Here is a 54,896-nt window from a genome sequence, read left to right on the forward strand (position 1 = left end):
CGCGGAGCCGTTGCCGGAGGTGAGGCCGGACCAGCAGTACGCCTCGGCGACGGGCTCGTCCCGGTAGCGCTCGGGGTGCTTCTCGCCGTGGGCGTCCTCGGTGCGCCGGTAGACGGCCGCGGTCTCGTCCCCGGTGACCCGGACGGTACGGGGGTCGCCCAGCATCTCCTGCGGGGTGGCGCCGCCGACCCCGTGGACGAGCAGTTCCAGTGCGGTCCCGGTGTGCCGCGGGGACGGGGAGGCGGGCGGGGACGCGGGCGGGGGCGGGGCGGCAGGAGCCAAGGGGGAACTCTCTCTCGGGCGCGCCGGCCTCGCGGCCGACGGAGATGTGCTCAGGAGCGGATGGTGCGGGGCCGGGACGTCGTGGGCTCCGGGCGTGGTGACCCGCCGGTCGTGGAGTCCAAGGATTCCGGGCGCGGGGCGGGCGCGTGAAGCGGTCTCACGGAATCTCCCCAGGTGATACGCCGGACATGCCTGCGTGGCAGGATGAGCGTGTCGCGCAGACCGCTGCGGACCGTACGGCAGAGGGAAGGACCGGGCCCGGCGTTGAGCGAGAATCAGAACCTGCTCGCGGAGCAGCGACGCGCGCTGATCCTCGACGAGGTGCGCAGGCGTGGTGGGGTCCGGGTCAACGAGCTGACCCGGAAGCTGAACGTCTCCGACATGACGATCCGCCGGGACCTGGACGCGCTGGACCGGCAGGGCGTGATCGAGAAGGTCCACGGCGGCGCGGTCCCGGTCGTCGAGGCGAGTACGCACGAGCCCGGGTTCGAGGCGAAGTCGGCGCTGGAGCTGAGCGCCAAGGAGGACATCGCGCGGGCGGCGGCGGCGTTGGCGGTGCCCGGCAGCGCGATCGCGCTCTCGGGCGGGACGACGACCTTCGCGCTGGCCCGGCATCTGCTGGACGTGCCGGATCTGACGGTGGTGACCAACTCGGTGCGGGTGGCCGACGTGTTCCATGACGCGCAGCGTCCGGCCGGGGGGCGCGGCGCCCGGCCCGGGGCGGCGACGGTGGTGCTGACGGGCGGGGTGCGCACGCCCTCGGACTCGTTGGTCGGGCCGGTCGCGGACCGGGCCGTCGACTCGCTCCACTTCGATGTGCTGTTCCTCGGTGTGCACGGGATCTCGGCCGAGGCCGGGCTCTCGACGCCCAACCTCGCGGAGGCGGAGACCAACCGCCGTTTCGTCCGGGCCGCGCGCCGGATCGTGGTGGTGGCCGACCACACCAAGTGGGGCACGGTGGGCCTGAGTTCCTTCGCCGCGCTGGAGGAGGTCGACACGTTCGTCACGGACGCCGGACTGGCTCCGCGGACGCGCGCGGAGATCGAGGAGCATCTGCCGGGTCTGCTGGTGGCGGGCGACGTTCCCACCGGATCCGCCGACGCTCCGCCCGCCACCGAGGGCTGAGGCGGGGCGCCCCGGGCCGCGTTCGCCCCGGGCGCGGGCCGGCCGGGGAGGCCATAGGATCGTGGGGTGGCCGTCTTCCGGATCGAGCGCTTCTCCCCTCTCCCCGCAGCCGAGGCCTGGCGTCGGGTGACCGACTGGGAACGGCACGGCGCGCAGGTGCCGTTGACGGTGATCTCGGTGCCGACCGGCCTTCCCTCGCGGCTCGGGACGGTCTTCGTGGCGCGTACGGGTCTGGGCCCGCTGGCGTTCGACGATCCGATGGAAGTGGTGCGGTGGACGCCGCCCGCCGGGGGCCGGGCCGGGGTCTGCCGGTTGGAGAAGCGGGGGTCCGTGGTGCTGGGCCGGGCGTCGATCGACGTGCTTCCCACGGGTTCCGGTTCCCATGTGGTCTGGGTCGAGGAACTGCGGGTGCGGCTGGTGCCCCGGTGGGGTGATCCGCTGCTCGCCTCCGCCGGGCGGCGGATGTTCGGCGGGGTCCTGGACGCCCTGCTCGCCTCCCCCGGCGACCGGTAGGACCGCCGGGCCGTCGCCACGCGCCTCACTCCTTCCGGCCTGCCTCCCCGGGAGGATCGTGAACGACCGGGTGGCCGATTCGGTGCGGGTGATGTGACCGTCACACGATTGACTCGTTTGTCGGTAGGACAGCCCCGTCACGGCCCCGGAAGGCACCCATCTCATGCCGATCCTCCCACCGCAGCAGCGGACCGACCCACACCCCGACCGCACGGGAGTGCGGCAGGCCGAGGCCGCCCTCGTGGAGCACTATCCCCGCCTGGTGCGGCTCGCCTACGTCGTCCTGCCGCCGTCGCTCGGGCGGCACCGCCGGGTCCTGGCCGCGCACGCCGTCGTCCAGCGGGCCCTGCCCGCCGCCGGGAGCCGCGTGCGCGTCCCCCGCGTTCCGGCCCAGTCCCGCCGGTCGGGCGCTCCGCAGGGCGCCGAGCCCGCGCCGGAGGGCGCCGGAGCGGAGCAGGGCCCCTCGGGCGCCGCGTACGGGTGGATGCGGCTGCGGGTGCTGCGAGCGGCGCTGGCCCACGAGCGGCGGCCCCGCTGGTGGCCCGGGCGGCTCCCGGCTCCGGCCGCGCTGCGTCCCGCCGTGCCGGTGGTGTGGGGGCTGCGGCTGTTCCCCCGGGCGGGCGGCGTCGACGAACTGGCCCTGGACCGGGCCCTGTCCACGGTGGACGGAGCGGTCCGGGCGGCGTTCGCCCTGCAGTTGCTGGAGGGCCTCGACGCGTCCGGGGCCAGGGAGCTGCTGGCCGGTGCGGCGGTGGCGGATCCGGGGGACGCGGTGCGCCGGGCGGCCCGGCTGGGCAGGCCGGACCGGGCCGGGGCGCGGGCGATGCTCTGGTCCGGCGAGTTCGACCCGTGCACCGTCCAGACCCGCCCGAGCGACCTGCTGCGGCGCAGGCACCGGGTGCGGGCGGTGGCGGCGGCCGCGGCGCTGTGCGTCGTGGCGGGAGGCCTGGCGTTCGCCGTCGACGCGGGGACGCGGCCCGCGGACGACGGCCGGGGCCCGGCCGGGGTGGCGGCCCCGGCACTCGATCCGGCGCGGCTGCTGCGGACGTCGCCGGACCGGTGGGCGGACACCTCACGCGTCGACTTCACCGCCTGGCCGGCCAGGGGCGGGCGGACGGACGACAACGCACTGCTGGGCCGGGCGCTGCGGGCCTGGGCCGAGCCGCCGGAGTCGGTCCGGGTCTCCACCACGCCGGGCACGGCCGCGGTGCCGCCCGCCGAGCCGCCCCAGCTGCTGTTCGCCGACGAGGTGGACGGGGCGGCCGTGGTGCTGTTCCACGACCACGCCGACCGGGTGGTGCGCTACGCGGAGCCGCTGTCCGGGTCCGGCGGGGCGGCGCTCGACTTCGCCCGCACCGATGACGCGGACGTGACGACGGGTGCGGCGGTCGTCGTCAGTCGTACGGCCGACGCGGCGCGGTTCCTGCTCGCCCCCTGGATCGCGGAGTCCACCACCCGGGACCTGCTCGCTCCCGATACGCCCGGGCGGCCGTTGGAGGTGGACCCGGACGGCGTCACCGCCGCAGTGCCCCGGCCCGGCGCGGGCGGCGCGTGCGACGCCTGGCCGGTGATCCAGCTGCGCTCCTCCGAACGGATCGTGGAGAAGCACGCGTTCCTGCTGACGGACCTGGGCGAGCCGGCCCCCACGCATCTCACGTACATGCCGAAGCCCGGCCGGGGGACGCCGGCCCGTCAGCCGCGCGAGGCGACGGGGCCCGACGCGCTGCTCGCCTGGGCGCGCACGGCGTGCTCGCTGCGGGCCCTGGCCGGCTCCGGCGTCCGGTCGGTCAACAACTGGGCCTTCGCCGAGCAGAAGCTCCCCGAGGGCGGCGCGTCGGCCGACTGGGTGTGCACCCGGGCCGACACCTGGCGGGGGCCCGGCCGGGTCCTGGTGCAGTTCCTCGCGCCCGCCGCCTCTCCCGCGGCCCCGGCCGCGGTGGTCGCCGACCGTGAGGACACGGCCCTGTGCAGCAAGTTCGGGCAGCACGTCCTGGCCGCCACCCACTGGAGGGCCGGCTCCGGCCGCTGGTACGTGCTGGGTGCGGGCAGCCGGGCGGTGACAGGCATCCGGGCGACCGGGGCGGTCAGGGGCGCGGCGGGCGGGCCGACGCTCGCGGTGCGGGCGCCCCGTGACGCCGACGTGGAGCTGACGGGGTCGCTGAGCGAGGGCGGGACGCTCACGGCGGTGCACTGAGCCGACGCCTGCACCGCGGCCGTCACCGTACCGAGGGCGTCGACGCGGCCGTACGGACTCCTCGACCGGTCGAGGAAGCCGTCCGGTGCCACACTGGGGCAGGTGACGGATCTTGAGCACGGCCCCGGCGACAGCACAGGACACCCCGACGACTCCGCTCCGCTCTGCCTGGTGACCGGCGCCACCGGCTACATCGGCGGCCGGCTGGTACCCGCACTGCTCGACGCCGGGTACCGGGTGCGGGCGCTGGCCAGAACGCCGCGGAAACTGCGCGACTACCCGTGGGCCGACCGGGTCGAGGTGGTGCGCGGCGACGTCACCGACGCCGACTCCCTGGCGGCGGCGATGCGGGGCGTCCACGTGGCGTACTACCTGGTGCACGCGCTCGGCACCGGTTCGGACTTCGAGCGGACCGACCGCGAGGCGGCCCGGACCTTCGGAGAGCGGGCGCGGGCGGCGAACGTGCGCCGGATCGTGTACCTGGGCGGGCTGACTCCGGCGGGGGTTCCGGAGAAGGAGCTGTCGCCGCACCTGCGTTCGCGGGCCGAGGTGGGCCACCTCCTGCTGGCCTCCGAGGTGCCGACGGCGGTACTGCGCGCGGCGATCGTCATCGGTTCCGGATCCGCCTCGTTCGAGATGCTGCGGTATCTCACGGAGCGGCTGCCGCTGATGGTCACCCCGAGCTGGGTGCGGACCCGGATCCAGCCGGTGGCCGTCCGGGACGTGATCCGCTATCTGGTGGGCTGCGCGGAGCTGCCGGCCGGGGTGAACCGGTCCTTCGACATCGGAGGCCCCGACGTCATGACGTACCGGGACATGATGCAGCGCTACGCGGCGGTGGCGGGGCTGCGGCCGCGCGTGATCCTGCCGGTGCCGGTGCTGACCCCGACGCTCTCCAGCCGCTGGGTCGGTCTGGTGACCCCGGTGCCCAGCTCCATCGCCCGGCCGCTCACGGAGTCACTGCGCCACGAGGTGGTGTGCCGGGAGCACGACATCAAGGAGTACGTCCCCGATCCGCCGGACGGGACCATCGGCTTCGACCGGGCGCTGCGGCTGGCGCTGAAGCGGATCCAGGAGGCGCGGGTCGACACCCGCTGGTCCAACGCCTCGGTACCCGGAGCGCCGAGCGACCCGCTGCCCACCGACCCGGACTGGGCGGGCGGCAGCCTCTACCGCGACGAGCGGGAGATGGCCGTTCCGGTCGGGCCGGAGGCGCTGTGGCGGGTGATCGAGGGCATCGGCGGGGAGAACGGCTGGTACTCCTTCCCGCTGGCCTGGGCGGTACGCGGCTGGCTCGACCGGCTCGTCGGCGGGGTGGGGCTGCGGCGCGGCCGACGGGACGCCCAGCACCTGCGGGTGGGCGACTCGCTCGACTTCTGGCGGGTGGAGGAGATCGTACCGGGCCAACTGCTGCGGCTGCGGGCCGAGATGCGGGTCCCCGGCCTGGCCTGGCTGGAGCTGTCGGTGCGGAGCGACGAGCGGGGCCGGACGGTGTACGGGCAGCGCGCCCTGTTCCATCCGCGCGGGCTGTTCGGCCACGCCTACTGGTGGAGCGTGTGGCCCTTCCACTCGGTGGTGTTCGGCGGGATGGCGCGCAACATCTCCGAGGCGGCGGCGGCCGAGGAGAAACGGCGTGCGTCGATGGCCGACAGTGGTACAGACAACTGACGGTCCGAGCACTATCGTGTGCCCGGCTCCACACACCGCAGACCGCCGGGAGGTGCACGCGATGGCACGCCTACTCCGTACCGTGGGACGGGAGTTCGTCGATTCCGCGCCGATTCGTCTGGTGTTCGCCGCCGAGGTGTCCGCTCCGCCGGACGTGGTGTACCGCGCACTCGCCGACGACGTGCCGTCCTGGCCGTCGTGGTTCACCGCCGTCACCCAGGCCACGCCCACCGAGGACGGCGCGGGCCGCGAGGTGCGGCTGCGGGGCGGGGTCAGGTTCCGCGAGACGATCGTGGCCGCCGAACCGGACACGTGCTACGCCTACCGGGCCGACGAGTCCAACGCACCGGGTCTCCGGGCCCTGCTGGAGGAGTGGCGGCTCGCTCCGGAGGGGTCCGGTACCCGGGTGCAGTGGACCTTCGCCGCCGACGGGACGGGGCTGTTCCGCCTGGTGCTGAGCCTCGCGCGGGCCGGGGTGGGCCGGTCCTTCCGGGACGCCGTGCGCCGCCTGGACGCCCGGCTGGCGGCGACGACGCCCTGAGGCGGGCGGCCACCGGGCCTCAGCAGGGCCAGGTGCCGGTGGCGAGGAAGTCGTCGATGGCGGCGGTGTACGGGGCGATGTCCAGGCCCTGTTCCTCCAGCCACGAGTCGGAGTAGTACTTGTCCAGGTAGCGGTCGCCGGGGTCGCACAGCAGCGTGACGACGCTCCCCCGCTCGCCCCGCTCCACCATCTCGGCGATCAGTTTGAACGCGCTCCACAGTCCGGTGCCCGTGGATCCACCCGCCTTGCGGCCGATGGCGCGCTCCAGGGCGCGGACGGCGGCGACGCTGGCGGCGTCGGGCACCTTCATCATGCGGTCGATGGCGCCGGGCACGAAGCTGGGCTCCATGCGCGGGCGGCCGATGCCCTCGATGCGCGAGCCGCGGTCGCTGGTGGCGAGCGGGTCGTGGTGGGTCCAGCCGTCGAAGAAACAGGAGTTCTCCGGGTCGGGGACACAGACACGGGTGTCGTGCTGGAGGTAGTGGACGTAGCGGGCGATGGTCGCCGAGGTGCCGCCGGTCCCGGCGGTGGCGACGATCCAGGCGGGCTCCGGATAGCGCTCCAGCCGAAGCTGCTGGTAGATCGACTCCGCGATGTTGTTGTTGCCGCGCCAGTCGGTGGCGCGCTCCGCGTAGGTGAATTGGTCCATGTAGTGCCCGCCGGTCTCGGTGGCGAGCGCGGCGGACTGTTCGTACATGGTGCGCGAGTCGTCCACGAAGTGGCACCGCCCGCCGTGGAATTCGATGAGCCGGGTCTTCTCCGGGCTGGTGGTGCGCGGCATCACGGCGATGAACGGCACGCCGATCAGTTTGGCGAAGTACGCCTCCGACACGGCGGTCGAGCCGCTGGAGGCCTCGATGACCGGCCGGTCGGGCCGAATCCATCCGTTGCAGAGCCCGTACAGGAACAGCGAGCGGGCGAGACGGTGCTTGAGGCTGCCGGTGGGGTGCGTCGACTCGTCCTTGAGGTAGAGGTCGATGCCCCATGTCTCGGGCAGCGGGAAGCGCAGCAGGTGGGTGTCGGCGGAACGGTTCGCGTCGGCCTGGACCTTGCGGACGGCCTCCTTCAGCCAGGCCCGGTACTCCGGGTCGCTGCGGTCGACGTCCACCGTCGCCCTGGCCCCGTGCCCGGCTGCGTGCTCACTGGTGTCCATGGGCCTGCTCCTGTTGGTCGTCGATCCGATGCTCGCGCCTCCACGATATGCACCCCACCTGCGCAAACGGTCACTTTGATGGCCCATAGCGCTGCCTTTGACCACGGCCCGCGGGGGCGGCGCCGGCGAGCGGTGCGGGCCGGGGACCGTCCTGCTCGGGGGCCCTCTGGCGGTCCGGCCCGCGCCCGGGCACACTGCACATCAGGAAGAGGTGCCGAAGGGGGGCGAATCCGCCATGGCGGACGTCGAGTTCAGTGCGTCGGGGGTCAGGATCGAGCGGTTCACCAGGTCGCTGACCAGGGCTGGTCAGGTGGTGGTCAAGGACGGGCGGCTGTCGCTGCTCACGAGCAACGGGCGGGAGATCGACAGCGCTCCCGTGGGCACGGTCAGCGCCCGCAAGTGGTGGTTCATCGCGGCCGATTCCGTCATCGCCCGGGTGAACGGGGTGCGCTACCGGTTGACGATGGGGCAGCGCAGCCGCAGACGTGACGGGGCGGCTCCGCTGCGGCGCTTCCTGGAGGCTCTGCGCCACGCGCGCGGACGCCGGGACTGACCGGGCCGGCGGGGCCCGGCGGACCGGTTCGCGGACCGCGGGGTTCCGCCGCGAGTTGCGGAGCCGTATCCCCTGGGCCACGCTGGTCCCATGTCACTGAAGGTGCACCCGCGGTGACAGAGCGATCCGCTCCGCGGAGCGGATCGTGCGACACGAGCAGACACGACAAGAGCAGAGCGGATTCGGCAGTCAGTCGTCCGCCGGCTCCGTTCGTTTCTCTTCTCTTCTTCCGGACCTATTTCGGGGAGTCGCAGCCGTGATCAGCGAGCCAAGCAGGCACTGCACGGTGGAGCTCCAGGCCCTGCCGTCGCGGATCGGTCAGGTCCGCAGAATCATTTCGGCGCAACTGCGCTACTGGCATCTCGATCCTCTGATCGACCAGGCGGCCCTGGGCGTCACCGAGCTTCTCACCAATGTTCACCGGCACGCACAGCCGGACAAGTCATGCACCGTCGACATCGAGCTGCTGCTCGACCGTCTCACGGTCTCCGTCCACGACCACGACCCGCGCCTGCCCACGGTGAACGAGGCGGACTCGTTCGCCACCTCGGGGCGGGGGCTGGCCCTGATCGCCGCCGTCAGCGAGAGCTGGGGCGTGCGGCCGATCGGCTCGGCCGGCAAGGCCGTCTGGTTCACCCTGCCCGCGGCCACCGGCGCCTCGACCCTGCCACCGCTCGCGGTCTACGGGTCGATGACCGACGGGCCGTTCGGGGCCGTGACCATCACCCCCGACGACATCGTGGCCGTGCCCGCCCGGTCGGCCGTGGTCGGCTGAGACGGAACGGACGGGCCCGGGGTCGGCGGTGTGCGGCGGACCGGCTTCGCGCCGCCCGCCGCACACCGTTGGGGACCGGGTGGTCAGGGCGCGTCGCCCCGTTCCGCGTGCTGGACGAGCAGTTCGGCCGGATCGCGGGCGGCGGCAAGACATGACCACCGGGCGGCCGTGCGCGTACTCCGAAGAGAGCAGCCGGAGCGTTCCGGTCGCTTTCGAGCCTGCCGGAGGCGGCCACGCACCGGCGTAGCCCCTCCCCTTCTGTACCTACTGGTATGTACACTCCCGTCATGAGCACCCCGGACCGGCTGATCGAGGCCACGCAGGAGCTCCTGTGGGAGCGCGGCTATGTGGGCACCAGCCCCAAGGCCATTCAGCGGCTGGCCGGCGCCGGCCAGGGCAGCATGTACCACCACTTCAGCGGGAAGTCCGAGCTGGCGCTCGCCGCCGTCACCCGCACCGCCGAGGAGATGCGCCGGACCGCCGGGCTGTCGCTGGACGGCCCCGGGAGCGCGTACGAGCGGATCGCGGCGTATCTGCTGCGCGAGCGCGACGTGCTGCGCGGCTGCCCGGTGGGGCGGCTGACGATGGACCCGGAGGTCGTCGCCGACGAGGCGCTGCGCGCACCGGTGGACGCCACGCTCGCATGGCTGCGCGGCCGGATCGCGGCGATCGTCCAGGAGGGGGTGGACGGGGGCGAGTTCGTCCCCGGGACCGATCCGGCGCCGGTCGCGGCGGCCGTCGTCGCCACGGTGCAGGGCGGCTATGTGCTGGCCCGCGCCTCGGGTTCGTCCGCCGCGTTCGACCGTGCGGTGGAAGGCCTGCTCTCGCTGCTCGCCGCCCGTACCCGACAGATCTGAGGAGTTCCGCGTGCAGGCCATGAGTTACGAGATCACGCTCCCGTCCGACTACGACATGGGTATCGTCCGCGCCCGGGTCGCGGCCAAGGGCCATCTCCTCGACGACTTCCCCGGGCTCGGCCTCAAGGCCTATCTGATCCGGGAGCGCGGCGCGGGGTCGCCGGTGAACCAGTACGCGCCGTTCTACCTGTGGAACGCCCCGGAGGGGATGAACGCCTTTCTGTGGGGTCCCGGATTCCAGGGTCTGGTCGACGACTTCGGACGCCCCGAGGTCCAGCACTGGGCGGGCCTGGCCTACGAGGAGGGGCCCTCCGCCGGGGCGCTCCCCCGCGCGGCCGTCCGGCTGCGGCAGTCGGTGCCCGCCCGGATGCGGCCCGCCGACGCCGTCGGGGCGGCGCTGGAGGAGACCCGCCGCACCGCCGCTCTGCCCGGGGTGGTCGCGACCGCGCTGGCGGTGGATCCGTGCCGCTGGGAACTGGTGCACTTCACCCTGTGGGAGCGGCCGGAGCCCGGGGCACCGGGCGAGCTCTACGAGGTGCTGCACGTGTCGTCGCCGGAGGCCGACCGGCTGCGGCGGGGACCCCAGTGGTGAACGGCGCGTAGGCGGCCCGCCCGGAGGAGTGCGGGCCGCACGCCCGGGCGGGGCGTCAGGCCAGTGCCCCGAGCGGGTCGTCGAGGACCGGCTGCCAGGCCAGTTCGGCGGCGCCCACCAGGCTGTTGTGGGCCAGGGTGCAGGGGAGGATGGGCACGCTGCCGCTGCGCCCCCACAGGCTCCGGTCGGCGACGACGGCGCGCAGGCGCTCCGGGTCCGCCTCCAGCAGGTCGCGGTGGAGGCCGCCGAGGATGATCCGGTCCGGGTTGAGGATGTTGACCAGCCCGGCGAGCCCCAGGCCCAGGCGGTCGATCAGTGCCTCGGCGGCGTTCCGTACGGCGGGGTCCTCGTACTCAGCGCGGAGGAGATTCCCGGCCTGCTTGAGGAGGGACTCCTCGGGACCCGGTTCACGGCGGGCGGTGGTGAGGAAGGCCAGCGGGTCGGTCTCCACGTCGAGGCAGCCGCGCCCGCCGCAGTGGCAGGGGCGCCCCTCGGGGTTCACGGTGAGATGCCCCACTTCCAGCGCGAGGCCCGAACTCCCGCTGTGCAGGCGGCCGTCGAGGACGAGCGCCCCGCCGACGCCACGATGGCCGGTGGCCACGCACAGGAGGTGCTGGGCGCCGCGGCCGGCGCCGTGCCGGTGCTCGGCCAGCGCGGTGAGGTTGACGTCGTTTCCGGTGAACGCGGGTCCGGTGATGCCCGCCGCACGCACGCAGGCGGCGAAGATGTCCCGGACCGGGGAGCCCGCGGGCCAGGCGATGTGCAGCGGGTTGAGGGCGGTGCCCTCCGGCTCGGCGACGGCGGACGGCACCGCGAGCCCGGCCCCGACACAGCGCAGGCCGCTCTCGCGCAGCAGCCCCGCGCCCGCCTCCACGACCTCGCCGAGCACCTGGGCCGGGTCGGCCATCACCGCGACGCAGCCGGGCGAGGTGGCGACGATCCGGCCGCCGAGCCCGACGAGCGCGGCCCGGAACCCGTCGGCGTGCACCTGGGCGGCGAGGACGACGGGGCCGGTCTCCAGGACGGACAGCCGGTGCGAGGGGCGGCCCTGGGATCCGGCCGCCGACCCGGGGCTGGAGTCCACCCGGATCAGCCCGAGCGCCTCCAGTTCCGCGGCGACCGCCCCGGCGGTGGCGCGGGTGACGCCGAGTTCGGAGGTGAGCACGGCCCGGGTGGGGGCGCGTCCGGTGTGGACCAGTTCCAGTGCGGGTCCGAGCGCGCTGCGGCCCCTCTCCAACTTCGTCCGGGTGGTGGTCGCCTTGCCGTTCATGGGGGCGAGTCTCCCATGATCCGGAGCCGTCCCGGACGCCCAGGGCATGCCCGGGGATCCCCTCCGGGCCACGGCCGGGCCCTCGCCGTCCGCGGCGCGCAGCGGTGTTGCGCCGGTCGCCGGAGCGCCCCTATGCTGAGTTTGTGCCGCAACTAAACAAACTGCGGACGGCCCTACCGGGGGGACCTGGCGGAGACACCGCCCCACCCTCGTCGGCCCGCCTCCGTACCGCGCTGACCGTGTTCTTCGCCCTCGACGGGTTCCTCTTCGCCGGCTGGGTGGTCCGCATCCCGGCCATCAAGCAGCAGACCGGAGCCTCCGCCTCCACCCTCGGCCTCGCCCTGCTCGGCGTCTCCGCCGGGGCGGTCGTCACCATGATGCTCACCGGCCGGCTCTGCCGCCGCTACGGCAGCCATGCCGTCACCGTGGTGTGCGGCGTCCTGCTCCCCCTGAGCATCGCCCTGCCCGCCCAGACCCACTCGGCGCTCTCCCTCGGCCTCGTGCTGCTGGTCTTCGGAGCCGCGTACGGCGGGATGAACGTGGCGATGAACAGTGCCGCCGTCGACCTGGTCGCCGAGCTGCGCAGGCCCGTGATGCCGAGCTTCCACGCGGCGTTCAGCCTGGGCGGCATGGTCGGCGCCGGGCTCGGCGGACTGGTCGCGGGAGGCCTCGCCGCCTCCACCCACCTCTTCCTGCTGGCCGGGATCGGCCTGCTGGTGACCGCTTTCGCCGGGCCCGCCCTGCTGCGCCACCGCCCGGCCCCCACCGCCCCGCGGGCCGTCGCCCGGCAAGCGCCGAAACAGCGGCTGTCGCCGCGGGCCCGCCGCGTCGTGGCCCTCTTCGGTGTGATCGCCCTGTGCACGGCGTACGGGGAAGGGGCGCTCGCCGACTGGGGCGCGCTGCACCTGGAACAGGATCTGGGCGCGCACCCCGGGCTCGCCGCCGCCGGCTACGCCCTGTTCGCCCTGACGATGACGGCGGGCCGGCTGACCGGGACCCTGCTCCTGGAACGGCTCGGCCAGACCCGCACCCTGGTCCTCGGCGGCGCGACGGCCTCGGCCGGAATGCTGCTGGGCTCACTGGCGCCGACCGCCTGGCTGGCGCTGGCCGGGTTCGCGGTCACCGGACTCGGGCTCGCCAACATCTTCCCCGTCGCGGTGGGACGCGCGGGCGAACTGGCCGGTCCCGGCGGCGTCGCCGCGGCCTCGACGCTCGGCTACGGCGGGATGCTGCTCGGCCCGCCCGCGATCGGCTTCCTCGCCGACTGGTTCTCGCTGCCGCTGGCCCTGACGACGGTGGCCCTGCTGGCCGCGGCGGCGGCCGCCCTGGGCTACGGTGCGCGCAACGCCACCACGGACGCGCACACCTGATCACCCGCACGCATGGTCGATTGAGTAGCCGTACTCAGGCAGGGCCCGCTCCCCGGGCGCACGATGGAGGCCTCGACCGAGCAAGAGGCAGAACGAGCAGCAGGGGAGCACACCATGAAGCGCCTGACCGACCACCCGCACCTGAACACCCTGGTCCGGCTGACCTTCCGCAACACCGCTTCCCTGATCTACCTGGGGCTGGTGCTCGCGGCGACGCTGTTCGTCGCCGTGGACACCCTGTTCGTCGCCCACGAGGACGCGTCGTTCTCCGGCGTCTGGCTGTTCCTCCTCGCGGCCCCGACCGTCTTCCTGTTCTTCCTCGGCGGCTCCCTGGCGGGCGCCGAGGCCGGCGGGCCCGCGTGGTTCCTGGTGCTCGGCCTGGTGGTCTCGGTCCTCGTCCAGTCGCTGGCCCTGGGCTGGTTCGTCCGCCTGGTGCGGCGGGCCGGGTCGACCGGATCAGCCCACCCGCAGGGCGCCTGACGGCCCGAGCGGGGCCTGGCACAATCGCCGCCATGCAGATCGCCGAGCACATCGCGTCGTTGTCCGGGGAAGGGCGGCTGCTCGCGGCCGCCGCCGAGCGGGCCGGACCGGGGGCCTCGGTCCCGACCTGTCCCGGCTGGCAGATACGTCATCTGCTGCGGCACACCGGCATGGTGCACCGTTGGGCGGCGGCGCTCGTCGCCGAGGGGCGCACCACCTACCAGCCGGCCGGCACCGAACCCGCCCTGGACGGCACCGAACTCCTCGACTGGTTCCGCGCGGGCCACCGCCGTCTGGTCAGCACCCTGGAGGAAGCCCCCGCCGACCTGGACTGCTGGACCTTCATGCCGGCCCCCTCCCCCCTGGCGTTCTGGTCCCGCCGCCAGCTCCACGAGACGACCGTGCACCGGGTGGACGCCGAGTCCGCGCTCGGCGGCGCGCTGACCCCGGTCTCCGCGGGCCGGGCGGTCGACGGCATCGACGAGCTCCTCATCGGGTTCCACGCGCGGCCCAAGAGCAAGGTGCGCTCCACGAAGCCCCGGGTGCTGCGGGTACGGGCCCCGGACACGGACGCGACCTGGACGGTCCGGATCTCCCAGGATCCGCCCCGGGCCGTGCGGTCGGAGGCCGGGGCCGGCGCGGACGACGACGTCGACTGCGAGCTGAGCGGCACGGCCGAGGGGCTCTACCTCGCCCTCTGGAACCGACTGCCGCTCACCGCCCTCACCCTGCGCGGCGACCGCTCGGTGGCCAGGATCTGGACGGACAACTCCGCCGTCACCGGGTGAGCGCCGCCGGCCCGCGGCGGCCGGGTGCGCCTCGGCCCAGCCGAGCCGGCCGGGGCGCACCAGACCCGATTCGTAGGCGAGGAGGACGAGTTCGGCCCGGTCGCGGGCGCCGAGCTCGACCGTCGTGCGGCTGACACGGGTCTTCGCGGCGAGCGGGCTGACGACCGGTCCGCGGGCGATCTCCTCGTTCGGCAGGCCGATGCCGATCAGCGCCATCACCTCCCGCTCGGTGAGCCGGGCGAGCGAGGCGGTGGCCGTCGGCTCCCCGGTCCTGTTGTCACGCTGCCGTCGTCGCCCGAAGGGCGGCCCTGCCGCCTGCCCCGCGGGGCAGGCGGCAGTCTGACGACAGGCCCGAGGGGTATTGATCACGAGCGTTGTCAACGCTGGTGGGGCTCGACCTCGACGGCGCGCAGGCCAACCGAGCGGGCCAGCTCACCGGCGGCCTGCCGGAACAGCGGCTCGCGCGCCTCGACGACCCGGTTGAACTGGCCGAACAGCTCGAAGGAGATCAGGCCGAACAGCTGCGCCCAGGCGGCGACCAGAGCGGCCACGGCCGCGGGGGGAACGCCCTCGGCGAACTCGGCGGTCATCCGTTCCGCGTCGGAGCGCAGCTCAGGGGCGAGAGGAGGCACCGCGAGTTCCTCGGCCCGGGACGCGGTACGGACGATGTCGATGAAGACCAGGCCCACCCGGGACGCGGGCCCCACCGTGTCCATCGGGGCGATGTAGCCGGGCACGGGCGAACCGTAGATCAGCGCGTACTCATGGGGGTGGGCGAGCCCCCACTCGCGTACGGCGCAGGCCACCGCGATCCAGCGTTCGGCGTGCGGCGCCTTCCCCTCCCGCTCCTTCCCCTCCCACTCCTTCGCCGCCCGCTCCGCGACCGCGCCGATCGCGTCGAACGCGTCGACGATCAGCGCGGTGAGCAGGTCGTCCCGGCTGGGGAAGTAGCGGTACAGCGCGGAGGAGACCATGCCCAGCTCCCGGGCCACGGCCCGCAGCGAGAGCTTCGCCGCGCCCTCCGCCGCGAGCTGCTTCCTCGCCTCGTCCTTGATGGCCGCGGTCACTTCGATGCGGGCCCGTTCCCTGGCCCCTCGGATGGTGCTCATGCGCTCAGTCTGCCACGCGCCGGGATCACCGACCAGAAATGAGAGCGCACATCAAAAACGAGAGCAGTGCTCTTGCTTTTGGGTGACCGATCCGCGCACACTGCTCTAGAGCGAGAGCACCGCTCTCCGACCACGGAATCGGGAGTCACCATGTCGCAGCAGGCCTACTACCTCCGCGCGAGCGCCTCTGCCCGCCGCCTCAACAGAGTCGTCGGCTGGCTGGCCCGGCACGGCATCAGCCTGATGGGCTCCGCGGAACTGTCCGTGCGGGGGCGCAAGAGCGGACAGATGCAGCGGATCCCGGTCAACGCCCACTCCTTCGAGGGCGAGCGGTACATCGTCTCGGCCCGGGGCCACTCCCAGTGGGTGCGCAACATGCGCGTCGCGGGTGGCGGAGAGCTGCGGCTGGGGCGCAGGGTCAGCCGCTTCACCGCCGCGGAGATCGCCGACGACGCTCAGAAGGCCCGGATCATCCGGGCCTATCTGGAGCGGTGGGGCTGGGAGGTCGATCAGTACTTCCAGGGGATCACGGCGGAGTCCACGGACGCCGAACTGCTGGCGGCCTGCCCCGACCACCCGGTCTTCCGCATCACGGTGGAGGCGTGAGCGCGCCCCCGTGGCCGTACGGGCGACGGGGGCGCGAGCGGCTCCTAGGTCCTGTCGTCAGACTGCCGTCGTCGCCCTCCGCGGGCCGGACGAGACTTCGCGGACACGACCTAGCGATCCATCGCGGACAGCGCCCGCTGTGCGAGCGGGTGCGTACGGACCAGCTCGGCCAGCGACGTCGTCCCCCGGGTGATCCCGGCGAACGCCTTCCACGCCGGGCGGAAGCCGGTCAGCACCGCGTGCAGCACCCCCGGGCGGCGCTCGAACAGCTTGAGCATGCGGCGGCCGACGCCCATCTCCACGCCGAGACCGGCCTTGATGGCGAAGGCGTAGTTGAGGGCCTGCCGGCGGGCGTCCACCGCGTCGTGCGACTCGGCGATCCTGACCGCCCACTCCCCCGCGAGACGGCCCGAGCGCAGCGCGAAGGAGATGCCCTCGCGGGTCCACGGCTCCAGCAGTCCGGCCGCGTCCCCGCAGACCACGACCCGGCCGCGCGAGAGCGGTGAGTCGTCGCTGCGGCAGCGGGTGAGGTGGCCCGAGGAGACGGCCGGCTCGAACCCGGCGAGGCCGAGGCGGGCGATGAAGTCCTCCAGATACCGCTTGGTGCCGGCGCCGTCGCCGCGCGCCGAGATGACGCCCACGGTGAGGGTGTCCCCCTTGGGGAACACCCAGCCGTAACTGCCCGGCATCGGGCCCCAGTCGATGAGCACCCGGCCCGCCCAGTCCTCCGCGACGGTGGCGGGGACGGGGATCTCCGCCTCCAGGCCGAGGTCGACCTGGTCGAGCTTCACCCCGACGTGGGCTCCTATCCGGCCCGCGCTGCCGTCCGCGCCGACGACCGCGCGCGCGAGCACCGTCTCGCCACCGGCCAGCACCACGGCGACCGTCCGCCGGTCGGGGACGGCGGCACCGTGCTGCTCCACCCGCACCACCGACGCCCCGGTGCGCAGCTCGGCCCCGGCCTTCTGCGCCTCCTCGACCAGACCGGCGTCGAACTCCGGGCGGTTGATGAGCCCGAAGAGCATGCGCCGGGATCGGCGGGTGCGCGAAAGCTTGCCGTTGAGCGAGAAGGTGACCGCGTGGACGCGGTCCTTCAGGGGCAGTTCGAACCCCGGCGGCAGGGAGTCCCGCGAGAACCCGATGATTCCGCCGCCGCAGGTCTTGTAGCGCGGCAGTTCCGCTTTCTCCAGCAGCAGGACCCTCCGGCCCGCCACGGCTGCCGCGTACGCCGCCGATGCGCCGGCCGGTCCGGCGCCGACCACGACGACGTCCCACACGGACGACTCTTCCGACTCATGTCCGGCGTCTGCGTTCTCGCTGCTCACGATGTGCTTCTGCTCCTGATCCGACCAGTGGCCCCAAGCTGCTCACGGCATCCTACGGCTCGTTCCGGCCGAGCCCTCCTGTGGGAGGATCGGCCATGTTTTCGTCGTACATGCGTCGCCGCCGAGACGGCGTCGCACACGGTCGCGTACACACCGCGCCCTACCCATAACGTCGCACCCACGAGGAGCGTGCCCATGACCGCCCGTCCGATTCCCGAGACCGTCGCCTCGCTGATGCCCCGCGCCCGGGAGGAGCTGGCCGAGCTGGTGGCGTTCCAGTCGGTGGCGGACCCGGCGGTGTTCCCGAGGAGCGAGTGCGAGGGCGCGGCGAGGTGGGTCGCCGACGCGCTGCGCGCCGAGGAGTTCACGGACGTCGCCCTGCTGGACACCCCCGACGGCACGCAGTCCGTCTACGGGTTCCTGCCCGGGCCGGCCGGGGCTCCGACCGTGCTGCTCTACGCGCACTACGACGTGCAGCCGCCGCTGGACGAGTCGGCGTGGATCTCCCCGCCGTTCGAGCTCACCGAGCGCGACGGCCGCTGGTTCGGCCGGGGAGCGGCCGACTGCAAGGGCGGGTTCATCATGCACCTGCTCGCGCTGCGCGCCCTCAAGGCGGACGGTGGCGTCCCGGTCTCGGTGAAGGTGATCGCCGAGGGCTCCGAGGAGCAGGGCACGGGCGGTCTGGAGCGGTACGCGGAGGCGCACCCGGAGCTGCTCCGCGCGGACACGATCGTCATCGGCGACACCGGCAACTTCCGGGTCGGACTGCCGACGGTCACGGCGACGCTGCGCGGGATGACGATGCTGCGCGTGCGACTGGACACCCTCGAAGGGAACCTGCACTCGGGGCAGTTCGGCGGCGCGGCCCCGGACGCGCTGGCCGCGATGATCCAGTTGCTGGCCTCGCTGCGGGCCGAGGACGGGACGACCACGGTCGACGGGCTGACGGGCGACGCCGACTGGGACGGACTCCAGTACCCGGAGGCGGAGTTCCGGCAGGACGCCAAGGTGCTCGACGGGGTCGAGCTGATCGGCGCCGGCACGGTCGCGGACCGGATCTGGGCCCGCCCCGCCGTCACCGTCATCGGCATCGACTGCCCGCCGGTCGTCGGCGCCACCCCGTCCGTGCAGGCGAGCGCCCGGGCCCAGATCAGCCTGCGGGTGCCGCCGGGCCAGGACGCCGCCGAGGCGACGAAACTGCTCACCGCCCACCTGGAGTCGCGGGCCCCCTGGGGCGCGCGGGTGAAGGTGGAACAGGTGGGCCAGGGCCAGCCGTTCCGTGCCGACATGAGCAGCCCGGCGTACACGGCGATGGCGGACGCGATGCGGGACGCGTACCCGGGCCAGGAGATGCAGTCCTCCGGGATGGGCGGCTCCATCCCGCTCTGCAACACCCTGGCGGGCCTCTACCCGGAGGCGGAGATCCTGCTCATCGGGCTGAGCGAGCCCGAGGCGCAGATCCACGCGGTGAACGAGAGCGTGTCGCCCGAGGAGCTGGAGCGGATGTCGGTCGCCGAGGCGCTGTTCCTGCGGAACTACGCCGAGTCGAAGAAGGCCTGATCCCGCCGGGTGGGCTTCGCCCGCGGCGAAGTCGCCCGGAGCGTAGATCCGTGCGGCGCACGGCCGCCGCTGCGTACGTTCGCCGCATGGATCTCGTCGAGGTACTCCCCCAGTTGCACATGTTCCGCTTCCGGATCGGTCAGGCGTACCTCTGGCGCGACGGGAGCGAGCTGACCCTGATCGACGCGGGTGACGTCGATTCGGCCGCCGCGATCGGGGAAGCGGTCCGCACGCTCGGCCTCGATCCGGCGGGGATCCGGCGCATCGTCATCACCCATGGCCATCGCGACCACTACGGGGCCGCGCGGGAGCTGGCGGACCGGCACGGCGCCGAGATCATCGCCCACGCGCTGGACGCCCCGGTGGTACGGGGTGAGCGCCCCGTACCGGAGCCGGACCTGCTGGACTGGGAGCTGCCGCTGTGGGAGCACGGGCTGACGTGCCCCGACGCGCCGCCCACCCGGGTCGACCGCGAGGTTACCGGCGGCGAGGTGCTGCCGTTCGGCGACGGGGCACGGGTGGTGCACGCCCCCGGTCACACACCGGGCTCCATCGCCCTCCATCTGCCGCGCCACGGGGTGCTGTTCACCGGGGACGCCGTCGCCTCGGCGGAGCGGCGGGTGATGCTCGGCGTGTTCAACGTGGACCGGTCCGGGGCGGCGGCCACGTTCCGGCGACTGGCCGCGCTCGCGCCCCGTACCGTCTGCTTCGGTCACGGCGACCCGCTCACCGGGGACGCGGCCGCGGCGATGGACGCGGCGGCGGGCGGCGCCTGAGCGGCGTCCGGGGGCGCCGCTCAGTCCACCGGCACCCCCGCCTCCAGGTTCAGCACCGTCGACCGCTCCCGCGCGCGCAGGGCCCAGCGCAGCCGCTCGTAGCGGGTGGGCGGCAGCATCCCCGCGGCCTCCTCCTCGGTGACGAAGCGCCAGCCGCGCAGCTCCGAGCCGGGCAGCAGCAGCCGGCCGGCGTCCTCGGAGCGCACCAGGCCGCCGTCGAAGAGGAAGCGCAGCCCGCCGTAGCCGGGCGGGCAGGGCGACTCCCAGTCGACGAGCAGCAGGGTGGGGGCCCGGTCGAGGTGGAGGCCTATCTCCTCGGCGACCTCCCGGATACCGGCCTGCGCGGGAGCCTCGCCCGCCTCCACCACCCCGCCGGGGAACTCCCACCCCGGTTTGTAGGTGGGGTCGACGAGCAGCACCCGGTCCCGCTCGTCGAAGAGGAGCACTCCGGCGGCCACCGTCTCGGCGGTCGGCTCCGGGCTCTGGACGATCGGGCACGGCGCGGCGCTCCCGTCGCGCACGGCGTCCGCGATCCGCTCGGCGGTCTCCCGGGGCGTGAGGGCGCTGTTGTCGACCACGTGCGCGTCCCCGGTGATCCAGCCGAGGGCGTCGCGGTACGGTCCGATGTGCTCGTACGCCCAGCGGCGCACCCGCTCGCTCTGCTCCTCGTCGCCGGGAAACTCCTCGCGGCCCGCGATCCGGCTACGCAGGATCGTTTCCTCAGGTGAGAGGGCCACATGGCGGACGGGAATGCGCCGGGAGGCGAGCCCCCCGAAGATCTCGTCGCGGTACTCCTGCCGCAGCAGGGTCATCGGCACCACCAGCACCCCGGGCATCTCGGCGAGCAACGCCGCCGCCGTGTCCACCACGAGCCGCCGCCAGATCGGCAGGTCCTGGAAGTCGGTGACCTCGGCGAGCCGCTTCTGGGGCAGCAGACCGCGCAGCCCCGCACCGGTGACCTCCGGGTCGTACAGCGTGCTGTTCGGGATCAGATCGATCAGTTCGCCCGCGGCTCTGGTCTTGCCCGCACTGAACGCACCGTTGATCCAGACGATCACGGTTCCCCCTCTTCCGTAGCCCCCTGTGGCTTGCCCGCAACACCCTGCCGCGGAAACCCCGCGGCGGCGACGGCGTTGAACGGATGCTCCCGTCCGGAGCGATCGCGGGCCGGGCGGGACGCCCGGAAGACGGCCCAGGGGGCGTCCGGCCTGACGAACCGGGCGCCCCCTGGAAGCTGTTGCCCGCAAAGCCCTCAGCGCAGCGCGATGGCCGCCGCCGCGGCCCCGACCAGACCCGCGTCGGTACCCATCACGGCGGGCGCCACGGTCAGCCGCCGGAGGTAGGAGAGCGTGGCGTACTCGCGCAGGCTGCGGCGCAATGGCACGAACAGCACGTCGCCGGCCCCGGCCACTCCCCCGCCCACCACCGCGATGTCGAGGTCCGCCAGCGTGGCCGTGGCGGCGATGCCGGCGGCCAGCGCCTGGGCGGCACGTTCGTAGGAGGCGATGGCGACCGGGTCTCCGGCGCGGGCCGAGACGGCCACCGCGGCGGCCGTCGCATCGCCGTCCGGACCGGGCCGCCAGCCGTTCTCCAGCGCGCGGCGGGCGATGTTGGGGCCGCTGGCGATGCCCTCGACGCAGCCGCGCGCGCCGCAGGGGCACGGGTCGCCGTCCAGGTCGACGCTGATGTGGCCGATGTGCCCGGCGTTGCCCGAGGGGCCGGGCCGCGGGGTGCCGCCGAGGACGAGTCCGCCGCCGACGCCCGTCGACACGACGAGGCACAGCGCGTTGTCGTAGCCCCGGGCCGCACCGAGCCAGTGTTCGGCGGCCGTCATCGCGACCCCGTCGCCGACCAGTGCGACCGACAGCCCGCCCGCCGTCTTGTGCACCCGCTCCACCAGCGGGAAGTCCCGCCAGCCGGGGACGTTGACCGGGCTGACCGTGCCGGCGGCGGCGTCCACCGGACCGGCGCTGCCGATGCCGACGGAGCCGGCGCGGTCCCACAGCGGCGAGGCCATCAGCTCGCCCAGCACCTCGTCCACGGAGCCCATGACCGCCTCGGCGCCCTCCCGGGCGGGCGTCGGCCGCTGCGCCCGTACGAGGAGGGAGCCGTCACCGTCCACCAGCGCGCCGGCGATCTTGGTGCCGCCGATGTCGAGCGCGGCGACGAGGTCGGTATGCATCGGTGTGGGCTCTCCGGATCGGTGAAGGGGCGGGACCTGCGGGTTCCGTCCATAGTCTGCACAGTCTTCATCCTGTTGACAACGTTGTCCAGGGCCTATGCTCGACGCCACAGCCTCCGATCACCCCCGCGGCGCCCCACCGGCCCCGCTCGGCGTCGGCCGGAGCACCGCAGCCCCGCCCGTAATCCGACGACAGGACAGCGCACGTGGACCGGACCGCCCGTCATTCCGAGACCCGCTACGGCAACCGGCCGACCATGAAGGACGTGGCGGCCCGCGCCGGAGTCGGCCTGAAGACGGTCTCCCGGGTGGTGAACAGCGAGCCCGGCGTCACCCCGGACACCGAGCGCCGGGTGCAGGAGGCGATCGACGCGCTCGGCTTCCGCCGCAACGACAGCGCCCGGGTGCTGCGCAAGGGCCGTACGGCATCCATCGGACTGGTCCTGGAGGATCTGGCGGACCCGTTCTACGGTCCGCTGAGCCGCGCGGTGGAGGAGGTGGCCCGTGCGCACGGCGCGCTGCTGATCAACGGTTCCAGCGCCGAGGACCCGGAGCGGGAGCAGGAGTTGGTGCTGGCGCTGTGCGCCCGCCGGGTGGACGGCCTGATCGTGATCCCGGCCGGCGACGACCACCGCTATCTGGAACCGGAGATCAAGGCGGGCATCGCCACGGTCTTCGTGGACCGCCCGGCGGGCCATGTGGACGTCGACATGGTGCTGTCGGACAGCTTCGGCGGGGCCCGGGAGGGCGTGGCCCACCTCATCGCGCACGGCCACCGCAGGATCGGGTTCATCGGTGACCAGCCGCGCATCCACACGGCCACCGAGCGGCTGCGGGGCTATCACACCGCCATGCGGGACGCGGGCATCACCGTCGAGGACGGCTGGGTCTCCCTCGGCTCCACCGAGCCGGAGCGGGTGCGGGCCGCGGCCGAGGAGATGCTGAGCGGCCCCGAGCCGGTCACCGCCCTGTTCGCGGGCAACAACCGGGTGACGGTGACGGCGGTGCGGGTGATAGCGGAGCGGGAGCGGCCGGTGGCGCTCGTGGGGTTCGACGACATCGAGCTGGCCGATCTGCTCGGCATCACCGTGATCTCGCAGGACGCGGCGGCGGTCGGCAGGACCGCCGCCGAGCACCTCTTCCGCCGGCTCGACGGGGCGGACCATCCGACGGCTCGGGTGGAACTGCCGACGACGCTGATCCCCCGCGGCTCGGGCGAACTCCCGCCCGCCTGAGCAGGGTCGGGGACGGGGCTCCCGTGCGAAACCTCCGTGCGGGCGGCGCCGGAGTCGTACGGGGCCGGGACGGAGCGGCGGGCTCGCCACCCCGGGGGACGCTCGGCCCCGGGGGACGCCGAAGCTCCCGGCACGCCCGCCGTCAGGGCCCGGCTGCCACTGGCCGGAACTCCCGGGTCAGCAGCGCCAGCAGCCGCGCGGGCGCGTCCTCGGGCGTCGCGTGGCCCGCCCCCTCCAGCCAGTGCAGCTCGGAGTGCGGGATCAGCGCGTGCAACTGCTCGGCGAAGGGCGGGGGCAGGAAGCCGTCCTCGCGCCCCCAGACGATCCGGGTCGGCACCGGCACGGACCCCAACAGGTGCTGGAACTCGTCGGTGGCGGCCTGTTCCAGCTGTCCGTACTGGCGGTAGTACGCGGCCCTGCCCTCTTCTCCGCGCCACGGGTCGAGGTGGGCGGCCAGGACGTCCGGCCGGTAGCCGGCGTGGCTCGCGAAGCGCAGGTGGCTCTCGGCCAGCGCCTCGTGGGCGTAGACGGGCAGCCGCTCGAAGACGTGCGCGTTCTCCCGTACGAGCCTGAACAGCCCGGTCCCCCAGTCGCCGCAAGCCACCGCGTCGACCAGGGTGAGGTCGGCGTACCGGGCCCCCTCCAGCAGCAGCGCCCGCAGCGCCACGGCCCCGCCGATGTCGTGGGCGATCACCCTCGGGCTCTCCAGACCCCAGTGCTCCAGCAGCCCGGTGAACACCCGCGTGTGCGCGGCCAGCCCGAGGTCCTGCCCCGCGCGCTGCTCGGACTGCCCGAAGCCGAGCAGGTCGAAGACGTGGACCCGGTGGTCCTGGGCGAGCGCCGGTGCGATGTCGCGCCAGATGCGCGACGAGAACGGGGTGCCGTGGAGCAGGACGACCGGGGCGCCCTCTCCCAGCACGTCCCAGCGGACCGTTCCGTCCGGGGTCTCGAATGTCCGGGTCAGTTCGCCGTTCATGACACGCCTCCTGATGTCGGGTGCAGAGCCCTGCCGAATGGTCGACGTTACCAGAGAAGCCCTTTCGCCGGTAACGCTGATACGGTGGGGCCATGCGACGGACCCCGGCGCCCCCGGAGCTCGAACCGGTGGAGGCGTTCTGCAACACGGCGACCCTGCTCCACTCAGAGGACGAGTTCGCCCGGCCGGGGACGGCCGGCAACTGGTTGCGGGCGCACGGGTATCCGGAAGCGGTCGCCCCGGCCGAACTGGCGGCGCTCACGGAGGCCCGGGAGACCGTGCGGGCCTTTCTGGTGGAGCGGACCTCGCCCGGGGCTCTGGACGCCCTCAACCGGCTGATCCGCTCCGTGGCGGGCGCCCCGGCCGTACGCGCGGACGGCACACTCGCCCTCGGGCCGGCCGGTGCGGGGCCGGCGGCCGAGATCGTGCGCACGGTGCTCGAAGCCCTGCTGCGGGACGGGCTGACCGGTCGTCACGCGGCCCGGCTCAAGGCCTGCGCGGCACCGGAGTGCCGCTGGGTCTTCTACGACCGGGCTCCGTCGTCCAACGGCCTGTGGTGCGACATGGACGTGTGCGGCGCCCGGCACAAGATGCGGGCCTACCGCGCCCGCGGCGGCGGGGCCGCGCGCCGGGGGGCCTGAGGACCGACCGACGCGCCCGTCTCTCTCCCCCCGGAGCCACGCTCCGGGCCCCCGCACGCCCGTGCCGGCCGGCCCTTCTCCCCGGCGGGGCGGAGCGCGACGGGCGCTCCCGGGGCCGCCCGGGTGGCCGGCCGGCCCGCCGGGGCGTGGTGCCGCCGGATCGGCGGGGGCGGTTCCTGACGTCGGCCGCTGACGCCCCGGAACCGTACGGCACGCTCCGGCAGGCCCCGCGCCGGGCCGGGGTGTCCGACCGTCACCCTCGCGGCTGCTTCCCCCCGTTCCGCCCCGCCCCGGCGCCGCGCGGACGACGGGGAATCAGCACCCCCTCCCTTCCGGGCCGGTACGGCTACGGGCGGGGCGTCCAGAACAGGTGGGTACCCATGACCCCTTCCGCAACAGCCCCGCCCGTGCCAGGACGCTCCGGCGGGCCGGTCCCCGGTGCCCGGAAGCGGGTGCGCGGACGCCCGCGCCGGCGAACCGCGGCGACGGCGGCGGCACTGCTGCTGTGCGCGGCCCCCTTCGCCTCCGCCTCCCCCGGGACGGCGGACGGGCGCCCGCCGGCACACCGAGCCGCGCCCCTGTACGTCTCCGACTACGCCGACAACACCGTGCTGCGCCTGCCGCCCGGCGGAGGCGACCCGGTCACGGTCGCGGCGAGCGGCCTGACCCGCCCGACCGGGCTGGCGCTCGACGCCTCGGGGGACCTCTACATCGCCGACACGGGCAACAACCGGGTCGTACGGGTGCCGGGGGACGGAGGTCCGCAGGTCACCGTGGACACCACCGGCCTGTCCCGCCCCATCGGGCTGGCCCTCACAGCGAACGGCGACCTCTACATCGCCGACAGCGTCAACGACCGCGTGGTGATGGTGCCCGCCGATGGCGGCGGCCAGGTCACCGTCCCCACCACCGGGCTGCTCCACCCCAACGGACTGGCCCTGGACGGCGCGGGGAACCTCTTCGTGGCGGACTTCGTCAACGACCGGGTGGTCAAGGTCCCCGCCGACGGCGGTCCGCAGACGACCGTGCCCACCACCGGGCTCTCGCAGCCGACCGGACTCGCCTTCGACCGGCGGGGGAACCTCTTCGTCTCCGACAGCGGCAACGACCGGGTGGTGGAGGTGCCTGCGGGCGGCGGGCCGCGGCGGACCGTCCCGGCGACCGGGCTCGACTCCCCGTACGGCCTGGCCTTCGACCGCTCCGGCGCGCTGTACGTCGCGGACTTCGACAACGACCGGGTGGTGGAGGTGCCGGTGCGCGGCGGCCTGCGCCCGCTGCCGGTCGCGGGCCTGCGCACCCCGGCGGGACTGGCCGTTCCGCCGGAGCGCGACGCCTACGGAAGCCGTCCTACGGAGCGGTGACCGTCAGGTCCCCCCGGCGCGGCGAGGCGAAGGCGTCCAGGTCCGCGCGGGTGAGGCCGGTCAGCCCGGCGACCTCGGCGGTGTCCAGCGCGCCGCAGTCGATGCCGCGCAGCAGGTAGCCGCTGAGGGCCTTGGCGGTGGCGGGCTCGTCCATGACGTCACCGCCCGCCTTGGCCACGTAGGCGGCGAGCCGGGCGGCGGCCGGCTCCAGGCCCTCCCGGTAGAAGGCGTAGACGGCCGCGTAACGCGTCGGCAGGTGGCCGGGGTGCATGTCCCAGCCCTGGTAGTACGCACGGGCCAGAGCGCGGCGGGTGAGGCCGTAGTGGAGCCGCCAGGCCTCGTGGACCTGGTCGGTCGGGCCGACGGGCAGCACGTTGGTGGAGCCGTCGGAGACACGGACGCCGGTGCCCGCGGCGGCGACCTGCATGACGGCCTTGGCGTGGTCGGCCGCCGGGTGGTCGCTGGCCTGGTAGGCGGCGCTGACCCCGACGCAGGCGCTGTAGTCGAAGGTGCCGTAGTGCAGTCCGGTCGCCCGGCCGCGCGCGGCGTCGATCATGCGGGCGACGGCGGCGGTCCCGTCGGCGGCGAGGATCGACTGGCTGGTCTCGATCTGGATCTCGAAGCCGATCCGTCCGGCGTCGAGGCCGTGCGCCTTCTCGAAGGCTTCGAGGAGCTGGACGAAGGCGGTGACCTGCTCGGGGTAGGTGACCTTGGGGAGGGTCAGCACGAGCCCTTCGGGGAGCCCGCCCGCCTCCATCAGACCGGTGAGGAAGACGTCCGTGGTCCGGATGCCCCGGTCGCGGACACCGGCCTCCATGCACTTCATCCGGATGCCCATGTACGGGGCGGCGGTGCCGTCGGCGTACGCCTCGGAGACCAGGCGCGCGGCCCGGGCGGCGGCCTCGTCCTCCTCGACGTCCGGGCGGGGGCCGTAGCCGTCCTCGAAGTCGATGCGCAGGTCCTCGACGGGCTCACGCTCCAGCTTGGCGCGTACGCGGTCGTGGACCGGGCCCGCCAACTCCTCGGAAATGCCGAGGACGGCGGCGAACGAAGCGGCGTCCGGGGCGTGTTCGTCGAGGGCGGCCAGCGCTCGGTCCCCCCAGGAGCGCAGGGTGCCGGGCTCGAAGACGTCGCCCGGCACATAGACGGTGTGCACGGGCTGGCGGGTGCCGGGATCGCCCGGGTAGCGACGGGCGAGCTCCGCGTCGACCGCCGTGAGGGAGGCGCTGATCTCCTCGCTCACCGCGCCGGCGAGGCTCGTTGCCACCTTCTCCTGCTGACCCATGACCATACCCTCCACGCTCTCGCTGTTTCCGCTTCCCGGAATCAACAATCCGTATAGTGAAGTTATAAGGCCGCTCGACCTGCGTCAATGGTCGCCCGGAACGGCGGCGGGCCGCGCGGTGGGGTTCACCGTGCGGCCCGGGGCGGGGTGGGGCGAGTGATCAGCCCTTGCGGGTGTTGATCTCCTCGGTGAGCTGGGGGACGACCGCGAAGAGGTCGCCGACGACGCCGTAGTCGACGAGTTCGAAGATCGGGGCCTCGGCGTCCTTGTTGATCGCGACGATCGTCTTCGAGGTCTGCATGCCCGCCCGGTGCTGGATCGCGCCGGAGATGCCCGAGGCGATGTACAGCTGCGGCGAGACGGACTTGCCGGTCTGCCCGACCTGCGAGGTGTGCGGGTACCAGCCCGCGTCCACCGCCGCACGCGACGCGCCCACCGCGGCACCCAGCGAGTCCGCCAGCGCCTCGATCAGCGGGAAGTTCTCCGCACCGTTGACCCCGCGCCCGCCCGAGACCACGATCGCCGCCTCGGTCAGCTCCGGACGGCCGGTCGACTCACGCGGCGTCCGCGAGACCACCTTCGTGCCCGTCGCCCCCTCACCGAACGACACCGCCAGCGCCTCGACCGCACCCGCGGCGGCCGCCGGCTCGACCGGCGCCGAGTTCGGCTTGACCGTGATCACCGCAACACCCCGGGAAACCCGGGACCTGGTGGTGTAGGAGGCGGCGAACACCGCCTGCGTCGCCACCGGACCCTCGTCACCGGCCTCCAGATCGGTGGCGTCGGTGATGATGCCGGAGCCGATACGCAGCGCGAGGCGGGCGGCGATCTCCTTGCCCTCGGCCGAGGACACCACCAGCACCGCCGCCGGGGACACCGCCTCGAACGCGGCCTGCAGCGCGTCCACCTTCGGCACCACCAGATAGTCCGCGAACTCCGGGGCATCGGAGGCCAGGACCTTCACCGCACCGTGCTCACCCAGCACACCCGCGGTGCTCTCGGCACCCGCGCCCAGCGCCACGGCGACCGGGTCACCGATGCGACGCGCCAGCGTCAGCAACTCCAGCGTGGGCTTACGGACCGCACCGTCCACATGATCGACCAGAACCAGAACTTCAGCCATGACAACGCACTCCAGACAGACGAGAGAAGAAAAACGGGGGAAGAGGCAGGAGAGAAGGGGACCGCGGGCGCGGGATCAGATGAACTTCTGGCCCGCGAGGAACTCGGCGAGCTGCTTGCCGCCCTCACCCTCGTCCTTCACGATCGTGCCCGCGGTGCGCGCCGGACGCTCGGTCGCCGAGTCGACCGCCGTCCACGCACCCGCCAGGCCGACCTCGTCCGCGTCCAGCTCCAGATCCTCCAGGTCCAGGGACTCCACCGGCTTCTTCTTCGCCGCCATGATCCCCTTGAAGGAGGGGTAGCGCGCCTCACCCGACTGGTCGGTCACCGACACCACCGCCGGCAGCGACGCCTGAAGCTGCTCGGTCGCCGTGTCACCGTCACGCCGCCCGGTCACCACACCACCGTTCACAGCGACCTCGGACAGCAGCGTCACCTGCGGCACACCCAACCGCTCCGCCAGCAGCGCCGGCAGCACCCCCATCACACCGTCGGTGGAGGCCATCCCGCAGATCACCAGGTCATAGCCGGTCTTCTCGACCGCCTTCGCCAGCACCAGCGACGTGCCCATCACATCCGTGCCGTGCAGATCGTCGTCCTCGACGTGAACCGCCTTGTCCGCACCCATCGACAACGCCTTGCGCAACGCGTCCTTGGCATCCTCCGGACCCACCGTCACCACGGTGATCTCCGCATCGTCCGCCCCGTCCGCGATCTGCAACGCCTGCTCGACCGCGTACTCGTCCAGCTCCGACAGCAGACCGTCGACATCCTCACGGTCCAGCGTCAGGTCATCGGCGAAACGCCGGTCACCGGTCGCGTCGGGCACGTACTTCACACAGACAACGATCCTCAAGCTCACGCCGGCTCTCCTACTGCATCGTCTTTTCCGGGCTGCCTTGTTGCACGCAGCATAGGCGCCTTGTCGGGCCGGATCCGGTCAGGACGACCGAGGCTCCGCGCCCGATATTACTCGCCAGTACACCCAGTCTCTTACCCCTGGGCAAGCGCCGCGCACTGTGACCTTGCCAACGCGGCGGGCCCCTGCGTGCGTGCTCGCCCTCAGTCTCGCAGAGCCGTGAAGCGTCCCTGGTGGTAGACCAGGGGGCGTCCGGTTCCGGAGTGCTCGCCCGCCACCGCCTCGGCGATGACGATGCGGTGGTCCCCGGCCGGGACACGGGTCACGACACGGCAGACGAGCCAGGCGGAGACGCCGGCGAGCAGCGGAACACCTGCGGGGCCGCTGCTCCACTCGGTCGACGGGCCGAAGCGGTCGGCTCCGCTGCGGGCGAAGGTGGCGGCCAGTTCGTGCTGGTGCTCCCCGAGTATGTGAACGCCGACGTACGCGGCCTCGGACAGCACGGGCCAGGTGGACGAGGACACACCGATGCCGAAGGAGATCAGCGGGGGTTCGGCGGCGACGGAGGTCAGCGAGGTGGCGGTGAAGCCGACCGGCCGCTCCCCCGCGGCGGTGATCACGGCCACGCCCGCGGCGTGGCGGCGGAAGACCGAGCGGAACAGTTCGGGAGTGGCGGCCGTCGGGGCAGGGGCGAGATCGGGTGTTGCCGTCATGGGACGTGTCCTTCTGCGGAAGTGGCGTACAGGTCCGTGGGTGCTCAGGCACCCGGACAGCGCGCACTCGCATTGCGTGCGAGGTCCACATGGACCCGGCCGTAAAGAAGGAGTTCTGGCGGCATAACGTCAGACTGACGATGTGAAGCGTGCACAGTCAAGGCCGTTCCGGGATGTGGGAGATGCGTCACGGTCCGTCATAGGGCGTGCGCCAGCGCCGCGACGACGTCGACGGTGCGGGGTTGGCCGGACGCCCGGCGGACCACCTCGCCCTCGGCGTCGAGCACCAGGACCGTCGGCGTCTTCGTGATGTCCAGCTCGCGCACCAGCGCGAGATGGGACTCGGCGTCGACCTCGACATGGGCGACCCCGTCGACCATCCCGGCCACCTCGCCCAGGGTGCGGCGGGTCGCGCGGCAGGGCTGGCAGAAGGCGCTGGAGAACTGTACGAGCGTCGCGCGTTTCCCGAGTTCCGCGCCGAGTTGGGATGCGTCGAGTCGCTGTCCGGGTGTCCGGCGGTCCACGTGATGCCTCCTGATCAGAGCTCCTCGTAAGGGGTCAGCACCGGCCGTCGCCCGGACATTCCCGCAGCTCCCGGGGGGCGCGCACGTGACGAGAATCTCGCGCCCCGCGTCCGCCGGGACTGGCCAGCGGCTCCCGCATGGGGCACCATCGCCACAATGCCGAAAACCTACGGCTGCGTAACTTCCGCCGGGAGAACCTCCCCAGGCGCTGAAGAAGGGTCTTCTCCAGATGGCAGAACTCGTCTATCGACCGGTCATCGGCGCCGCTCGCACCCTGTTCAAGGCGCTCGACCTGAAGATCGACACTCAGGGTTCGGAGCACATCCCGAAGACCGGTGGTGCGGTGCTGGTCAGCAACCACATCAGTTATCTCGACTTCATCTTCACCGGGCTGGGCGCCCTGCCGCAGAAGCGGCTGGTGCGGTTCATGGCGAAGGAATCGGTCTTCCGGCACAAGATCTCCGGTCCGCTGATGCGGGGAATGAAGCACATCCCGGTCGACCGCGACCAGGGCGAGGACGCGTACGCCCACGCGCTTCGGTCGCTGCGTTCCGGTGAGATCGTCGGCGTGTTCCCCGAGGCCACGATCTCGCAGTCGTTCACCCTCAAGAGCTTCAAGTCGGGTGCCGCGCGCCTCGCCCAGGAGGCCGGGGTCCCGCTGATCCCGATGGCGCTCTGGGGTACGCAGCGGATCTGGACGAAGGGTCGGCCGCGCAATTTCCAGCGCAGCCACATCCCCATCACCATCCGCGTCGGCGAGCCCATGGAGGCGCCCTCCGACCAGTACGCCGGCGCCATCACCCGGCGGCTGCGGGAGCGGGTCCAGGAGCTGCTGGAAGCGGCGCAGCGGGCCTACCCGGTGCGCCCGAAGGACGCGAGCGACACCTGGTGGGTGCCGGCCCATCTCGGCGGTACGGCCCCGACGCCCGCCGAGGTGCGCGAGCTCGGCTGACGCCTGCCCCGCGGCGACCTCGGCGCGGGGCACCCCGGTCGCCGCGGGCGTCGTTCCCGTCCGGTGGGGAGGAGGGCGCCGGTCCGGGCGCGGGACGCCGCGTTCAGAGGCTCGCAGGGAGGTTCCGCATCAGCTCCGAGCGGTCCCGGGCGCTCCTCAGCGTCCGGAGGATCGCCTCGGGCGGTGCGGCGTGGACGACCGGACCGTCCGCTTCGCCGAACTCCTCGCGTACCACCCAGGCCAGCCGCTCCTCCTCCAGCGAGAACCGCGCGTCGACGCCCGGTTTGTTGCCCCGCGGATCCACCCTCGCCCAGCGACCGGCGCCCGGGAGCCGCAACGCGACCAGGCCGTGGATCACCGGGGTCGCGCCGTCCCCGCCGACCAGGCGTTGGTAGCAGAGGCCGGCCGGAACGCCGCGGGCCCGCAGCAGCGCCGCGAGCGCGATCGACTTGGCGTAGCAGATGCCGGTGCGGGCGGCGAGCACGTCGGAGGCGCGCCATGTGACGCGCGGGTCGCCCGAGTCGGCGGAGTGCGCAACGGCGTCGCGGACGAACTCGAAGGCGGCCCGCGCGTATGCGTATACGGCGTCGGTGTCTGTGTCGGCGTCGAGCGCGAGGCGGGTCGCCACCTCGCGCACCCGCGGATGCTCGTGGTCGATGGCCTCGTCAGCGGCCAGATACGCGTCGAGGTCAGGTGATTGCTGGATCAGCTCCATGGCGGGAGAGCATATGAAGCGACCGACCGGAAGTCCATATCTTTCCGATCGGTCGCATGGTTATGCGCGATGGGCGGCCCCGCAGGGCAGGCGGCAGTTCGACGACAGGGCCTAGCGCGCCATCTCTTCCTTGAGCGCCTGGAGGAAGGCGTCGACGTCGTCCTCGCCGGTGTCGAACGCGCACATCCAGCGGACGTCCCCGGCCGCCTCGTCCCAGAAGTAGAAGCGGAAGCGCTTCTGGAGTCGCTCGCTGACCGCGTGCGGAAGGCGGGCGAACACGGCGTTGGCCTGCACCGGGTAGAGGATCTCCACCCCGTCGATCGCCCGCACGCCCTCGGCGAGCCGCTGGGCCATGGCGTTGGCGTGCCGGGCGTTGCGCAGCCACAGGTCCCTGGCGAGCAGCGCCTCCAGCTGGACGGAGACGAAGCGCATCTTGGAGGCGAGCTGCATGGAGAGCTTGCGCAGGTGCTTCATCGCCCGGACCGCGTCCGGATTGAGCACGACGACGGCCTCACCGAAGATCGCGCCGTTCTTCGTGCCGCCGAAGGACAGCACATCGACGCCGACCGTGTTGGTGAACGTCCGCATCGGCACGTCCAGCGAGGCGGCGGCGTTGGCTATCCGGGCCCCGTCGAGGTGCACCTTCATGCCGCGCTCATGGGCGTGGTCGCAGATGGCGCGGATCTCGTCGGGGGTGTAGACGGTGCCCAGCTCGGTGTTCTGGGTGATCGAGACGACCTGCGGCATGGCCCGGTGCTCGTCGTCCCAGCCGTACGCCTGCCGGTCGATGAGCTCCGGGGTGAGCTTGCCGTCCGGTGTGGGCACGGTGAGGAGCTTCAGCCCGCCCATCCGCTCGGGCGCGCCGCCCTCGTCCACGTTGATGTGCGCGGACTCGGCGCAGATCACGGCGCCCCAGCGGTCGGTGAGCGCCTGGAGGGCCACCACGTTGGCGCCCGTGCCGTTGAAGACCGGGAAGGCCTCGGCGGTGGCGCCGAAGTGGCTGTGCATCACGCGCTGGAGGTGGCCGGTGTAGTCGTCCTCGCCGTAGGCGACCTGGTGGCCGCCGTTGGCCAGCGCGAGGGCCGCGAGGACCTCCGGGTGCGCGCCGGCGTAGTTGTCACTGGCGAAGCCGCGTACCTGCGGGTCGTGGTGACGTCGCGCGTCGGTCCTCACGTTTGCGGGGTCAGCCACAGGCGCTTTCCGTTCACTTCGGGGGCGGGCTTGTCCCAGACGCCGGCGATGGCCTCGGCCAGCTCCGTGACGTCGGTGAAGCCCGCGAACTTCGCATTCGGGCGCTCGGCGCGCATGGCGTCGTTCACCAGTGCCTTGACCACCAGGATCGCAGCAGCGGCCGCGGGCCCGTCCTCGCCCCCCGCCTTGCGGAAGGCGTCGCCGAGCGCGAGGGTCCACGCCTCGGCGGCGGCCTTGGCGGAGGAGTAGGCGGCGTTGCCCGCGGTGGGCTTGCTGGCTCCCGCGGCGCTGATCAGGAGATAGCGGCCCCGGTCGCTGCGCTCAAGGGCCTCCTGGAAGGCCAGCGAGGTCGACTGGACGGTACGGATGAGCAGCTTCTCCAGGGCGTCCCAGTCGGAGAGCGCGGTCTCCTGGAAGGACGGGCTGCCGCGCCAGCCTCCGACGAGGTGGACCAGGCCGTCGATGCGGCCGAACTCCGCCTCGGTGCGCTTGGCCCAGTCCCGGGTCGCGTCGAGGTCGAGCAGATCGACGGTCTCGCCGGTGACGGTCGCGCCGCCGTGGGCGTACCGGGCGGCGTCCACCGCCTCGGCGAGCCGTTCGGGGTGGGCGTCGCACCCGACGACCGTCGCGCCCGCCTCGGCGAGCCGCAGCAGCGTCGCGCGGCCCGCGGGGCCGGCCGCTCCGGCGACCGCGACCACGGCTCCTTCGAGCACACCGGTCCCCTCGCCCGTGCCGTTTGCGTTCATGGCCACCGCCTCCTCGGGAGAATGGTTCACGCGGCTGCCCGCTCGTCGTTCGCCGCGGTGATTCCCTTGGCAGAGGCAATCACGTGCTTCAGCTTCTTGGCGAGCGCCTCATAGAACATGCTCAGGGGAAACTCGTCCGGAAGCACGTCGTCGACGAGCTTGCGAGGAGGAAGTGTGAGGTCCAGGGCGTCGGGGCCCTTGGCCCAGCGGGATCCCGGGTGCGGGGCGAGGTAGGTGGAGACCAGGTCGTAGGCGGCGAACCAGTGGACCAGCTTCGGGCGGTCGATGCCGTCGCGGTAGAGCTGCTCGATCTCGCCGCAGAGCTGGTTGGTGACCTCCGGGGCGCGGTCCCAGTCGATCTTCAGGGTGTTGTCGGTCCAGCGGACGACGTCGTGCTTGTGGAGGTACGCGAACAGCAGCTGGCCGCCGAGGCCGTCGTAGTTGCGGACGCGCTCGCCGGAGACCGGGAAGCGGAACAGCCGGTCGAAGAGCACCGCGTACTGCACGTCACGGCCGTGGGCGTTGCCCTCGGACTCCAGCTTCACGGCCTCCTTGAAGGCGGTGAGGTCGCAGCGCAGCTCCTCCAGGCCGTACATCCAGAACGGCTGGCGCTGCTTGATCATGAACGGGTCGAACGGCAGGTCGCCGTGGCTGTGGGTGCGGTCGTGGACCATGTCCCACAGGACGAACGCCTGCTCGCAGCGCTGCTGGTCGCCGATCATCTCGCGGATGTCGTCGGGCAGCTCCAGGCCGAGCAGGTCGACGGAGGCCTCGGTGACGCGGCGGAAGCGGGCGGCCTCGCGGTCGCAGAAGATGCCGCCCCAGCTGAAGCGCTCGGGGGCCTCGCGCACGGCGATGGTCTCCGGGAAGAGCACCGCGGAGTGGGTGTCGTAGCCGGCGGTGAAGTCCTCGAAGGTGATGCCGCAGAAGAGGGGGTTGTCGTAGCGGTTCGCCTCCAGGTCGGCGAGCCAGTCGGGCCAGACCATCTTCAGCACGACCGCTTCGAGGTTGCGGTCGGGGTTGCCGTTCTGCGTGTACATCGCGAAGACGACGAGGTGCTGGAGGCCGTCGGTCCGGTCCCGCGCGGGCTGGAAGGCGAGCAGCGAGTCCAGGAAGTCGGGCACGCGGAAGCCGTCGGCGGCCCAGCGGCGCAGGTCGGCGACGAGGGCGCGGTGGTAGGCGGCGTCGTGCGGGAGGAGCGGGGAGAGCTCCTCGACCGCTCCGATGACCCGGTCGAGGACGCGCTCGACGGTGGCCGGGGACGGGGCGCCGTCGGCCTCGAAGTCGATGGATCCGTCCTTGGACTGCCAGGGGCGGATCTCCTCGACGGCATCCCTGAGCACGGGCCAGGCCGGGTGCTCGACGACCCGCTGGGCCGTAGCTATCGCGCCGTCGGTGGCGTCGTGCACAAGAATTTCCGTCATAACACTTCCTCCACGGGAGAACCTCGCGTGCCTTCACCGTAGCCGCGCAGGCCTCCTCCCGACAAGTGGAGGACCGGAAATTATCCTGCGTATCCCCATGGTCACCGCTGTTTTTCCTGCCGGATACCGGGTAGGGGCGTAGCTCCGGCCGCATCGCGCGGGGATCGGCCGCCGGGCGCGCACGGCGTGGGACATCGCGCGCCCCGGCCGTTACCCTCCCCAGTGCCGTACCGCCGCGCCCCGGCGCGGGTAGGAGCAGTCGACGGACCGCCGCCGACGGAAACGAGGTCGCCTTGTCATTTCTCACCCTGGGCCATCGCGGAGTGATGGGCGTCGAGCCCGAGAACACCCTGCGCTCCTTCGTCCGCGCCGAGGCGTCCGGAATGGACGCCATCGAGCTGGATCTCCATCTCAGCAAGGACGGCGCACTCGTCGTGATGCACGACGTGGACGTGGACCGCACCACGGACGGGACCGGTCCGATCGCGGCCAGGACCCTGGCGGAGCTGCGCGAGCTCGACGCCGGTCGGGGTGAGCGGATCCCCGTCTTCGAGGAGGTGCTGGAGGCCGTCTCCTCCCCGCTCCAGGCGGAGATCAAGGACGTGGCGGCGGCCCGCGCGCTGGCGGACGTGATCCGGGAGCGTGATCTCGTCGGCCGGGTGGAGGTGTCCTCGTTCCACGACGAGGCCGTCACCGAGATCGCGCGGCTGGTGCCGGGCGTGCGCACGGTCCTGATCGCCAGCCGCTGGGGCCAGGACGTGGTGGACCGGGCGAAGGCGGCGGGGGCCGCGACGCTCGCGCTGAACATCCGCCGCCTCACCCTGGAGATCGTGGAGCAGGCCCACTCCGAGGGGGTGAAGGTGATCGGCTGGGTGGTGAACACCCAGGACCACCTGCGTCTCGCGCGGGCGCTGGGCCTGGACGGCGCGACGACCGACTTCCCCGAGATCCGCCGCGCCGGACGCTTCACCGCCTGAGGGCCGCCTCCCTCAGGCGCCCTCCCCCGCGTCGCCCGCCTCAAGGTTCTTGACGAGCAGTTCAAAGGCCAGGTCGTCGCGTTGGGGGATGCCGAAGCGCTCGTCTCCGTACGGGAACGGAGTGAGCTCTCCCGTACGGCGGTAGCCCCGGCGTTCGTACCAGGCGATCAGGTCATCGCGCACCGAGATGACCGTCATGTGCATCTCGCCGACACCCCAGCTCTCCCTGGCGGTGCGCTCCGCCTCGGCGATGATCCGCTTGCCGAATCCGCCGCCCTGGAGCCCCGGCCGGACCGCGAACATGCCGAAGTAGGCCGCGTCGCCCCGGTGTTCGAGCTGGCAGCAGGCGACGAGTTCGCCGCCGCGCTCGACCGCGAGGAGCCTGCTCGCCGGAGCGTCGATGACGGCGCGCACCCCCTGCTCGTCGGTGCGCTGCCCCTGGAGGATGTCGGCCTCGGTGGTCCAGCCGGTGCGGCTGGAGTCACCGCGGTAGGCGGACTCGATCAGGGCCACCAGCGCAGGGACGTCGGCCCCGGCCGCGTCGCGGAAGGTCAGCTCGTCCGTGTCGGGGGGCGTGGCGGTGTCCATGGTGGGGTGCTCCGTTTCTCTGCTGCCGTACGCACTTCTGTGCCGTTGTACGCGCTTCCCTGCTGCCGTACGCACGATCGCGGTCTCCGCCGCCGCACATGCGGTCGAGAGTAACGCGACCCGAAGCGCCCCCGGTGGGCCCCGGCGCACCCCCTTCACCACCCCGCGCGCCGGATTCGGCCTCGGCCCCCCGGGCATCGATGGGACGACCCGCAACAGTGGCGTACGTCCGATCCGGGGGGAGGCGCGCCGTGCACGGAGGGGCCCTGACCGGCTGGCTGTTGATGGCACTGTGCGCGGCGAGCGGCGCCTACTGCCTGCTGCGCGCCCGCGCGGGGAACCCGCGGGAGCGCCGCACCGCGCGCGCGGAGGCGCTCATGGGTTTCGGTATGGCCGCGATGGCCGTTCCGGCGGCGGTGCTGCCGCCCCCGGACTGGGCCTGGGCGGTGTACGCGGTGCTGTTCGGCACGGCCGCGCTGCGAGCGGCCCGGCCCGCCCTGCGCGGCGGCCACCATCTGCACCATCTCGTCGGCTCGCTGGCCATGGTCTACATGGCCGTGGCGATGGCCCCCGCGGTGGCGGGGGGAGGCGGGGGCGGGCACGCCGGGCACGGGGCGGCCGCCGGCGCCGGCGGCATACCCCTGCTGACCGGGGTGCTGCTCCTCTACTACGCCCTCTACGTACTGGGCTCGGCCGGCCGGCTGCTGCCGGGGGCCGCGGTGGTCCCGGCCGGCGGGACGGTCCCGGGCCCCCGGCCCTCCGGCGGATTCGGGGGCGCATCGGACGGCCTGTCCGAGCTCACCACGGCGTGCAGACTGACGATGGGCATCGGCATGCTCGCGATGCTGCTCACTCTGTGAGACAGGAAGTGGGACAGACCCCCCGGCAAACCGTGGTCTACGTCACTTGCCGGTCGCGGCCGTACCCCCGGCCGACCCACCCCTCATAAGCTGAGGCCATGCTGGTCTCCCTCGCGCTGCTGCTGCTCGGTGCATTGACCGCCCTGGTGACTCCCCGCGTGATGGCGCGCGCCCGGTGGCCGGAGCGCGAACCGGTCGTGGCCCTGTGGGTCTGGCAGTGCGTGGTGGCCGGTGTCCTGCTGTCGTTCGCCCTGTCCATGACGCTGAGCGCCGCCGCGGCCTGGCAGGCGGTGCGGGGCCACGTCTTCGCCCCCGCCCCGCACGCCGTCGTCGAGGCGTACGCCCTGGCGGCGTACGGGCCGTGGTCGGCGGTGATCGCGGTGCTGCTGGCGATGGGCGGGCTGTGGACCGGGGCGATGCTCCTGCGGGAGATCGGGCGGGCCCGGCGTCGCCGCAAGCAGCGTCGGGCGGAACTGCTGGTGCGTTCCCCGCTGATGCCCGGCGAGGAGCCGGGCGCCGACCGCCTCGTGGTGCTGGAGGGCGAACGCCCCGACGCCTGGTGGCTGCCCGGCACGGCTCCGCAACTCGTCATCACCACCGCCGCGCTGGGACGGCTGAAAGGCCGTCAGCTCGATGCCGTGCTCGCCCACGAGCAGGGCCACGCCCAGGCCCGGCACGACTGGCTGCTGCACTGCTCGTCGGCGCTGGCGATCGGCTTCCCGCAGATCCCGGTGTTCGCCGCGTTCCGTGACGAGATGCACCGGCTGGTCGAACTGGCAGCCGACGACGTGGCGTCACGCCGCTTCGGCCGGCTGACGACCGCGCTCGCCCTCGTCGGACTGAACGAGGACCGCGGGGTGTTCGGCCCCTGCCCCACTCCGCAGGCCCAAGTGCCCCTCCGGGTCAACCGGTTGCTGGCTCCGGTCGAACGGCTGACGGCGGGCCGCAGGCTCCGGCTGACGGCCGCCGCCGCACTGGTCCCGGTGGTCCCGGTGTTCGTGGCCTTCGTCCCGGGGCTCCGCGCACTGGGCTGAGGGCCGTCCCCCGATTCGCGGCGGGCGCACGGCGACGGCCCTGGGGCCGCGTCCGCCGGATCGGGAACCGGGTCAGCGGCGCACCCCTGTCCGCACCCCGGGTTGGCCTTCGGGCGGTGTCCTCCGCGAGGATCACCCCATGCCCTCCCCCCTGCCCCCCTTCCGCTCGCCGGATCGCGCCGCCCGCACCCCGCCCGCCGTGTGGACCGGAGCCGTCGTCGGCGCGGCCGCTCTCGTGCTGCTCGCGCTGGTGGCGGCCCGCTGGTCGCCGCTGATGTCCCTGGACCGGTCGGTCGCCGACGCCCTGCACCGGCACGCGGTGACCGATCCCGGTCTGGTGCGGGTGAGCCGGGTGCTGACGGACTGGGTGTGGGATCCCTGGACCATGCGCGCCCTGATCGCGGTGACGGTGGTCGCCCTGTGGTGGCGGGGCGCCCGCACGCTCGCCCTCTGGCTGGCCGCGACGAGCCTGATCGGCACCCTCCTCCAGCAGGGGCTGAAGGCGGCGGTGGGCCGGGAGCGCCCGCAGTGGCCCGACCCGGTGGACTCGGCCCACTACGCGGCCTTCCCCTCCGGGCACGCCATGACGGCCGTCGTGACCTGCGGCCTGTTCGTCTGGCTGCTGCGGCTGTACGGCGCCGGGCCCGGCGCCCGGGCCGCGGTGCTGGCCGTGGCGGTGGTCTCGGCGATCGGCGTGGCGGCGACGCGGGTGTACCTGGGGGTGCACTGGCTGACCGATGTCGTGGGCGGTGCGCTGCTGGGGGTGGCCCTGGTGGCGTTGAGCGCCGCGGCGTACGCCCGGTACGCGGCGCCCCGACCGGGCGGTCTTGTCGGCCCGGGGGCGGACCGGCGAGGATCGCGTCCATGGTGACCAAAGGCGTCCTGTTCGACTTCTCCGGAACCCTGTTCCGTATCGAGCCGGTCCGCGACTGGCTCGCCGCCGTGCTGCGCGAGGAGGGCCTCGACGTCCCTCCGGAGGACTTCGAGCGGTACGTGAGCGGGCTCACGGAGGCCGGCGCCCTCCCGGGCGGGCCGCCCCCGCTCCGGATCCCCGACCGGCTGGCCGGGGCGGCCTCCCGCCGGGACCTGAGCGCCGCTCTGCACCGCGAGGCCTACACCGGTCTGGCCCGGACCGTCCCCCTGCCCGATCCGGGGCTGTACGACGCGCTGTACGACCGTCACAGACGGCCTGAGGCCTGGCAGGCCTATCCGGACGCCGCGGAGGTGCTGGCGGGGCTGCGGAGGGCGGGGATCGCGGTGTGCGTGGTCAGCAACATCGGGTGGGACCCGCGCCCGGTCTTCCGCGCGCACGGGCTGGACGCCCTGGTCGACGCCTACGCCCTGTCCTTCGAGCACGGGCTCCAGAAGCCCGACCCGGGACTCTTCCGCGTCGCCTGTGCGCTGATCGGCCTGGATCCGGCGGACGTGGTCATGGTCGGTGACGACCGGCACGCGGACGGCGGCGCCGCCGCGCTGGGCTGCGAGGTCCGGTTCGTGGATCACCTGCCGGTGGCGGAGCGGCCCGACGGCCTGCGTTCGCTGGGGCTCGTCCCGGAGTGAGCGCGGGAATCGAGGGAGATCGGACCGGGGTGTGAGGCATATCCCGCCGCCGAAGGGGTAAGGGTGGCGGCTTGGGGCCGTAGCCTGGTGGACATGCCCCCCATGCCGTCGTCCGTGTCCGCACGTTCCGCAGCCGAGGTCAACGCGGAGATCCGCGACCTGTGGCAGCGTTCGGGCGGGCGCCTGACGCCGCAGGACGAGGCGGAGTACCAGCGGCTGCTGGTGGAGTGGGCCGCCGCCACCGGCGGAAGCGTCCGCACCGCGGCCTGACCGCCGTACGCGGTTCGGCCGCGTCCGTCGCCGCTTGGAGACCGCACCCGATCCGGCGATCCCCCGCGTCGCCGGATCGGAGCGCACCCGCGGCGTGCCACGTGGGACACGGCCGCGGACCGCGCCGGGGACCGGAGTTGCGGAGTCCGCCGTCGCAGGGACCAAGCATCTCCCCACCCGGCTCATCGGTCAATGAATTTCCGGTGGCACGCATCCGGGGCCGGTGTCCGCCCGGCGGGCGGACACCGGCCCCGGATGCGGGAACGGTCGGACCTCGGGCCCCTGACGGATCAGCGGGCGAAGTAGTCCGGCTGCGTCTGCGCGTTGAGCTCGTCCAGCTCGACCCGCTCGGCCGGGTCGGTGCGCCGGTCGTTCAGCTTCAGCACGTCGAAGCCCTTGGCGATGTCACTGGAGTAGATGTGGCCGTTGTAGTAGTACGCCGACCAGGGGCCGGCCGTGGTGACCCGGTCGAGCGTGACCGGGCCGCGCTCGAAGAAGGCGATCTCCTCGGGCTTGGTGGAGTCGGTGAAGTCCCAGACGGAGATCCCGCCCTGGTACCAGGCCTGGACCATCAGGTCGCGGCCCTTCACCGGGATGATCGAGCCGTTGTGGGCGACGCAGACCTCGGAGTCGGCCTGGTGCCGGTCGATCTTGAAGTAGCTGCGGAAGACCAGCTTGCGCTGATCGCCCTTGCCGACGATGTCGTAGATGCCGTCGGCGCCGCGCTCGGGCCCGATCTCCGCGTTGCAGGTGGCCGCGCCGCCGCCGCCGAGCTCGTCGGTGAAGACGACCTTGTCGGCGCCCTGGTTGAAGGTGGCCGAGTGCCAGAACGCGAAGTTCACGTTGTCCTGGACCCGGTCGATGATCTTCGGGTTCTCCGGGTCCTTGATGGAGAACAGCAGACCGTCGCCCATGCAGGCGCCGGCGGCGAGGTCCTTGGACGGCAGCACCGTGATGTCGTGGCAGCCGGTCGTCTTGGAGACACCGGGGTTCTCCGGCGCACCGGGGTTGCCGCCGTCCGGGAAGAGGACCGGGAAGTTCACGATCCGGGCCTTCTGGGGCGCCTTGACCGGCACCTTGATGATGGAGATCCCGTCGTGCGGCGGCTTGCAGTCCGGGAACGTCTCGTCGGGCGAGTACGAGGAGACGTACACGTACACGTTCTTGCCTTCCGGCACCAGCGTGTGCGTGTGGGAACCGCAGGCGGTCTCCACGGCGGCGATGTACTTCGGCTGCCGCTTGTTGCTGATGTCGAAGATCTTCATGCCCTCCCAGGAGGACTTCTCCGTGGCGGGCTGGGAGGTGCTGGAGCAGGAGTCGTCGCTGCGCGAGGAGTCCGTCGACAGGAACAGCAGGTTCCCGGAGACCGAGATGTCGTTCTGGGAACCGGGGCAGAGGACCTGTGCGACCGTCCTGGGCTTCTTCGGCTTGCTGATGTCGTAGATGACGAAGCCGTCGTAGTTGCCGACGTACGCGTACTTCCCCTGGAAGGCGAGGTCCGTGTTGAGGCCCTTGAGGGCGCCCTTCGGCACGTTCGTCAGGTGCTTGATGTTGGAGCTGTGGACGATCTCGTCCACGCCGGGTATGTCTCCACCGGTGATCGCGGCCCTGGCCTCGGCCTGCTCACTCTTGGTGACGGAACCGCGCTCGGCCGGGGCGTCGCCCGGGTCGGGGGTGGCGGCCGCCGTGGTGGCCGTCAGCAGCGTGGCGAGGAGTCCGGCTACGGCTGCCACCGCGCCCAGACGTCTGCGCCGCACGCGGGTGGTGTGCAACGAGGTCACTGCGTCCTCCCTTGTCTCCGTTCGGGTTCGAACGGTTCTTGAACCCCCGGCAGTATCGTCCCTCCCATGTACACATCAACAGATGGCAACACAGACGTAATGAAAGTTTTTGATCTTCGCACCGTGGAAGCGTGTTAGGACGGTCTGCAACAGAACCCTGTGGCACAGGAGGTCACCGTGTTGATCCATCGCCGGTCCGCAGCCCCGCGCTCAACCGCTCTCGCGGCGGCGGCGGTTGCCGCCGTGCTCACCCTGGGGGCCTGCGACGCGGGCAGCGGTGACGGAACGTCGGACAGGGCCGGGGACGCCGGTCCCGGCGTGGTCGCGCCCGGCAGACCGGGCGAGCCCGCCCGGACGCTCTCCGCCGAGGAGGCCGCCGAGGAGGCCGGGAAGGACACCGCCAACTCCGCCGACTTCCGCTACGCGAGGATGATGATCGAGCATCACGGCCAGGCGATCGTGATGACCGGGCTGGTCCCGGAACGGGCCTCCGCCGACACCGTCAAACGGCTCGCGGACCGCATATCGGCGGGCCAGAAGCCGGAGATCGGTGCGATGAAGGGGTGGCTGCAGAAGAACGGCGGCGACCGGCGCGAGGAGGGCCACGACCACGCCGCGATGCCCGGCATGGCGACCGAGGCCCAGCTCGACGCGTTGCGTGCCGCCGAGGGCAAGGCCTTCGACACACTCTTCCTGAAGCTGATGATCACCCACCACCAGGGCGCGATCACCATGGCCACGGAGGCGCTCACCGAGGGGAACGACGTCATCGTCGAGGAGATGGCGAGCGACGTGGTCGCCCAGCAGACCGTGGAGATCGACCGGATGCGCGGGCTGATGGACTGAGCCGATCGGCCGACCGCCCCGAGCACCGGCGGTGCGGATCGCCCCGGCGGTGCCATCCTGGAGTCAACCTCCGGGAAGAGGTGCGCCGTGCTCTCCGTCGCCGTCGTCGGTTCCGGCCCCAGCGGGGTCTACACCGCTCAGGCCCTGCTCCGGCAGTCGCTCGTGCCCGATGTGCGCGTGCACGTCCTGGACCGGCTGCCCACCCCGTACGGACTCGTGCGGTACGGGGTGGCCCCCGACCACGAGAAGATCAAGTCGCTGCAGAACGGGCTGCGGGCGGTGCTGGAGGACGACCGGGTCACCTTCGTGGGCAACGTCGGCGTCGGCGGGCCGGACGGGGTCTCCCCCGCCCGGCTCGCGGAGCTGTACCACGCCGTCGTCTACTGCGTCGGGGCATCGGCCGACCGGAGGCTCGCGGTGCCGGGCGAGGGGCTGCCGGGCAGCTACTCCGCCACGCGGTTCGTCTCCTGGTACAGCGCCCATCCGGACGCCGGCGCCGACCCGTTCGTCCTGGACGCCCGCTCGGCCGTCGTGATCGGCGTGGGCAACGTCGCGGTCGACGTGGCCCGGATCCTGGCCCGCGGCGCCGACGAACTGCGGGCCACCGACGTGCCCAGCGCTGCGCTCGGCGCACTGGAGGAGAGCCGGGTGCGCGACGTGCACATCGTGGGCCGCCGGGGCCCCTCCCAGGCACGGTTCACCACCAAGGAGCTCCGGGAGCTGGGGGCGCTGCCCGGGGCACGCGTCGTGGTCGACCCCGCGGAACTGGCGCTGGACCCCGCGTACGCCGCTCCGGAGGGGCTGCCCGGGGCGCCGCCCGCCGTGGTACGGCGGAACCTGGAGGTCCTGCGCGGCTGGTCGGCGGCCGGGGAGCCGGCCGCCGGCGGCGCCGGGCGCCGCATCCGGCTGCGGTTCTTCCTGCGGCCGGTGGAACTGCTGGAGCGCGACGGGCGGGTCGCCGGGGTGCGGTTCGCCCGGACGGCTCCGGACGCCGGGGGCGGAGTGCGGGACACCGGGGCGTACGAGGACATCGCGGCGCGGCTCGTCCTGCGGGCGGTCGGCTATCGGGGGGTGGAGCTGCCGGGGCTGCCCTTCGACGCGGTGCGCGGCACGGTGCCGCACGCGGCGGGCCGAGTGCTGCGGGACGGGGTGCCGGTGCCGGGCGCGTACGTGGCGGGGTGGATCAAGCGGGGGCCGACCGGAGTGATCGGTTCGAACCGCTCCTGCGCCAAGGAGACGGTGGCCTCCCTCCTGGCGGACGCGGCCGAGCTGAGAGGCCGTGCGGCGGCGGACGATCCGCTGGCGGTGCTGCGGAAGTGGGGGCTGCGGCCGGTGGAGTGGTCCGGCTGGCTGTCGATCGAGCGTGCGGAGGCGGAGCTGGGCCGTTCGCTGGGGCGCGGCCCGGTGAAGATCCCCGACTGGCCGGGGTTGCTGGGCGCGGCCCGGGACGGGGAGCGCTGAGCGGCGTTCCGCTACGCCGGGCCCTCCCGGGTCGCCACCACCAGCCGGGCACGGGGGCTGCCGTCGGGACGCACGCCCAGCTCGGTCAGCGGGAGCAGCCGCGCGGCGAATCCGGCCCGCGTCAGGTCCTTGAGCACGTCGCCGAGCGGGAACGTGCGGTAGTACATGACGAACCGCGGGCGCCACAGGGCGTTGCGTACCCGCATCGCCGCGTCGAAGCCGAACAGCGACCAGTAGGCGCGCGATCCCACCGGGGGCGGTGCGCCGATCGGGAAGACGAACCGCCCGCCCGGCCGGAGCGATCCGTGCACCTCGGCGAAGAGACCGAAGCGTTCGGCGGGCAGGAAGTGGCCGAAGGCGCCGAAGCTCAGGGCGAGATCGAAGGCGGGCGCGAAGGGCAGGGAGCGGGCGTCGGCCCGCACCCAGTGCACCGCCGGCCCCTCTCCGCCGGGCGGGAAGGCGGCCCGGGCCTCGGCGAGCATGCCCGCGCTGAAGTCGACGCCGACGGCGCGCTCCCGGCACAGCCGCCGGAGCACGCCCACCCCCGCGCCGGTGCCGCAGCAGACGTCGAGTCCGCTGTCGAAGGGGCCGAGTTCGCGCACCGCGCGGGTGACGGCGTCGAGCACGCGGTCGGGGGTGCGGTAGGGCGTCCGGTCGAACTTCGGGGCGAGGAGGTCGTATCCGCGCTCGGTCGAGGAGAGCGCCTGAACGGCCAGTTCGCGCACGGTGGGGCCCTGTTTGGTGAACATCACGGGCCACCCTACCGACGCGGCGCACCCGTGCGGCCGGCCGGGCGCCCCGCCGGGGGGCGTACGAGTGGGGGCGCGGGGGAAGGCCGGGCGAGGAGGAGGCGTCAACGCCCTCAGGGAAGACGCCGCTTGAGGGTGATGGGGGTGTCGGCGGCGTACGCCTGGGTCCAGCTGCGGCCGGCGCCCGACTTCCAGGTGACGTGGACCGTGGATCCGTCGGCCCGGGCGCTCTCCACGGTCATCGACCGGTCGCCGTCGCGCGTGTCACCGCGGCGCAGCTCGCCCGCGACCACCGTGACGGGACGCTCCCCGGGCGTGTTCTCGGCCTCCTCGGCAGCCCGGAGGAGTGCGGCGGCCAGCTCTCGGGCCGCCCCGGGGGCGCAGGACCAGACGAGCTCGCCGGCCGGGGGCGAGAACCGCAGGGAGACCCGGCCGGGCTCCCCGCCGGGGGCCGCGACCGCGCCGGGCCCGCCCGCGCCGACCGTGACCCGCACCGGGTGACCGTCGGCGTCCGTGATCCCGCTGCCCATCGTCGTCCCCTCGGGGTTGTCCGTCCCCGGCCGTGTCCCGGCCGTCGTCCGGCCGCTGTCCGGCCCCCGCCAGCATGTCAGCACCCGGCCGAGGGACGCCCGAGCGGGGCCGGGGCGTGCCGTGTGGCAGCCGGGGCCGCCCTGTCGGAGGCCGCCCGGGGCCCTCAGGTGCGGTAGACGTCCAGCCGGCCGCACATGCCGAACCTGCCGTGCGCGGAGGGCCGTTCGGCGTGGACGCGGGCGTCGGCGAGGTGGCCGGCCTCCCCCCGGTCCAGCGCGTCGAGCTGGCCGGCGGTGGCGGCGGCGGCCGTGGCGGCTCCCCGCTCCCAGCGGCCGCGCCACTCGGGCGTCCGGGGACGGACGAGCGCGGCGGCGGCACGGTGGAACGCGGCCAGCGGCTCCGGGTCCCCGTTCTCCACGGCCTCGCGCAGGACGAGGAAGCCCTCCACGGCGAGGTCGCGCCGGGCCCGCGCCGCCCGTTCCTGCACGGCCTCCTCGGCGTCCACGGGCAGCGTCGCCCCCGCGCGGTAGGCCTCGGGGTCCGCGAGACAGCGGGGCGGCAGGGTGAGCACGGCGTCGCCGGCCTCGGGCAGCCCGCTGTTCTGCATGAGCACGATGACGCGCAGCCCGTCCTCGTTGACCAGGCGGTGCACGGCTCCCGGGGTGAACCACACGAGCGCGCCCGGGGTCAGCGGGGTCTCCTGGAATCCGGCGGCCGTGAGGGTCTGCACGGAGCCGCTGCCGCCGACCACGACGTACCCCTCCGAGCAGGTCAGGTGCAGGTGGGGGGTGCCCCCGCGCAGCCCGTCGGCGGCGGGCCAGTTGTAGACGCTCAGATGCGAGACGGCGACGGCGCCGGGCAGTCCTTCGAAGGTCACCACGGGGGCTCCTGGGTGTCGGCGGCACGGGGCGCACGGCGGTCCGCGGCCGTGCGCGGACACCGCCGCACCGGCCGTCAGCAAGCGCTTTCTCGGGTGGCTGAACGCTAGGACCGTCACAGCGCGCGGGTCAAGGGCGCGCCATGCGCCGGACGGCCACCCGGGCGGCGGCCACGCCGGCACGACCGGGGCGCGGGGGCGTGTGCGCGGGCCACTGCCGACGGCCGGGTGCAGACTGGCATAAATCCGGCACGACGGCGTAGCGGAAGGTCCAGGACCATGACCGATGTCTTGCTCACCGCAGGCACCCGCAAGGGTCTCTTCATCGGCCGCAGGCGCGACGGGAGCTGGGAGATCACCGGCCCGCACTTCAACGCGCAGGCGATCTACTCGGTCGCCGTGGACACCCGGGGGGACACCACCAGAATCCTGGTCGGCGGGGACAGCGCGCACTGGGGGCCGTCCGTCTTCCACTCGGACGATCTGGGCGGGACCTGGGTCGAGCCGCGGCAGCCCGCGGTGAAGTTCCCCCAGTCCACCGGGGCTTCGCTGGAGCGCGTCTGGCAGTTGCATCCGGCGGGCCCCGAGGCGCCGGACGTGGTCTACGCGGGCACCGAGCCGGCCGCGCTGTTCCGTTCCGAGGACCGTGGCGAGTCGTTCGAGCTGGTCCGTCCGCTCTGGGAGCACCCGACCCGCTCCCGGTGGGAGCCGGGCGGCGGCGGCGAGGGGCTGCACACGGTCCTGACCGACCCCCGGGACGCCCTGGCCGTGACCGTGGCGGTCTCGACGGCCGGCGTGTTCCGGACCAAGGACGGCGGCGCAAGCTGGGCCCCGTCGAACAAGGGCGTCTCCGCGGTCTTCCTCCCGGACCCGGAACCGGAGTTCGGCCAGTGCGTCCACAAGGTCACCCGCGACGCGGCCGACCCGGACCGCCTCTATCTGCAGAACCACTGGGGCGTGTTCCGCAGCGACGACTCCGGCGACCACTGGAGCGACATCGGCGCGGGCCTGCCCTCCGACTTCGGGTTCGCCGCAGCCGCGCATCCGCACCGCGGTGGCACGGCATACGTCTTCCCGATCAACGCCGACGCCGACCGGGTCCCGGCGGAGCACCGCTGCCGGGTGTTCCGCACGAGCGACGCGGGGCGCACCTGGGAGCCGCTCACGCAGGGCCTGCCGGACGGGGCGCACTACGGCACGGTGCTGCGCGACGCGCTGTGCACCGACGACGCGGATCCCGCCGGGGTGTACTTCGGCAACCGCAACGGCGAGTTGTACGCCAGCGCGGACGACGGGGACAGCTGGCGGCAGATCGCTTCGCATCTGCCGGACGTCCTGTGCGTACGCGCGGTGGCGTTCGGCTGACGGCAGTTGATCGGAGTGGTCGTATCAGCAGTAGAGTGCGGGCCGTGGCAGCACGACCGTTGAAAGAGATCATCGAGCCGGGGTGGGCGGACGCCCTCGAACCCGTCGCCGAACGCATCGCCTCCATGGGCGACTTCCTCCGCGCGGAGATCGCCGCGGGACGTACGTACCTCCCCTCGGGGGCTCATGTACTGCGGGCGTTCCAGCAGCCGTTCGAGGAGGTGAGAGTGCTGGTGGTCGGCCAGGATCCGTATCCCACCCCGGGGCACGCGATCGGGCTGAGCTTCGCGGTGGCGCCCGACGTCCAGCCGCTGCCGGGCAGTCTGGAGAACATCTTCCGCGAGCTGAACGCGGATCTGGGGCTGCCCAGGCCGTCCAACGGCGATCTCACACCCTGGACGCGGCAGGGGGTGCTGCTGCTCAACAGGGCGCTGACCACCGCGCCGCGGCGGCCCGCAGCCCACCGGGGCAAGGGCTGGGAAGAGGTGACCGAGCAGGCCATCAAGGCGCTGGTCGCCCGGGGCACGCCGCTGGTGTCGGTCCTGTGGGGGCGCGACGCCCGCAATCTGCGCCCGCAGTTGGGCGACTTCCCCGCGATCGAGTCCTCGCACCCCTCCCCCATGTCCGCCGACCGGGGCTTCTTCGGCTCGCGGCCGTTCAGCCGCGTCAACGAGCTGCTGGAACGCCAGGGGGCGCGGCCGGTGGACTGGCGGCTTCCGTGACCCGTCCCCCGGGGACGCCCGACGCGGCCGGACCCGCGGTGTACGTCCTGGGGGTGGATTCCGGCGGCTCCGGTCTGCGGGTGGCACTCGGCCGGGCGGGGCTGCCCGGTCCCGACGCGACGACGCTCTGCGCGGAGCCGGTGCGGACCGGGCCCGGCGGCATCGACGCCGGGCATCTGCTGGACCAGTTGCTGCCCGCCGCCCGGGAGTTGCTGGACCGGGCGGCCGGCCCCCCGGCGGGTGGCCCCCCGGCCGGTGGCCCCCCGGCGGGTGAGGTCGCGGCGCTGGCGATCGGGGCCGCCGGCATGGCCACGCTCGGCGATCGGTTGCGGTCGGAGCTGCCCGGGGTGCTCGCGGACGCGCTGGGGGTGCGCCGGCTGGCCCTGGCCGCCGACGCGGTGACGGCCTACGCGGGCGCGGTGGGACAGCGCCCGGGTGCGGTCGTCGCGGGCGGCACGGGCATGATCGCCCTCGGCACGGACCTGATGGAGTGGCACAGGGCCGACGGGTGGGGTCATCTTCTGGGTGACAGCGGCGGTGGCGCGTGGATCGGCCGTGCCGGGCTGGACGCGGCGATGCGGGCCCACGACGGGCGGCGGGGCGGATCCCCCGCCCTGCTGGACCGGGTGCGGGCCGTTTTCGGACCGGCCGAGGCGCTGCCCGGGCTGCTCTACCCACGCTCCGACCGGCCGGCCGTGCTGGCCTCGTTCGCCCCGGAGGTGGCGGCGTGCGCCGGAGCGGATCCGGTGGCCGCCGGCATTCTGCGGCAGGCCGCCGGCCATATCGCCGAGGCGGCGGCAGCGGTGTGCCCGACGTCGGCCGGTCCGGGGTTCGAGGATGGCGAGGTCGGTGAAGTGGCTCTGACGGGTGGCCTGTTCAAGATGGGCGAGCCCCTGATCGCACCGCTGCGCGAGGAGCTGGCACGGCTGTTGCCGGGGGCCCGGGTGATCCCGGCCGCGGGCGATCCGTTGACCGGCGCACTCCGGATCGCGCAGGCCCTGGCCGCCGGGGATCTGCGCCTGCCGCTCCACCCGACGATGCTGTTCGTGCCCCAGGAGTCCGGGAGCGGGCCGCGCGACGCGAGCTCGGTGCGCGACGAGCCCCGTGCGGGGTGACGGCCGGCGGGGCGAAGGGGGCCGGGAGGAGGCCGGCGGACCAACGAGCCGACAGACAGGGACACTCCGGTGGTACATCACTCATCGGACATAAGCGGATAGTTAACGCTCGACCGGACCCTCCCCGAACGGAGGGGCAGGCAAAACCAGTAGCATGCGGCGCCATGAGCACCCCCACTGGGCCCGCTTCCGGCCTGCCTGTACGAATGCCGCGACCTCGCCAGTCCGGACGGCACCGCCGCCCGGAGCCCGTGGTCGCACCCGAGGGCGCTGCCGCGCTCGTTCTCGCCGTTCCCGGCACCCCTTCTTCGGCCACGCGCAGCCTGGCCGAGGAAGTGATCAGCATCGCCCGTTCCGAGCTGCCCGGCCTCAACGCCCGGATCGGCTACCTCGACGGTGACGACGCCGAGTACCCGACCCTTGCCACCGCTCTCGCCCACTCCGCCGCCGAGCGCGTCGCGCGCTTCGAGCAGGCTGTCGCCGCCGGCCGTGAGGTCGCCGAGCCCGCGGGGCCGCCCGCCGTCGTGGTCCCGCTGCTCGCGGGGCCGGACAGCGCGCTGATCCGGCGGATACGACAGGCCGTGATGGACAGCGGTACGCAGGCCGAGCTGACCGATGTGCTCGGCCCGCACCCGCTGCTCGCCGAGGCCCTGCACGTACGGCTGTCGGAGGCCGGGCTGGCGCGCGCCGACCGCGCCAGGCTGTTCACCGTGGCGACCGCCGCGGACGGCATCGTGCTCGTCACGGTGGGCGGCGACGAGGCCGTGCGGGCCGCCGGGATCACCGGCATGCTGCTGGCCGCCCGGCTCGCCGTGCCGGTGATGGCCGCCGCGCTGGACGTGGAGGGCTCGGTCGCCTCGATCGCGGAGCAGCTCCAGGGCTCCGGCTCCGCGCAGCTGGCGCTGGCGCCGTACCTGGTGGGCCCGGAGATCGACCCCGGCCTGCTGGACGCCGCCGCGAAGGAGGCGGGCTGCGCGACGGCCGAGCCGCTGGGCGCCTACCCGGCGATCGGCAAGCTCGTCCTGTCCCTGTACGCCACGACGCTGGGCATCACGCCGGCGACGCCGCAGGGAGCCCAGGCTCACTGACCGGAGGCCGTCGCCGCCGGGCGGCGGCCCGGGAAGCCGGACAGCGCGGCGGGCCCGGACCGGGAGGAGATCCTCCGGTCCGGGCCCGCCGCGCTGTCCGGGGCCGCCGCCGTCAGACGAGCACGACGCAGGAGGCCGCGGGGACCTCGACCGAGCCGGCGTGCCGCGGTACGCCGGTCTCGGCGTCCACGGCGAACCAGCTGACGTTCCCGGAGCGCTCGTTGGCCGCGTAGAGCCACTGGCCGCTCGGGTCGAGGGTGAGATCGCGCGGCCAGTGGCCGCCACAGCCGACGGTGGCCACCAGGGCGGCCTGCTCGCCGCTCTCGTCGAGAGTGAGCACGGAGATGCTGTCGTGGCCCCGGTTGGCGGTCCACACGAAGCGCCCGTCGTGCGCGACGACGACCTCGGACGGATAGGTGCGGGCCGCGTCGTCGGCCGCCTCGTGCTCGGGCAGCACCGGTGTCTCGCCGAGCACGTCGAGGCGGCCCGTGACCGCGTCCCAGCGGCACACGGTGAGCGTCGGCTCCAGCTCGCCCAGGACGTAGGCGAGCGTGCCCGAGGGGTGGAAGGCCAGATGGCGCGGACCCGTGCCGGGGCGCAGGGCGGTCTCGCCGTGCAGGCGCAGGGCGCCGGTGGCGGGATCCAGGGCGCAGACGCGTACCGAGTCGGTGCCGAGGTCCACGCTGACCACCCAGTTCCCCGAGGGGTCGGCGAGCACCTGATGGGCGTGGGGGGTCTCCTGGCGGCCGGTGTCCGGGCCGCTGCCCCGGTGCTGGAGCACCGAGGCCGCCGCTCCGAGCGAGCCGTCGGCGAGGACCGGCAGGGCGGTGACGCCGCCGGAGGTGTAGTTGGCCGTGACCAGGTGGTTCGCGGCGAGCGCGAGGTGGGTGGGCGCGTCGCCGTCGACGGCGCGGACGGGTCCCAGCAGAGCGGGCACCTCGCCGTCGAGGGCGAAGGCGGCGGCGACGCCCGGGGCGCTCTCGCCGACCGCGTACAGGGCCGTGCCGCCCGGGGCGACGGCGAGGAACGAGGGGTCGGGCACGGCGTCCGTGGACCCCAGCACCGTCAGCGCGCCGGTGTCCCGGTCCACGGCGGCCGCGGTGATTCCGTGCCCGCCCGCCGAGGTGAACGACCCTATGAATGCCCGCCCGGCGCTGTTGCCGATCATCGCGCTACCCCTCTTCACCGTCGCCGCGATCTTCACGGCCGACGGTAGCAGGCGGCCCGCTGCGGTCCAGACCAATACCCGAACGCGCCTGACCCGCCCTCGTCGGCCGCGGGTCCGCCGGGAGAGGCGCGCCCTCCGCCTACTGCGCGGCGGGCGGCTCGTCCGCGGGCCGGGCGGCATGGTCCCGGGAGAGTTCTTCGAGCCGCTCGATGCCGTGGTTGAACTCGACCATCAGCGTGAGGAACTCCTGGGTGCGCGCGTCGCTCCACCCGGCCGCCTCGATCAGCCGCGCGGCCCCGGCCCGGCTGATGGCCCGGTCGGCCTCCAGCCGCTCCAGACCCAGCGGGGTGGGGCGGAAGGTCCGGGCGCCCGCCCGCGTGGCGGCGTCGATCCGCTCGACGAGGCCGTGCCGGAGCATGGTGCCCACCTGCCGGTGGATGGTGGACACGTCCGCCTGGAAGGTGTGCGCCAGCTCCTTCAGCGTCAGCGGCTCGCCCGTCTCCATCCGGGTGAGGAGCACATAGGCCGAGCGGTCGAGGCTCTGGCCGATGCGGGGGCCGCGCGAGGCGATGAAATGCCTGGAGAGCAGGGTCAGCTCCCGTTCGAGGTCATGGAGGCGGGCGTCCTGCTCGCTCGGCGGTGTCATACGTGCCGTGTCCCTTCCACTGGTTCGGCGTACCAGTATCCCCGTGGCGCCCGGACGCGAGTCCTCGCCCGCCGCCTCGCGGAGCCTTGATGTGTATGTAACATGCAAAAGCGTAGTCTTTCCCGAGCGCGGCCCCGCCGACCCGGGTCGTGGCGGCGCCCGCGTCGGACGGGCGCCGGCCCGGCTCGCCCAGCCCCGGTCCCGCGCCGCCCACGCACCGCACGGTGTCCCGGCTTCGACCGCGGTCGAAGCCCGAGACCCGTGGTGCACCCGATTCGAAGGAGACAGCCCATGGAACGCCTGAAGGACAAGGTCGCCGTCATCACCGGCGGCGGCAGCGGCATCGGCCGGGCCGCCTCCCGGCTCATGAGCCGGGAGGGAGCGCGGGTCGTCGTCGCGGACTACAGCACCGAGGCCGCCACGGAGACCGCCGCGCTGATCGAGGAGGCCGGCGGCCGGGCTCTGCCCGTGACGGTGGATGTCACCGACGAGGGCTCCATCGCGGACATGATCGCCGCCACCGTCGCCGAGTTCGGCTCCCTGAACGTGCTGTGCAACCACGTCGGCGGCACCGACCCGCGCACCGACCTGGACGTGCTGCGCATGAGCATGGACGAGTTCGACCGGGCGGTCTCCCGCAATGTGACCAGCACGCTCCTCGGCACCCGGCACGCGCTCCCGCACATGATCCGCGCGGGCGGCGGATCGGTGATCAACACCGCCTCGGTCGCCGCACTGGTCGGTGACGTCCTCCAGACCTCCTACGGGGCGGTCAAGGCGGCCGTCGTCAGCATCACCAAGTCCATCGCCGTCCAGTACGGGCCCCAGAACGTGCGCTGCAACGCCATCGCCCCCGGCGCCGTCCTGACTCCCGCGCTGGAGAACAACCTGCCGCCCGGCGTCATCCAGAGCCTCACCGAGGGCAACGCCCTGCCCTACCTCGGCTCGCCCGAGGACATCGGCCACACGATGGTCTTCCTCGCCTCCGACGAGTCCCGCTACCTCACCGGCCAGCTGCTGGTCGTCGACGGCGGGATGACCATGCAGTCCTCCGCCGCTCCGGGACGGCGGGCCCAGCTCCCGGACTGATCTCCGCGGCACGGCTCGCGGGCGGCGGGCGACGCACGGCGCAGCGCCCGGCCGGCGGTGCGGCCGGCAGCGGGGGCGACGGGGGCGGCGGGTGTTCCACCCCGCCCCCGCTCCGCTCCTCAGGCGTGCGTCGACGCCGCGTAGGGAGCGTGGCTCAGCGGGCTGACGAGTTGGGCGAGGGCACGCTCCAGGCCGTGCAGGTGGGCCAGAGCGGGTTCGGTCGCGGTGGGGCGGTGCGCCTGGACGGGAACGGCGGGAACCGTGCCGGGGCGGGGCGCGGTGAGGATCTCCACGGCCGCCTCGACGCGGGCGCAGGCGGCCGACAGGCGTGCGTCGTGCGAGGCGTCCGGGTCGGCGGCGATCGAGGCCAGGCCCCGGACCTCGGTCACGCAGTCGTCCAGCAGCGCGAGCACCTGCCGGGCGCGCGCCTTGCGGGCCCGCAGCGGGCTCAGGGGGTGCACCAGCGGCGCGATGGAGAGCCGGACCCGGCCGAGCAGCACCTCCAGCTCGGCGACGCGGGGGCCGGGGTCGGCGAGCGCCGAGCCGGCGAGCCGGTCGGCGGCCTCCGCCGTGCAGGCGTGGACGCACCGCAGGGCCTTCTGGATCCACGCGTCGGTGATGGAGTGGGTGGTGACGGGAAGGACCAGCAGCACGGCGAGCACCGCACCGAGGGAGCCGACGGCGGTCTCCGCGACGCGCAGCCAGA

General features: G+C 73.5%; 56 protein-coding genes and 2 pseudogenes (1 of these 58 running past the window's edge). 32 read left to right on the forward strand and 26 right to left on the reverse strand.

Annotated features, from left to right (window positions below; genetic code table 11):
- A pseudogene (locus DTB53_RS01150) lies at positions 1-282 on the reverse strand (hypothetical protein); the annotation flags it as partial.
- 264 nt (positions 283-546) lie between these two features.
- Here DTB53_RS01150 and DTB53_RS01155 point away from each other — a divergent pair.
- The 5 genes from DTB53_RS01155 to DTB53_RS01175 all read left to right on the forward strand — a co-directional run bounded on the left by DTB53_RS01155 (position 547) and on the right by DTB53_RS01175 (position 6,323).
- A complete protein-coding gene (locus DTB53_RS01155) occupies positions 547-1,407 on the forward strand; it encodes a DeoR/GlpR family DNA-binding transcription regulator (RefSeq protein ID WP_012382023.1) in 861 nt (286 codons plus the stop codon).
- Positions 1,408-1,473: 66 nt separating this feature from the next.
- Positions 1,474-1,920: an SRPBCC family protein gene (locus tag DTB53_RS01160; protein ID WP_003970864.1), complete on the forward strand. Its 447-nt coding sequence runs from the start codon at positions 1,474-1,476 to the stop codon at positions 1,918-1,920.
- Positions 1,921-2,083: 163 nt separating this feature from the next.
- Positions 2,084-4,114 (forward strand): hypothetical protein, encoded by a 2,031-nt coding sequence (locus DTB53_RS01165; protein ID WP_012382022.1) that lies wholly within the window; start codon positions 2,084-2,086, stop codon positions 4,112-4,114.
- Positions 4,115-4,216: 102 nt separating this feature from the next.
- On the forward strand, positions 4,217-5,782 hold the full coding sequence (locus tag DTB53_RS01170; RefSeq protein ID WP_012382021.1) for an SDR family oxidoreductase: 1,566 nt from the start codon (positions 4,217-4,219) through the stop codon (positions 5,780-5,782).
- 61 nt (positions 5,783-5,843) lie between these two features.
- Positions 5,844-6,323: an SRPBCC family protein gene (locus DTB53_RS01175; protein WP_012382020.1), complete on the forward strand. Its 480-nt coding sequence runs from the start codon at positions 5,844-5,846 to the stop codon at positions 6,321-6,323.
- Positions 6,324-6,342: 19 nt separating this feature from the next.
- Here DTB53_RS01175 and cds1 read toward each other — a convergent pair whose 3' ends face one another.
- On the reverse strand, positions 6,343-7,476 hold the full coding sequence (gene cds1, locus DTB53_RS01180; protein ID WP_012382019.1) for an L-cysteine desulfhydrase Cds1: 1,134 nt from the start codon (positions 7,474-7,476) through the stop codon (positions 6,343-6,345).
- 235 nt (positions 7,477-7,711) lie between these two features.
- Between cds1 and DTB53_RS01185 the strand changes: the two genes are divergently transcribed.
- The 4 genes from DTB53_RS01185 (at position 7,712) to DTB53_RS01200 (ending at position 10,253) form a co-directional block, all read left to right on the forward strand.
- Positions 7,712-8,029: a hypothetical protein gene (locus DTB53_RS01185; RefSeq protein WP_003970859.1), complete on the forward strand. Its 318-nt coding sequence runs from the start codon at positions 7,712-7,714 to the stop codon at positions 8,027-8,029.
- A 256-nt stretch (positions 8,030-8,285) separates the two neighbouring features.
- Positions 8,286-8,804 (forward strand): ATP-binding protein, encoded by a 519-nt coding sequence (locus DTB53_RS01190; RefSeq protein ID WP_003970858.1) that lies wholly within the window; start codon positions 8,286-8,288, stop codon positions 8,802-8,804.
- Between the two features lie 287 nt (positions 8,805-9,091).
- Positions 9,092-9,661 (forward strand): TetR/AcrR family transcriptional regulator, encoded by a 570-nt coding sequence (locus DTB53_RS01195; RefSeq protein ID WP_236586432.1) that lies wholly within the window; start codon positions 9,092-9,094, stop codon positions 9,659-9,661.
- Between the two features lie 10 nt (positions 9,662-9,671).
- Positions 9,672-10,253: a DUF4865 family protein gene (locus tag DTB53_RS01200; RefSeq protein ID WP_012382017.1), complete on the forward strand. Its 582-nt coding sequence runs from the start codon at positions 9,672-9,674 to the stop codon at positions 10,251-10,253.
- Between the two features lie 55 nt (positions 10,254-10,308).
- Here DTB53_RS01200 and DTB53_RS01205 read toward each other — a convergent pair whose 3' ends face one another.
- Positions 10,309-11,523 carry an ROK family protein gene (locus DTB53_RS01205; RefSeq protein WP_012382016.1) on the reverse strand — a complete coding sequence of 405 codons (1,215 nt, stop codon included), beginning with the start codon at positions 11,521-11,523 and terminating at the stop codon, positions 10,309-10,311.
- Positions 11,524-11,762: 239 nt separating this feature from the next.
- Between DTB53_RS01205 and DTB53_RS01210 the strand changes: the two genes are divergently transcribed.
- The 3 genes from DTB53_RS01210 (at position 11,763) to DTB53_RS01220 (ending at position 14,161) form a co-directional block, all read left to right on the forward strand.
- Positions 11,763-12,893 carry an MFS transporter gene (locus tag DTB53_RS01210; protein WP_012382015.1) on the forward strand — a complete coding sequence of 377 codons (1,131 nt, stop codon included), beginning with the start codon at positions 11,763-11,765 and terminating at the stop codon, positions 12,891-12,893.
- A 114-nt stretch (positions 12,894-13,007) separates the two neighbouring features.
- Entirely contained in the window at positions 13,008-13,373 is a 366-nt protein-coding gene (locus tag DTB53_RS01215) for an SCO4225 family membrane protein (RefSeq protein WP_003970853.1), read from the forward strand.
- Between the two features lie 32 nt (positions 13,374-13,405).
- Entirely contained in the window at positions 13,406-14,161 is a 756-nt protein-coding gene (locus DTB53_RS01220) for a maleylpyruvate isomerase family mycothiol-dependent enzyme (protein ID WP_012382013.1), read from the forward strand.
- 39 nt (positions 14,162-14,200) lie between these two features.
- Here the strand turns inward: DTB53_RS01220 and DTB53_RS01225 are convergent.
- Positions 14,201-14,404: pseudogene (locus DTB53_RS01225) on the reverse strand (helix-turn-helix domain-containing protein); the annotation flags it as partial.
- Positions 14,405-14,538: 134 nt separating this feature from the next.
- Complete coding sequence (locus DTB53_RS01230) at positions 14,539-15,270, reverse strand: TetR/AcrR family transcriptional regulator (RefSeq protein ID WP_012382012.1); 732 nt, start codon at positions 15,268-15,270, stop codon at positions 14,539-14,541.
- Positions 15,271-15,420: 150 nt separating this feature from the next.
- Between DTB53_RS01230 and DTB53_RS01235 the strand changes: the two genes are divergently transcribed.
- Positions 15,421-15,876, forward strand: a complete 456-nt coding sequence (locus DTB53_RS01235; RefSeq protein ID WP_003970850.1) for a nitroreductase family deazaflavin-dependent oxidoreductase — start codon at positions 15,421-15,423, stop codon at positions 15,874-15,876.
- A 110-nt stretch (positions 15,877-15,986) separates the two neighbouring features.
- Here the strand turns inward: DTB53_RS01235 and DTB53_RS01240 are convergent, their stop codons facing one another.
- Positions 15,987-17,201 (reverse strand): geranylgeranyl reductase family protein, encoded by a 1,215-nt coding sequence (locus DTB53_RS01240; RefSeq protein WP_003970849.1) that lies wholly within the window; start codon positions 17,199-17,201, stop codon positions 15,987-15,989.
- A 195-nt stretch (positions 17,202-17,396) separates the two neighbouring features.
- Here DTB53_RS01240 and DTB53_RS01245 point away from each other — a divergent pair, with 195 nt between their 5' ends.
- Both DTB53_RS01245 and DTB53_RS01250 read left to right on the forward strand, forming a co-directional pair.
- Positions 17,397-18,761 (forward strand): dipeptidase, encoded by a 1,365-nt coding sequence (locus DTB53_RS01245; RefSeq protein WP_012382011.1) that lies wholly within the window; start codon positions 17,397-17,399, stop codon positions 18,759-18,761.
- Positions 18,762-18,847: 86 nt separating this feature from the next.
- On the forward strand, positions 18,848-19,537 hold the full coding sequence (locus DTB53_RS01250) for an MBL fold metallo-hydrolase (RefSeq protein WP_042498920.1): 690 nt from the start codon (positions 18,848-18,850) through the stop codon (positions 19,535-19,537).
- 20 nt (positions 19,538-19,557) lie between these two features.
- On the opposite strand, the gene DTB53_RS01255 is transcribed toward DTB53_RS01250, so the two are convergent.
- Positions 19,558-20,595: an NUDIX domain-containing protein gene (locus DTB53_RS01255; protein ID WP_012382009.1), complete on the reverse strand. Its 1,038-nt coding sequence runs from the start codon at positions 20,593-20,595 to the stop codon at positions 19,558-19,560.
- Between the two features lie 194 nt (positions 20,596-20,789).
- On the reverse strand, positions 20,790-21,719 hold the full coding sequence (locus tag DTB53_RS01260) for an ROK family protein (RefSeq protein WP_003970845.1): 930 nt from the start codon (positions 21,717-21,719) through the stop codon (positions 20,790-20,792).
- A gap of 206 nt (positions 21,720-21,925) precedes the next feature.
- Here DTB53_RS01260 and DTB53_RS01265 point away from each other — a divergent pair, with 206 nt between their 5' ends.
- Complete coding sequence (locus DTB53_RS01265) at positions 21,926-22,954, forward strand: LacI family DNA-binding transcriptional regulator (protein ID WP_012382008.1); 1,029 nt, start codon at positions 21,926-21,928, stop codon at positions 22,952-22,954.
- Positions 22,955-23,096: 142 nt separating this feature from the next.
- Here the strand turns inward: DTB53_RS01265 and DTB53_RS01270 are convergent, their stop codons facing one another.
- The gene (locus DTB53_RS01270) at positions 23,097-23,930 is read right to left on the reverse strand and encodes an alpha/beta fold hydrolase (protein WP_012382007.1); all 834 of its coding nucleotides are present in this window, start codon (positions 23,928-23,930) and stop codon (positions 23,097-23,099) included.
- 92 nt (positions 23,931-24,022) lie between these two features.
- On the opposite strand from DTB53_RS01270, the gene DTB53_RS01275 reads away from it, so the two are divergent.
- Both DTB53_RS01275 and DTB53_RS01280 read left to right on the forward strand, forming a co-directional pair.
- Positions 24,023-24,571, forward strand: coding sequence for a CGNR zinc finger domain-containing protein (locus DTB53_RS01275; protein ID WP_012382006.1), 549 nt, complete (start codon positions 24,023-24,025; stop codon positions 24,569-24,571).
- Between the two features lie 380 nt (positions 24,572-24,951).
- Positions 24,952-25,932, forward strand: a complete 981-nt coding sequence (locus DTB53_RS01280) for an NHL repeat-containing protein (protein WP_106431733.1) — start codon at positions 24,952-24,954, stop codon at positions 25,930-25,932.
- Here the strand turns inward: DTB53_RS01280 and DTB53_RS01285 are convergent.
- The 5 genes from DTB53_RS01285 to DTB53_RS01305 all read right to left on the reverse strand — a co-directional run bounded on the left by DTB53_RS01285 (position 25,919) and on the right by DTB53_RS01305 (position 30,435).
- A complete protein-coding gene (locus tag DTB53_RS01285) occupies positions 25,919-27,217 on the reverse strand; it encodes a DUF6986 family protein (protein WP_012382004.1) in 1,299 nt (432 codons plus the stop codon). The two genes, DTB53_RS01280 and DTB53_RS01285, sit on opposite strands and share 14 nt — an antisense overlap.
- A 160-nt stretch (positions 27,218-27,377) precedes the next feature.
- Positions 27,378-28,340, reverse strand: a complete 963-nt coding sequence (locus DTB53_RS01290) for an electron transfer flavoprotein subunit alpha/FixB family protein (RefSeq protein WP_012382003.1) — start codon at positions 28,338-28,340, stop codon at positions 27,378-27,380.
- Positions 28,341-28,415: 75 nt separating this feature from the next.
- Complete coding sequence (locus DTB53_RS01295) at positions 28,416-29,201, reverse strand: electron transfer flavoprotein subunit beta/FixA family protein (protein WP_012382002.1); 786 nt, start codon at positions 29,199-29,201, stop codon at positions 28,416-28,418.
- Positions 29,202-29,401: 200 nt separating this feature from the next.
- Positions 29,402-29,911: a flavin reductase family protein gene (locus tag DTB53_RS01300; protein WP_003970838.1), complete on the reverse strand. Its 510-nt coding sequence runs from the start codon at positions 29,909-29,911 to the stop codon at positions 29,402-29,404.
- A gap of 197 nt (positions 29,912-30,108) precedes the next feature.
- Positions 30,109-30,435 carry a TlpA family protein disulfide reductase gene (locus DTB53_RS01305; RefSeq protein ID WP_003970837.1) on the reverse strand — a complete coding sequence of 109 codons (327 nt, stop codon included), beginning with the start codon at positions 30,433-30,435 and terminating at the stop codon, positions 30,109-30,111.
- A gap of 229 nt (positions 30,436-30,664) precedes the next feature.
- On the opposite strand from DTB53_RS01305, the gene DTB53_RS01310 reads away from it, so the two are divergent.
- Positions 30,665-31,387, forward strand: a complete 723-nt coding sequence (locus DTB53_RS01310; RefSeq protein WP_003970836.1) for a lysophospholipid acyltransferase family protein — start codon at positions 30,665-30,667, stop codon at positions 31,385-31,387.
- 103 nt (positions 31,388-31,490) lie between these two features.
- On the opposite strand, the gene DTB53_RS01315 is transcribed toward DTB53_RS01310, so the two are convergent.
- From DTB53_RS01315 to DTB53_RS01330, 4 genes are all read right to left on the reverse strand, one after another.
- Positions 31,491-32,102, reverse strand: coding sequence for a transglutaminase-like domain-containing protein (locus tag DTB53_RS01315; protein WP_012382001.1), 612 nt, complete (start codon positions 32,100-32,102; stop codon positions 31,491-31,493).
- A 111-nt stretch (positions 32,103-32,213) separates the two neighbouring features.
- Positions 32,214-33,275: a threonine aldolase family protein gene (locus DTB53_RS01320; RefSeq protein WP_012382000.1), complete on the reverse strand. Its 1,062-nt coding sequence runs from the start codon at positions 33,273-33,275 to the stop codon at positions 32,214-32,216.
- Complete coding sequence (locus DTB53_RS01325) at positions 33,272-34,039, reverse strand: SDR family NAD(P)-dependent oxidoreductase (protein WP_003970833.1); 768 nt, start codon at positions 34,037-34,039, stop codon at positions 33,272-33,274. The genes DTB53_RS01320 and DTB53_RS01325 overlap by 4 nt, the downstream gene beginning before the upstream one ends.
- Positions 34,040-34,065: 26 nt before the next feature.
- Entirely contained in the window at positions 34,066-35,463 is a 1,398-nt protein-coding gene (locus DTB53_RS01330) for a DUF6421 family protein (RefSeq protein WP_012381998.1), read from the reverse strand.
- Positions 35,464-35,789: 326 nt separating this feature from the next.
- Between DTB53_RS01330 and DTB53_RS01335 the strand changes: the two genes are divergently transcribed.
- The gene (locus DTB53_RS01335; RefSeq protein ID WP_042497708.1) at positions 35,790-36,440 is read left to right on the forward strand and encodes a glycerophosphodiester phosphodiesterase; all 651 of its coding nucleotides are present in this window, start codon (positions 35,790-35,792) and stop codon (positions 36,438-36,440) included.
- 12 nt (positions 36,441-36,452) lie between these two features.
- Here the strand turns inward: DTB53_RS01335 and DTB53_RS01340 are convergent, their stop codons facing one another.
- A complete protein-coding gene (locus tag DTB53_RS01340; RefSeq protein WP_003970830.1) occupies positions 36,453-37,028 on the reverse strand; it encodes a GNAT family N-acetyltransferase in 576 nt (191 codons plus the stop codon).
- A 251-nt stretch (positions 37,029-37,279) separates the two neighbouring features.
- Between DTB53_RS01340 and DTB53_RS01345 the strand changes: the two genes are divergently transcribed.
- The 5 genes from DTB53_RS01345 to DTB53_RS36755 all read left to right on the forward strand — a co-directional run bounded on the left by DTB53_RS01345 (position 37,280) and on the right by DTB53_RS36755 (position 40,752).
- Complete coding sequence (locus tag DTB53_RS01345) at positions 37,280-37,888, forward strand: DUF5134 domain-containing protein (protein ID WP_012381996.1); 609 nt, start codon at positions 37,280-37,282, stop codon at positions 37,886-37,888.
- A gap of 98 nt (positions 37,889-37,986) precedes the next feature.
- A complete protein-coding gene (locus tag DTB53_RS01350) occupies positions 37,987-38,922 on the forward strand; it encodes a M56 family metallopeptidase (protein WP_003970828.1) in 936 nt (311 codons plus the stop codon).
- A gap of 139 nt (positions 38,923-39,061) precedes the next feature.
- Positions 39,062-39,793 (forward strand): phosphatase PAP2 family protein, encoded by a 732-nt coding sequence (locus DTB53_RS01355; RefSeq protein WP_012381995.1) that lies wholly within the window; start codon positions 39,062-39,064, stop codon positions 39,791-39,793.
- The gene (locus DTB53_RS01360) at positions 39,787-40,482 is read left to right on the forward strand and encodes an HAD family hydrolase (RefSeq protein ID WP_012381994.1); all 696 of its coding nucleotides are present in this window, start codon (positions 39,787-39,789) and stop codon (positions 40,480-40,482) included. The genes DTB53_RS01355 and DTB53_RS01360 overlap by 7 nt, the downstream gene beginning before the upstream one ends.
- A 93-nt stretch (positions 40,483-40,575) precedes the next feature.
- Positions 40,576-40,752 (forward strand): hypothetical protein, encoded by a 177-nt coding sequence (locus tag DTB53_RS36755; protein WP_172595237.1) that lies wholly within the window; start codon positions 40,576-40,578, stop codon positions 40,750-40,752.
- A 290-nt stretch (positions 40,753-41,042) separates the two neighbouring features.
- Here DTB53_RS36755 and DTB53_RS01370 read toward each other — a convergent pair whose 3' ends face one another.
- Positions 41,043-42,533, reverse strand: a complete 1,491-nt coding sequence (locus DTB53_RS01370) for an LVIVD repeat-containing protein (protein WP_003970824.1) — start codon at positions 42,531-42,533, stop codon at positions 41,043-41,045.
- A 159-nt stretch (positions 42,534-42,692) separates the two neighbouring features.
- Here DTB53_RS01370 and DTB53_RS01375 point away from each other — a divergent pair, with 159 nt between their 5' ends.
- On the forward strand, positions 42,693-43,379 hold the full coding sequence (locus tag DTB53_RS01375; RefSeq protein WP_012381992.1) for a DUF305 domain-containing protein: 687 nt from the start codon (positions 42,693-42,695) through the stop codon (positions 43,377-43,379).
- An 87-nt stretch (positions 43,380-43,466) separates the two neighbouring features.
- Complete coding sequence (locus tag DTB53_RS01380; protein WP_012381991.1) at positions 43,467-44,840, forward strand: FAD-dependent oxidoreductase; 1,374 nt, start codon at positions 43,467-43,469, stop codon at positions 44,838-44,840.
- An 11-nt stretch (positions 44,841-44,851) separates the two neighbouring features.
- Here the strand turns inward: DTB53_RS01380 and DTB53_RS01385 are convergent, their stop codons facing one another.
- From DTB53_RS01385 to DTB53_RS01395, 3 genes are all read right to left on the reverse strand, one after another.
- Positions 44,852-45,589 carry a class I SAM-dependent methyltransferase gene (locus DTB53_RS01385; protein ID WP_003970822.1) on the reverse strand — a complete coding sequence of 246 codons (738 nt, stop codon included), beginning with the start codon at positions 45,587-45,589 and terminating at the stop codon, positions 44,852-44,854.
- Between the two features lie 113 nt (positions 45,590-45,702).
- The gene (locus tag DTB53_RS01390; protein WP_042497705.1) at positions 45,703-46,119 is read right to left on the reverse strand and encodes a hypothetical protein; all 417 of its coding nucleotides are present in this window, start codon (positions 46,117-46,119) and stop codon (positions 45,703-45,705) included.
- A 164-nt stretch (positions 46,120-46,283) separates the two neighbouring features.
- The gene (locus tag DTB53_RS01395; RefSeq protein ID WP_042497702.1) at positions 46,284-47,000 is read right to left on the reverse strand and encodes a cupin domain-containing protein; all 717 of its coding nucleotides are present in this window, start codon (positions 46,998-47,000) and stop codon (positions 46,284-46,286) included.
- Positions 47,001-47,276: 276 nt separating this feature from the next.
- Between DTB53_RS01395 and DTB53_RS01400 the strand changes: the two genes are divergently transcribed.
- The 4 genes from DTB53_RS01400 to DTB53_RS01415 all read left to right on the forward strand — a co-directional run bounded on the left by DTB53_RS01400 (position 47,277) and on the right by DTB53_RS01415 (position 51,287).
- Positions 47,277-48,362, forward strand: a complete 1,086-nt coding sequence (locus DTB53_RS01400; RefSeq protein WP_012381988.1) for a WD40/YVTN/BNR-like repeat-containing protein — start codon at positions 47,277-47,279, stop codon at positions 48,360-48,362.
- Positions 48,363-48,406: 44 nt separating this feature from the next.
- The gene (locus DTB53_RS01405; protein ID WP_003970818.1) at positions 48,407-49,084 is read left to right on the forward strand and encodes a uracil-DNA glycosylase; all 678 of its coding nucleotides are present in this window, start codon (positions 48,407-48,409) and stop codon (positions 49,082-49,084) included.
- Positions 49,081-50,199 carry an N-acetylglucosamine kinase gene (locus tag DTB53_RS01410; protein WP_012381987.1) on the forward strand — a complete coding sequence of 373 codons (1,119 nt, stop codon included), beginning with the start codon at positions 49,081-49,083 and terminating at the stop codon, positions 50,197-50,199. The genes DTB53_RS01405 and DTB53_RS01410 overlap by 4 nt, the downstream gene beginning before the upstream one ends.
- A gap of 164 nt (positions 50,200-50,363) precedes the next feature.
- A complete protein-coding gene (locus DTB53_RS01415; RefSeq protein WP_003970816.1) occupies positions 50,364-51,287 on the forward strand; it encodes a sirohydrochlorin chelatase in 924 nt (307 codons plus the stop codon).
- A gap of 112 nt (positions 51,288-51,399) precedes the next feature.
- Here the strand turns inward: DTB53_RS01415 and DTB53_RS01420 are convergent, their stop codons facing one another.
- Positions 51,400-52,455: a lactonase family protein gene (locus DTB53_RS01420; protein ID WP_012381986.1), complete on the reverse strand. Its 1,056-nt coding sequence runs from the start codon at positions 52,453-52,455 to the stop codon at positions 51,400-51,402.
- 139 nt (positions 52,456-52,594) lie between these two features.
- On the reverse strand, positions 52,595-53,101 hold the full coding sequence (locus DTB53_RS01425; protein WP_003970814.1) for a helix-turn-helix domain-containing protein: 507 nt from the start codon (positions 53,099-53,101) through the stop codon (positions 52,595-52,597).
- Positions 53,102-53,392: 291 nt separating this feature from the next.
- Here DTB53_RS01425 and DTB53_RS01430 point away from each other — a divergent pair, with 291 nt between their 5' ends.
- Positions 53,393-54,190 (forward strand): SDR family NAD(P)-dependent oxidoreductase, encoded by a 798-nt coding sequence (locus DTB53_RS01430; protein ID WP_012381985.1) that lies wholly within the window; start codon positions 53,393-53,395, stop codon positions 54,188-54,190.
- Between the two features lie 119 nt (positions 54,191-54,309).
- Here DTB53_RS01430 and DTB53_RS01435 read toward each other — a convergent pair whose 3' ends face one another.
- Positions 54,310-54,896, reverse strand: partial view of an FUSC family protein gene (locus tag DTB53_RS01435; protein WP_012381984.1) — the end only. The gene runs 919 nt beyond the window's last position; 587 of the gene's 1,506 nt are visible here — the last part of the coding sequence; its start codon lies beyond the right edge, outside the window; it ends in the stop codon at positions 54,310-54,312.

The organism is Streptomyces griseus (assembly GCF_900460065.1).
Lineage (GTDB): Bacteria > Actinomycetota > Actinomycetes > Streptomycetales > Streptomycetaceae > Streptomyces > Streptomyces griseus.

What these genes read in the sequence shown, in the direction of transcription:
- DTB53_RS01165 (WP_012382022.1), top strand. Translation starts at nt 2,084, where the DNA reads ATGCCGATCCTCCCACCGCAGCAGCGGACCGACCCACACCCCGACCGC.
- DTB53_RS01175 (WP_012382020.1), top strand. Translation starts at nt 5,844, where the DNA reads ATGGCACGCCTACTCCGTACCGTGGGACGGGAGTTCGTCGATTCCGCG.
- cds1 (WP_012382019.1), bottom strand. Translation starts at nt 7,476, where the DNA reads ATGGACACCAGTGAGCACGCAGCCGGGCACGGGGCCAGGGCGACGGTG.
- DTB53_RS01185 (WP_003970859.1), top strand. Translation starts at nt 7,712, where the DNA reads ATGGCGGACGTCGAGTTCAGTGCGTCGGGGGTCAGGATCGAGCGGTTC.
- DTB53_RS01195 (WP_236586432.1), top strand. Translation starts at nt 9,092, where the DNA reads ATGAGCACCCCGGACCGGCTGATCGAGGCCACGCAGGAGCTCCTGTGG.
- DTB53_RS01205 (WP_012382016.1), bottom strand. Translation starts at nt 11,523, where the DNA reads ATGAACGGCAAGGCGACCACCACCCGGACGAAGTTGGAGAGGGGCCGC.
- DTB53_RS01215 (WP_003970853.1), top strand. Translation starts at nt 13,008, where the DNA reads ATGAAGCGCCTGACCGACCACCCGCACCTGAACACCCTGGTCCGGCTG.
- DTB53_RS01220 (WP_012382013.1), top strand. Translation starts at nt 13,406, where the DNA reads ATGCAGATCGCCGAGCACATCGCGTCGTTGTCCGGGGAAGGGCGGCTG.
- DTB53_RS01230 (WP_012382012.1), bottom strand. Translation starts at nt 15,270, where the DNA reads ATGAGCACCATCCGAGGGGCCAGGGAACGGGCCCGCATCGAAGTGACC.
- DTB53_RS01235 (WP_003970850.1), top strand. Translation starts at nt 15,421, where the DNA reads ATGTCGCAGCAGGCCTACTACCTCCGCGCGAGCGCCTCTGCCCGCCGC.
- DTB53_RS01245 (WP_012382011.1), top strand. Translation starts at nt 17,397, where the DNA reads ATGACCGCCCGTCCGATTCCCGAGACCGTCGCCTCGCTGATGCCCCGC.
- DTB53_RS01250 (WP_042498920.1), top strand. Translation starts at nt 18,848, where the DNA reads ATGGATCTCGTCGAGGTACTCCCCCAGTTGCACATGTTCCGCTTCCGG.
- DTB53_RS01260 (WP_003970845.1), bottom strand. Translation starts at nt 21,719, where the DNA reads ATGCATACCGACCTCGTCGCCGCGCTCGACATCGGCGGCACCAAGATC.
- DTB53_RS01270 (WP_012382007.1), bottom strand. Translation starts at nt 23,930, where the DNA reads ATGAACGGCGAACTGACCCGGACATTCGAGACCCCGGACGGAACGGTC.
- DTB53_RS01275 (WP_012382006.1), top strand. Translation starts at nt 24,023, where the DNA reads ATGCGACGGACCCCGGCGCCCCCGGAGCTCGAACCGGTGGAGGCGTTC.
- DTB53_RS01280 (WP_106431733.1), top strand. Translation starts at nt 24,952, where the DNA reads ATGACCCCTTCCGCAACAGCCCCGCCCGTGCCAGGACGCTCCGGCGGG.
- DTB53_RS01285 (WP_012382004.1), bottom strand. Translation starts at nt 27,217, where the DNA reads ATGGGTCAGCAGGAGAAGGTGGCAACGAGCCTCGCCGGCGCGGTGAGC.
- DTB53_RS01290 (WP_012382003.1), bottom strand. Translation starts at nt 28,340, where the DNA reads ATGGCTGAAGTTCTGGTTCTGGTCGATCATGTGGACGGTGCGGTCCGT.
- DTB53_RS01300 (WP_003970838.1), bottom strand. Translation starts at nt 29,911, where the DNA reads ATGACGGCAACACCCGATCTCGCCCCTGCCCCGACGGCCGCCACTCCC.
- DTB53_RS01310 (WP_003970836.1), top strand. Translation starts at nt 30,665, where the DNA reads ATGGCAGAACTCGTCTATCGACCGGTCATCGGCGCCGCTCGCACCCTG.
- DTB53_RS01315 (WP_012382001.1), bottom strand. Translation starts at nt 32,102, where the DNA reads ATGGAGCTGATCCAGCAATCACCTGACCTCGACGCGTATCTGGCCGCT.
- DTB53_RS01325 (WP_003970833.1), bottom strand. Translation starts at nt 34,039, where the DNA reads ATGAACGCAAACGGCACGGGCGAGGGGACCGGTGTGCTCGAAGGAGCC.
- DTB53_RS01330 (WP_012381998.1), bottom strand. Translation starts at nt 35,463, where the DNA reads ATGACGGAAATTCTTGTGCACGACGCCACCGACGGCGCGATAGCTACG.
- DTB53_RS01335 (WP_042497708.1), top strand. Translation starts at nt 35,790, where the DNA reads ATGGGCGTCGAGCCCGAGAACACCCTGCGCTCCTTCGTCCGCGCCGAG.
- DTB53_RS01340 (WP_003970830.1), bottom strand. Translation starts at nt 37,028, where the DNA reads ATGGACACCGCCACGCCCCCCGACACGGACGAGCTGACCTTCCGCGAC.
- DTB53_RS01350 (WP_003970828.1), top strand. Translation starts at nt 37,987, where the DNA reads ATGCTGGTCTCCCTCGCGCTGCTGCTGCTCGGTGCATTGACCGCCCTG.
- DTB53_RS01355 (WP_012381995.1), top strand. Translation starts at nt 39,062, where the DNA reads ATGCCCTCCCCCCTGCCCCCCTTCCGCTCGCCGGATCGCGCCGCCCGC.
- DTB53_RS01360 (WP_012381994.1), top strand. Translation starts at nt 39,787, where the DNA reads ATGGTGACCAAAGGCGTCCTGTTCGACTTCTCCGGAACCCTGTTCCGT.
- DTB53_RS36755 (WP_172595237.1), top strand. Translation starts at nt 40,576, where the DNA reads ATGCCCCCCATGCCGTCGTCCGTGTCCGCACGTTCCGCAGCCGAGGTC.
- DTB53_RS01385 (WP_003970822.1), bottom strand. Translation starts at nt 45,589, where the DNA reads ATGTTCACCAAACAGGGCCCCACCGTGCGCGAACTGGCCGTTCAGGCG.
- DTB53_RS01390 (WP_042497705.1), bottom strand. Translation starts at nt 46,119, where the DNA reads ATGGGCAGCGGGATCACGGACGCCGACGGTCACCCGGTGCGGGTCACG.
- DTB53_RS01400 (WP_012381988.1), top strand. Translation starts at nt 47,277, where the DNA reads ATGACCGATGTCTTGCTCACCGCAGGCACCCGCAAGGGTCTCTTCATC.
- DTB53_RS01415 (WP_003970816.1), top strand. Translation starts at nt 50,364, where the DNA reads ATGAGCACCCCCACTGGGCCCGCTTCCGGCCTGCCTGTACGAATGCCG.
- DTB53_RS01420 (WP_012381986.1), bottom strand. Translation starts at nt 52,455, where the DNA reads ATGATCGGCAACAGCGCCGGGCGGGCATTCATAGGGTCGTTCACCTCG.
- DTB53_RS01425 (WP_003970814.1), bottom strand. Translation starts at nt 53,101, where the DNA reads ATGACACCGCCGAGCGAGCAGGACGCCCGCCTCCATGACCTCGAACGG.
- DTB53_RS01430 (WP_012381985.1), top strand. Translation starts at nt 53,393, where the DNA reads ATGGAACGCCTGAAGGACAAGGTCGCCGTCATCACCGGCGGCGGCAGC.